The sequence below is a fragment of the Caballeronia sp. GAWG1-5s-s genome, from assembly GCF_023631445.1.
In the GTDB taxonomy this organism is placed as follows: domain Bacteria; phylum Pseudomonadota; class Gammaproteobacteria; order Burkholderiales; family Burkholderiaceae; genus Caballeronia.
Window position 1 is genome coordinate 114,417 of sequence record NZ_JALQDC010000030.1, and the last position, 57,671, is coordinate 172,087.

The following is a 57,671-nucleotide window of genomic DNA, read 5'->3' on the forward strand; positions in this document are numbered from 1 at the left end:
TACGTTGCTCACGCGGAGGGTCGACCCTGATTGTTTCCTACCAAGGCCCTCTGCTAGCTTCCCGATCTTTTGAACGGCTCGTCCCATTGCCAGTGATCCGATCCGCGAGCAATCGCGTAATCATGCGCGTTCAATGCGATGCCGGGCAGGGCGATTACAGTACGTGCCCGCGGACCTCGCATTCCACGGCGCGATTCTCACGGCGTGCCATAACCCGTACGATCAGCAGACGCAGCATGCGTTCTTCGGCTATTGTCCGGCAGCAGGAGGCGCGACCAGCGCGCTTGCTGCCGATGCACGAAGGCTTATGCATTGGCATAGAGGACGGCGCTCGCGCTCATCGCGCGCATCACACAAGGAAACAGCATGAACAAGTTGTTCGATCTGAGCGGCCGCACGGCGCTCGTCACGGGTTCGGCGCGCGGCATCGGCTATGCGCTCGCGGAGGGCTTTGCCTCGGCTGGCGCGCGCGTCATCGTCAACGGGACGAAGGCGGAGACCGTCGATGCCGCCGTGAGCCGGCTGCTCGCGCAAGGCTTCGACGCACGCGGCCAGGCCTTCGACGTCACCGACGAAGCATCCGTTGCGGCCGCATTCGCAGCGTGGGACGCGCAAGGCATAGCAGTCGACATCGTCGTGAACAACGCGGGCATCCAGTTCCGCAAGCCGATGATCGAGCTCGCGCTCGCCGACTGGCAACGCGTGATCGACACTAATCTGACGAGCGCGTTCATCGTCGCGAAAGAAGCGGCGCGGCGCATGATCGAGCGCAAGCGCGGCGGCAAGATCATCAATATCGGCTCGTTGACGAGCGAAGGCGCGCGCGCGACGGTGGCGCCCTATACGGCTGCCAAGGGCGGCATCAAGATGCTCACGCGCGCCATGAGCGCCGAGTGGGCGCCGTTCGATATCCAGGCCAACGCCATCGGCCCCGGCTATATCCTAACCGACATGAATCAGGCGCTTGTCGACAACGCCGAGTTCGACAAGTGGGTCAAGAGCAGCAACCCGTCAGGGCGCTGGGGCAGGCCCGAAGAACTCGTCGGCACGGCGGTCTATCTCGGGTCGTCCGCATCGAGCTATGTGAACGGACAGATCATCTATGTCGATGGCGGCTGGCTCGCGGTGCTCTGACGCTCGCGCAGCACCGACGCCTACCCGCGCCACGCCGAGTTGCGGATAACGGAGCAGAAGTTGCCCGGCCGAAAACGCGGTTCCTTGTCCGCGATGACGTCGGCCTTAACGTTACCGAACGTCGTGTGAGGTTTGTGTTTGATGCCGTCGTAGAACGCCTGAATGATTTCCTCCTTGAAGTGCTCGGTCCTCGGATACGCACTGACGACAGCGGTTCTTTCCGCCTCGCTGTACTCCGGGTAAGCGAGACCGAGCACGTCCATCTCGACTCCCGCGGTGACGAGCGCGATCACCGGATGCATATGTTGCGGCACGCCCGGCGTCGTATGAAGCGCGATGGCGGTCCACACGAGATCGATGTCGGCCGGGGCGATGCCATGCTGCCTCAGAAAGTCGCGTGCGGCGTTCGCGCCGTCCACTTCGAAACGCTCGGTATGGCTGCTGTGCGAAGGCATGAGGCCCATGTCGTGGAACATGGCGCCGGCGTAGAGCAGTTCCGCGTCGAACTTCACGCCGCGCCGCTGGCCGGCAAGCGCGCCGAAGCAATACACACGGCTCGAATGATTGAAAAGAAGCTCCGTCTCCGTATCGCGGACGAACTCCGTGATCGCCCGGGCGAGCCGGCTATCCGGAATGGCAACGGTATTCGCGCTAGTGCTCATGATGTTCTCCTGGGGTGGATGAGCACTATTGTCAGCCGTGGTATCGTTGGCTTTGTTACGCGTGAAACGCCGAATTCTGCCATTTCGCGCGACATTCGGACCTGGAGAATCATGCTGTCATGGCCAAGACAATCGCCATTCTTGCGGTGCCCGGCGTGCAGATGCTCGACGTGTGCGGGCCGCTCGACGTGTTCGCGCAGGCCAACGTCGAGACGGGGCGCGACGAGTACGAGTTGAAGATCGTCGGCACTCGGAGAGGGCAGTTGAGAAGTTCGTCGGGCGCGCGGCTGCTGCCGGACGACGTAGTCGGCGACGACTTCGTTGCGGTGCATACGCTGCTTGTCGCCGGCGCGCCTCACGCATCGACCATGACGATCTCGACCACGTTGCGCGAGTGGCTTAGGACGGTTGCGAAGCGATCGAAACGCTTCGGCTCCGTATGCACCGGCGCGTTCATTCTTGCCGAAGCAGGCTTGCTGGAGAGGAAGCGCGTCACGACTCACTGGTCTTGTATCGACGAGTTGTCGCGCCGCTATCCGACCGTGACCGCGGAGCCGGACGCGCTCTATGTGCGGGATGGCAAGCTGCGCACGGCCGCGGGCGTGACGGCCGGCCTCGATCTGTCGCTCGCGCTCGTCGAGGAAGATCTCGGCCGCGAGATCGCGATGCGCGTCGCCAGTCAGCTCGTCATGTTCTTCAAGCGCCCCGGCGGACAGTTGCAGTTCAGCCGCAAGGGCCGGGCGCAGCCAGCGGGCCGCTCGGTCTTGCAGGAAGTGCAGCGGCTCGTCGCGGCGCGGCCCGAGCTCGACCATAGCGTGGCCAGCATGGCCGCGCATGCCCGTTTGAGCCCGCGCCATTTCGCCCGGCTCTTTCAGGCAGAAGTGGGCGTGACGCCGGCGGTGTGGGTGGAATCGGCGCGTGTGGCAGCGGCGCGCAATCTCATCGAGACGCGCGGCGATGCGCCGAAACAGCTCGCTGCGAAATGCGGGTTCGCGAATGCGGACGTGTTGCGGCGCACCTTCGTCAAGCACGTGGGCGTGACGCCTTCGGAGTACCGAAAGCGGTTCATGACCCTTGCACGCGCTGACGAGGGCGCGGACGCGAGTTCGGCGCGCTCGAGGACGCGGCCGGGACCCTGAGCCGCTTTAGCTTGCCGGCATGGCGTCCTTGTATTCGACGAGCACTTCGCGATACGGCCGCGTGCCGTCATTGCGCGCCTTGTGCGTGGCCGGCACGCGGGCGCCCTTGCCCAGTTCCGAGAGCACTTCGAGATAGCCGCCCTCGCATTTGAGCGAATACACGGCGCCCGTCGGTACTTCGAAGATGCCTAAGTCCGCGCCGTCCTTGTCATAGATATGGAGCGGCGCGCCTTCTATTGCGTACCACATGTACGAGTGCTCATGCGTATGAACCGGCGTCTCTTCGCCGGGTTGGAGCACGAAGTTCCATACGATGACTTTGTCGTTCTCGAATACCTTTTCGCTTCCTACGCCAGCCATGGTTGTCTCCTGAGATGTCCACCTGTTTAGACAGCGTATGTCGGCCTGTATGACGCAGTTCGTTGCTGCGGCCGCTGCGGCGGATTGATCAGAGCACCGCCGTTTCCTTCAATTGCTCGTAGAGCGCGTCGACGGCGACGCACGCGCGATTCCGCCGCGTCGTCTCTTGCGCGTTTCGACAAGTCTTCCTCGACGGAGATGAATACCTGGGCATAAGTAACGCTATTCCTCCGCTCAATGGAAGGCAACGTCGCGCCGGCCCGGCTGATGGCGCTGGCGTAAGACTGTCGTGACCGTATTCAACATAACGCGCATTCGCTCTGAAGTAAATGCTGCAGGGCATATAGACGCGCGCGTTTTTCGGGGACTAGTATCGTTTCGAAGCCAGCTTTCGCATGACCCGAGGATTCAGGTTTTCTGCCGGTAGTCCACCAAGGAGACATGTCATGAGAAGGGCTGGCCATGTGCGAACCTTGATCGCGGCGCTGATTGCATCGACTTCGTTGCTATCCGCGTGCGGTCACGACCACGACTCCGGCATCACGCCGGCCAACGCGGCGGACGCGCCGCTCGCATCCGATCCCGCGTGTCAGAGTCTCGTTCCCGCTTCGCAGGGCGGGCCGCTTCTGCAAGGCGATACCGCAGTGCTGCGCTGGCTCGGCACCGCAAACTACGAGCTCGCGTATCACGGCGTGGTCGTCATCATGGACACGTACTACGAGCGGCCTGCGCGCACGGCGCCGCTCGGCTTCACCGTGTCGCAGGTGCAAAAGGCGAACGTGATATTGATCGGCCACGCTCATTCCGATCACATCAGCGATGTCGCCGCGGTCGCGGCGCAGACGAAGGCACAGGTCATCGGCTCCGCCATCACGACGAAGGAAGCGCAGGTGCTCGGCGTGCCCGTCGCGCAGACCACCACGGTGACGGGCAACAATACCGAGAAGTTCACGTATGGCGATATCAGCATCACGCCGACGCATATCATTCACAGCACGATCGAAGCCGGATTGACGACTCAGCTCGCCGCGCTCTACGCACTCGATGCGCCACCACTGACCGCCGCCGAACAGCAGCAACACGATGCGGTTTCGGCGCGCGGATCGAGCGATCCGAACATCGTCACGCAAGGCACGATGGGCTTCACGTTCACGTTCCCGAACGGCTTCAAGATCGTGTGGTTCGACAGCGTGAGCAATCCCAGCCCCGAAGAGTTGCAGCTTGCGACGAGCGTGGCGCCGGGCGTGGATGTCGGCATCTTTCCGTGGACGCCGCATCCGATTGCGGAAACGCAATTGAGCTTCACGTTCCAGCATCTTCAGTTGTTCAAGCCCAAGCTCTTTCTGCCCGATCATCACGATGCAATCTGGGGCTTGTGGCTCGACAACGGCCTCGCGCCCCTCTTCACGAAGATACGCGACGAACTGCCGGGGACGAAGTATGCCGAGCCGCTGTATCGGTCGCCGATCTGCATTCGAACGAGCGGCAATAACCGCGACGAGTTTTACATGGGCGGCACCTGAAGGTCGCGCCGGTCCGAGTCCCCGCTATGTCATTGCGACACGCTAATGAGCGTGCCGCCCGTGAGGTAATGAACTGCCTTCGACGAACGTTGTCTCACTGCGGCTCGATCGCTCACAAGAGGCGACATCCGACGCAGAAGACATGCTTCGTTCACGATGCGAGACGTCAGTAAGAACGTGACGTACGGAACCTGCCTATTCGGTCAAATCGACCAGCCGCACGTCTATCCCACGCCTGAGTTCCCACGCGCGATTGTTCGCCCGCCCCGGATTGTCAATTCGAGGCTCCGGCCTTTTTCGTGATCGCGTATACCCCTACAGTGTGGCATTCGTCGCGCCGGCCGTTCGATGTCGAACGCTACGCCGAAGCGTTGCTCCCTATTCGTCTCGATACCCATGCACCTCGACACCACTACGAACTCCGGAACATCGAACGGCCAGACAACCACGCTGCGTCAATGGCTCGCGGTGCTCGCCGTCGCAGTGAGCGCATTTGCGTTCGTGACGGCGGAATTCCTGCCGGTCGGCCTGCTGCCGCAAATCGCGCAGGACCTGGGCGTGAGTCCGGGCGTCGCGGGCCTGATGGTGACGACGCCCGGCGTGATGGCCGCCATCTTCGCCCCGACGCTGCTCGTCGGCGCGGGGCGCATGGACCGTCGATACGTCTTTCTGCTGCTCACGGCGGTGCTCTTCGTCTCCAACGTCGTCTGCGCGATGGCGCCGGGCCTTATCACGATGCTCGCGGGTCGCGCGCTGCTCGGCGCGGCGCTCGGCGGATTCTGGACGCTCGCGACGGCGGCGGCCCCGCGGCTCGTGCAAGGCAACGATGCGGCGAAAGCCACGGCGATCATCCTCACGGGCGTGACGTTCGCCACCGTGATCGGCGTGCCGCTCGGCATCTTCATCGCATCGTTCGCGTCGTGGCGCCTTTCGTTCGCAGCGACCGCGGGCCTCGTCGCAGTGGCGCTGATCGCTCAGGCGCTGCTCGTGCCGCGGCTGCCGTCCGCATCCGCGCTGCGTCTTCAGGACTTCCGGGCGCTGCTCGCGCGGCCGCACGCGCGCCTTAGCATGGTGATGGTCGCGTTCGCTTTCGGCGCGCATTTTTCGACCTACACGTATATCGCGCCGTTGCTGGAGCAGGACTTCTCGCTGAACGCCATCACCTTGCTGCTGCTGGGCTTCGGCATCATCGGCTTCTTCTCCAACGCGCTCATGTCGATGATCGTGGCGAAACATCTCGTCAAATCCGTCGGCGCCATGATCGTGCTGCTTCTCGCCGCGATCATGTCGATGCTGCTTCTCGGGCATTCGCACATCGGCGAGACTGCCGCCATGCTGATCTGGGGCATTGCCTTCGGCGCGCTGCCGCTGTGCTTCAGCGTCTGGATTCAAAGCGGGACGGCCGATTATCCGGAAGCCGGCTCCGCGATGTTCGTGAGCATCATTCAGGTGGCCATCGCGACGGGGTCCGCCGTCGGCGGCGCGATCGTCGACCATGCGGGCGTGGAAACCGACTTCATGCTCGGCGCCGTATTGGCGGTGCTCGGTCTCGTGACGTTGCATCGCGTGACGGCGCTTGCGCGCTCGGGCATGGCGATGGCGGCGAAGCCGTCGCTCGACTGATGTTCGAATCGTTTGGCTGCGCCAGCGAGAACCCCGTCTGCGGCACGCCGATTGCGTCAACATGAAGCCGACAGGAGAGGAGCATGGAGACGACGATTGCAAGGGTATTTCGGTCTCTTGAGGAAACCGAGCAGGCGCGCGAAGCGCTGCTAAAGGCGGGCGTCGACGCGGACGCGGTAGATATTGCGTTCCAAGCGGACGAAGCGGGCCCCGTGCGCGGCAATTTTCTGGCGGGCGACAGCGTGACGTCGCTCGGTATGGAAGAAGAGTACGACGCACGCTTCAGACATCAGGGCGAGGTGTCGCGCTACATATTGACTGCGCGCGTCGATGAAGCCCGCGCGCATGATGTCGAGGCCGCGCTTCACCGGGCCGGTGGCCGAACCATCGACGCAGCCACGCCCACGCCGCCAAGCCCCGGCACGCAGAGCTAGATCGACGATGAACTCGTGCTGTTTGCGAAAGTGTCGAGCCCGCAACCCCGACCCTCCGTCACCTATCAGAACCGATACGTCACGCCGACCTTGACGATCGGATAAAAGCGCAGCTTGTCCGCCTTGTCCTGCAACCTGCGTTCTTCGGCTTCGATGTTCGCCGCGCCGGCTTCGGCAACGATATCGGCCGGCACGTCGAGGTTGACGTGCGGACGGCCATAGGCGACGCCTGCATCGAAGAATGCGGAGAAGCCCTTTTGCGCCACCGGCGTATGACCGAAGCCGATGCCGAGATACGGCCGCACCGTCGGAAAGCGCGCTCTCGCGTGAATGCTTTCGCCGAGCGTCGAATACGGCGTGCCGTTGATCGTGTAGGTGCCGCTCGGGCTGGTGGCGGTGGCATCGACATTATCGTTGCCGATCAGCGCGCCCGCCGTGAACCGGAAGCTCACGGTGTCCGGCGCGGGAAAGAAGTCGAGGTAGAGGCCGCCGTGATAGATATGCGCGGTGCCGTCGTAATGCAGATCGCCCGAACTGAAGCTGCGCGAGAACTGCACGCCGTTGAACTCGGCGCGCACGTTGTCGCGGTTGCCGAGCGGCTGCGAAAATCCAATGCCTGCGCCTTCGGTGCCGATCTGGCCATAAATTTCGCGTGCGTGAACGAGCGGGGCGGAGAGCGCGACGGCGCCTGCCGCGATAGCGAGCAACAACTTCATGATTGCGAGAGCTTCCTGGCTGAGGAGAACGCGTCGCGCTGAATGGGCGACGCGCCGATGTCTTTTGATACTTGTGTTTACGGAGCCGCTCGAACAATCTTGAGTGGGCGTGATCGTGTGTTGGCCTCGGGTTGTATCCGGCGCTTCGTTTGCGACGAGGACGATAGGTCCCATGCATTGGCTGCACGCGCCATCGACGCATGGCATCGTCGCTTTTTTACGGCGGCGGCTCGTCTCGCTCAAAGCTGCCCGCAAGGGCGTGCAATCGCGCGGCGCAGCGCCAGCCTAAGCGGCGCCGCGTCTCATCCACGCAATCAAATGCTCTACCGGCGATGCGTCGCCGTCACCTGCCTGATCGCGTTGAAAAGCGTTTCCGGATCGACGGGCTTCGCCAGATGCAGGTCGAAGCCCGCCTGCAATGCGCGGGCCTTGTCCTCGGGCCTGCCGAACGCCGTCACGGCGATGGCGGGAAACGTCCAGCCCGCCTCGCGCAACGACCGCATCAGCACATAGCCGTCTTCGCGAGGCATGCCGATGTCCGACAGCACGACATCGAACGCCTGCGCCGCGATGCACCCTCGGGCTTCGGCAGCCGATTCCGCATCGCGCACGGCCGCGCCCGCCGATTCGAGGACGGCGCGCATCGCCTCGCGCGCGTCGGCTTCGTCCTCGACGAGCAGGATCGAGAGGCCCGCGAGCGCCTCGTCGGAAGACGACGCGACGTCCGCCGCGCCGGATGCGCTATGCAGCGACCACTGCGCCGACGCCAGCGGAAGCTGAACCGTGAACGTGCTGCCGCGTCCTTCGCCGTCGCTGTGCGCCGTGATCGAGCCGCCGTGCAGCGTCACGATGCTGCGCGCAATCGCAAGCCCGATGCCGAGTCCGCCGAAGGTGCGCGTCGTCGCCTGCGACGCCTGCGCGAACGGCTCGAACACGCGGTCGATGAACGAAGCCGGAATGCCCGCGCCGTTGTCCGCGACCTGCACTTCCACGCGATTGCTTGTGCTCGTCGCAAGCACGCAAATGCGCCCGTTCTGTCCGTTGTACTTGAGCGCGTTGCTGAGCAGGTTCGAGAAAACCTGACGCAGCCGCATCTGATCGCCTTCGATGATGAGCGTGTCGGGCAGATCGGCCGTCACCGTGACGCGTTTCGCGCCGGCTGCGAGTTCGATGTCGCTGATCTCCGACTTGAGCAGCGGCACGAGATCGAACGGCTCCGCGCTGATGAGCATCTTGCCCGCCGCGATGCGGCTCAGGTCCAGCAGATCGTCGACGAGCCGCGACTGCAACTGCACATTGCGCGCGATCGCCTCGATGCCGCGCGCGGTCAGGCCGGGGTTCGCGTTCTCCTGCTTGAGCAGAAAGAGCCACGATTGCATCGCGTTGAGCGGCGTGCGCAGTTCATGCGACACGGTCGCGAGGAACGTGTCCTTCAGCTGGTTCGTGTGTTGCGCTTCGAGGCGCAGCAGGCGCTCGTTCGCGAGCAGCCGGTCGCGCTCGAACTCCAACGTCTTGTGGCGCGAGATGTCGATGGTGATGCCGTCGAAGCGCTGCGGCTGGCCTTGCTCGTCGACGTGCGTGCCGCCTTTGGCGCGAATCCACCGAATCTCGCCGGATGCCGAAACGGTCCGGAATTCGACGTCGTACGGAACGCCGTGCGTAACAGACTGCTCGACGGCCACGCGCGTCTTGTCGCGGTCGTCCGGGTGAATCCGCGAGTAGAACAGGTCCATGCTTACGCCCGCGTTCGCCGGCAGCCAGAAGTGTTCCTTGCACTTGGCATTCCACACGATGCGGTCGAGCGGCACCGGGCAATGGAACGTGCCGATGTCGGCGGCTTCGATCGCCAGATGAAGACGGTGCCGCTCGTCGCGCAGGCTTTGCGCGGTGCGCAGCGTTTCCTCGACGTCGGTGATCATGCCGACCCACTCGAATATCTCGCCCTGCTCGTCGTGAGTGCCGGCCGCGCGGACCTGGCAGCGCCGGAACGTCGACGACGCGGCGTGCCACACGCGCACGTCCGCGCGATACGGCGTGTCGGTGTGGAGCGACTGGTCGAGCGCCGCCTGAGACGTCGCGCGGTCGTCCGGATGAATCATCTCGGCCCAGCCATAACCGCGGTGCTCTTCCCACGGCTGTCCCGTATAACGCTCCCACGACGGCTGAGGGGCGACGAACCGGCCCATTGCATCGCAGACATACGCCACCGCGCTCGCCACGGTCACGAGCGCGCGATAGCGCGACTCCAGGCGCATGCGGTCCAGCTCGACGTTGCCGGGATTGCCGACGTCGATGGTCGCGCCGACCCAGCGGACGATCGCGCCGTCGCTGTGACGCATGGGGCTCGCGATCGAGCGCATCCAGCGATAAGTGCCGTCCGTCTGCCGGAAGCGATGGTCGATCAGATAATCCGTGCCGCTGGCGACCGATGCCGCCCAGCGCGCGAGCGTGTTCTCGCGGTCGTTCGGGTGCAGCAGCGCTTCCCATGCGCGGCCGAGCAAGTGCTGATCCGGGTCCGTGTGCTGGAACACGACGCTCGACAGGTAATCGAGCGCGCCGTCGGGCCGCGCGGTCCAGACGATGATGGGCATGACCTCCGCAAGCAGCTTGTAGTCGCCCGCTGTTGCTTGCGGGTCCGCTGAAGCGGCGGGCTCGCGGGAGTCGGGCACTTCGTGCTCGGGCTCTGAGAGCGCGGGTCGCGGGTCCGGTTGCGCGATGAGGAGCAGGGCCGGCGCGGAAGGGGCGGCATCGCCGGTCGCCAACGGGCGAAATTCGAAGCGCCACGTCCGGATGCCGCCGGTACCCGACTCGTCCGCTAACGCTTCGGTCGTGCTGACCACGCGACGCTCGTCGAGTGCTTGCGTCGCCGCGGACGTGAGCCGCGCACAAGAGGCATCGCGAGAAAGCAAGGGCAACCTGGCGCGTATGACGGACAGAAACGGCTCGGCGTCCGCACCGGCCGGCCACCATCCGAACTGCTGCTTGAACCGCGTGTTGGCCTCGACGACGCAGAAGTCCGGCCCGAGCACCGCGCACAAGGCGGGGTTCGCGTCCAGCAATGCAAGTGTCAATGCGTCTTCGTTAGCGTGCATGCGTTTACTAGAACTCAAGGATGCGACGATGATCTGGGCATGACTGCTTCAACGATCGACAGCGGGTTCTCGCATCGCACTCACGATGCTGCTGGGGAACGGCTTATTTTAGACGAAAGGAGCACATCGCGATGACGCATCGATGTCAGCGAGTCGGCGCTGGGAGCGAATGTTTGCGTGCGTCGGCTTAGATCAAACGTCGACCGTTGGAGGCATGAGCAGCGGCGCGATGGAACAGGGGAAGCGAAGGTAAGTATTGCTGGCTCCCGCAAAGGCGTGACGCCGCGTGCAGGTCGGCCATCTCGGCGAAACGAATGGGCTAAAGAATCGGCATGACCGCGCCGATAACGGGGACTGCATTCCCTACCGAAGCACAACGGGCCTTGCGACGGGATGCGACAGCAAGTGCGTAAGTGCGTATGCGCGCTCCGATGGACGTACTACGGTTCTCAGGCGTGGTGGGTGCCGCGCCGACGACCGACTTATCTATGAGCATTCGAAACTTTTCGGTATCAAAGAAGCTGGCGCTCGCTTTCGGCGCCGTGCTGGCGATCCTCGTGCTTCTCTCGAGCGTGAGCTACAGCAACCTGTCGCGCTTATCCGAAGCGGTTGCATGGAATGACCATTCCTATAAGGTCCTCCAGGCGGCAGACGAGGCGACACTCTCGCTCGTCAATATGGAAACCGGGCTGCGCGCATTCGCCGTGAGCGGCGACGACGAAGTGCTCGCGCCGCTCAACTCGGGCAAGCAGCGCTTCGCGGAGCGCTTCGAGCAACTGCGCTCGCTCACGGCCGACAACGCCCAGCAGCAGGCGCGCCTGAAGGCGCTCGGCGAGCAGCAACGCGCCTGGTACGCGACGGTTGTCGAGCCGATGATGGCAACGCGCCGCGCGGTCGCGGCGGGCAACGGTTCGCTCGAAGAGTTCGCGCGTAACTTCAAGTCGCAATCCGGCAAGCAGCAGATGGACGAGATGCGGGCGACGCTGCGGGACTTCCGCGAAGCAGAGGCCTCGCTGCTGACGCAGCGCAGCGATGAAGTCCAGCACCTTCGCTCCGTGACGGTAGCCGTTCTCGCGGTCGGCACGTTGATCGCCGTGGCGCTCGCTTCGATGCTCGGCCTCTGGCTGACCCGCGCCATTTGCGTGCCGCTGCGCCGTGCGGTGGATGCCGCCGACGGCATCGCGAAGGGCAACCTCACCGCGCGCATCGAAGCCGACAGCCAGGACGAGCCCGGCCTGCTTCTGGCCGCGCTTGCCGCGATGCAGGCGAATCTCGTGAACCTGATGACCCAGATTCGCACGAGCTCCGATTCGATCGGCACGGCATCGAGCGAAGTGTCGGCCGGCAATACCGACTTGTCGCAACGCACGGAAGAGCAGGCTGCATCGCTGGAACAGACGGCTTCGAGCCTCGCGGAACTGACGAGCACGGTCCAGCAGAGCGCGCAGAACGCGAGCCAGGGCGCCCAACTTGCGGAGAACGCGGCAGCGACCGCGCAAACGGGCGGCGAAGTCGTGGGGCAGGTCGTCTCGACGATGTCCGAGATCTCCGAGAGCTCGGCGCGCGTGGCCGAGATCATCGCGGTCATCGAAGGCATCTCGTTCCAGACGAACATTCTCGCGCTCAACGCAGCGGTCGAAGCCGCGCGCGCAGGCGAGCAAGGCAGGGGCTTCGCGGTCGTCGCGACGGAAGTGCGCACGCTGGCTCAGCGCAGCGCATCGGCTGCGAAGGAGATCAAGGCGCTCATCGAAACCTCCGTCGACAAGGTGACGGCGGGCACGCAGCTCGTCGATCGGGCCGGCGACACGATGAAGGAAATCGTCACGTCGATTCAGCGTGTCAACGACATCATGAGCGAGATCTCCGCCGCGACGCACGAGCAAAGCCGGGGCATCGAGGAAATCAACCGGGCGGTCGCGCAGATGGACGACGTGACGCAGCAGAACGCCGCGCTCGTCGAGCAAGCGGCGGCGGCGGCCACGTCGCTTGACGATCAGGCGCGTCGGCTGGGGTTGGCGGTGTCTGCGTTCAAGACGCACTGAGCGCAGAGCAGGGACGGGCTTAGGGCGACTGGGACGGGCGCGGAACATGCGCCTTTCTCAGTCGCCTTTTTTCGTCGAGAGTCGAACGAGCCGTGGCGCACGACGCCTGCATCGAAAGCTATTTACCCACTTGCCACTGCAGTACCGGGTGAGATACGCCCGCGATGAACGTCCATACTCCGCCCGGCGCGAAGTTCCACGTCGGGCCGAAGCTCGACGCCATGCTCATTTGCGCGGTCGTCAGGCCGTTCGCTGCCGGAATCGGCGTTCCGCGAGCCGCACCGACGCTCTGGCCCGACACTTGGCGGTCCCAGTAGACGTCCTTGGCGACGGTGCCTGCGTTGGTCGACGTGATGCCACCGGTGCCGCCCGGCGGCAGAACCGGGAGAATGTTCATCGCGGCGAAGGATTCCTCGATCCTGCCGCCGTTGTACTCGGTCAAACCGCCGTCTGTCAGGGCGCCGCCGGTGCCGGTCGCATACGACTGCCTGATGATCCCGTCCGGCGCGTTCTCGCCCGCGATGCCACCCAAGTGAGAATGCGAGCCGCCGGAGTAGTCGCCGTTAGAGGACGACTGCACGATCAGGCCCGAGTTCGACATCGCGATGCCGCCCATCAAGCCTTGCGCATACATCGTCACGCTGCTCGTCGCGCGCGAGACGGTGCCCGTGTTGTCACCGACCACGCCGCCGATGGCTCCCGCGCCTTCCTCGGCGGTGTCCATCTGGCCTTTGACGTCGACGTTCGCGATCAAGCCGGCCGATGCCCCCGCGAGCAGACCGGCGTGCGTTCCCCCCGTCGAAGCGTTCGCGTTCGTCAGATTCACGTTGCGTACCACGCCCGATGCCCCGATCGTCGAAAAAGTGCCGAGAGGTGGGGAATCCGAGGCCTCGACCGTGAAGAACGAGATGCCGTCGACGGTATGCCCGAAGCCGTCGAACTGGCCGGTGAAGCCGGTCGTGCTGCCCAGACCGATCGGCGTGAAGACGCCCTTCGAGGACAAGTCCTTCCCCAGCGCGTAATTGCCGGCGAGGTTCTGCGATATGTTCTCCAGTTCATCGATCGAGTTGACGAGCCGATAAGCCGTCACTTGCGTCTCGAGTCCGCTGAACGGCGCGGCGGCCCACGTGGCGTTCGTGCGTACGGTGCCCGGCGTGTACTGACCATTCGAATCGTAGAGCGCCGCGACGAAGCCGGTGCTTCGCGACCAGTCGATGGTGCCCGCGTTCGTGATGCTGCCGTGATTGTCGACGCCTTTCGAATCGGCGCGCAGCGTCAGGTTGCCCGCGCCTGTGTTCGATAGCGTGGTGGCGGGTCCGATCAGAATGGAACGTCCGGCGTTCAGCGTGAACGAAGCCGCGCCGTTCCAGCGGAGGGTCGAAACGATATTGATGTCCCTGTCCGCGTTGATCGTCACCGACGTGCCGCCCGAAAGGCTGCGCGACAGCGCCGCCGCGTTGTGCGGTCCCGCGTTCAGTTCGCCGACGCCGATGTTCCACTTCGACGCCGTCACCGTGCTGTGCTCGAACTCCATCGTCTTGCCGATGGTATCGACCGTGCCGCCGGTGCCGTCGCTATTCCGCGCGCTGATCCTCTCGTGCTGCTGCACATCGCCCTGACGCGCGACGAGCCAGACGTGACCATCGCGCGTGGCGGTGCCTGTCGCGCGCAAAGCGGCGTGACGGCCGGCGAGGGCGTAGACGTTGCCATCGGCCGCTTCCAGATGAATCTGCGCGGCGCGAATGGTGCCTCCGTTGACGACATCGCCCAGGCTACCCGGCTGCACGAAGACTTGCGTGCCGGATGCGGAGTCCTTCAGCAAGACTTGCTTGCCGGTGACGAGTTCTGCCGTTCCGTTCGGTGCAGCGATACGTCCTTCGTTTTCTGTGCGAGAAATGGAAATGAGGAATACGTCGCCACCGCTCGAACTGATCCGGCCCAGATTGAGCACGGAGGCGTGGCTCGCGCCGGACAAGGTCAGCGGACCGCCCGCCATGAAGCCGTCGTTGGACGCATCGAGCGTAGAGGCGACGAAGCGGCCGCCCGTCGTGACGACGCCTTGCCGTCCGATCAGCACGCCCTGCGGATTGATGAGGTAAAAGCTGCCGGTCGCGCTCAGGCTACCGTCGATGGTCGACATGTTCGAGCCGGTCACGCGCGACAACGTGGCGCCCGAGCCATTGTTGACCTTCACGCTGTTGCCCGCGCCGATGGAAAAGCTGTTCCAGTCGATCACGCCCCGTGCCGAGCTCTGCGTGATGGTGACCTGATCAGGACCCGACGCGATGCCGCCTGATCCCGCGACGAAGCGGCCGTTCTGCGGCAACGGGCCGGCCGCGAAGGCGACCGGTAGCGAGGCGCATGTCAGGAGCATCACAACCGCAGGCTGGGACAGGCGATGACGACAAACGAACGGAGCGCACATAAGGCCTCCCGTTGCATAGCACAACGAAGCTAAGGGTGCATCGTTAAGCATAGGCCGCGATAAGGAGAATGCAATGCGCGCGTAAGCCGGCTCGCTGCACGGGTGTGCGCTTCCGATGGCTCTCCGCTCGATGTGTGTGCCTTCAACGTAACGTCCGACGTTTCATCACGTACGAGCCATCGGTTTGCGCTGCGTGCGCTGCCCACTACGGTCTGATGCGAGTCCTTTGCTCGCGACCATCATTCCATGCTCAAGCGTTCGCACGTATGCTTCGGCGTCCAGTCGTCGGCTGGCAAGCCGCGCGGCATGGTCGCGTCCATGAGGATAAGCACCAGCCAGTGGCCTTGTTCCTTGCCGATGCCGGTGAGGAGCATCGGCTCTCCCGGCGGAACGATCACCGGCGGCGCGCCCGGCCGGCCGAGCTGTTCTCCATGCGGCGTTTCGAGACACTGCGCACCGGTGAGAACGAACCACGCTTCGGTGCCCGGATGCCGATGGATCGTCGACTGCATGCCGGGCTTGAAGTTTCCCTCCATGTAGGTGGCCATCAACGAACTGGCTTGTGGAAGTGTCAGCGGGCCGACATCGGCGATATGTTCTCCCGCCGATGGACGCCAGGACTCGCCCGCGATAGTGAAAAGCCAAACCGTCCCGAGGATTTCGACGACCGTACCGTTCGCGCTCTTCGCCGCTTGCGCCGATGAACGGTCCGCGAAGCGATCGATATGCCAGTAGACCGGGCCGTCCGGAAGTTTTTGCAGATGCTGTTCCCGCGTGGACGAAGCAGCCGTACTCGGTGGTCCGTTCGTTGACGGGGATGCAGGCGCCCCCCGTTTGCGCGAATGCGCGCGCCGGCGCCGCGAGTCCGATCACGGCCACGCCGATGACGCCCGATGCGACGGCCGCTGCTCTGACGATACGCTTCTGAAGTGACGGCAATTCTCGCATCGATGCCTGACTCCGAAAAATAATACGCAGTACTGTACGTATCTTAGATTCGGAATGCGTTTTCGCAAGCAGCGTACGGCTAGTGTCCGATTCAAAAGTGCGGCGTGCGTGCGACACCGCACAGAGCATGTCAATGCAAGCCCGGATTAGCCGACCGCGCTTTTCAACGCCAGACCGCACCGAAAAAAATAGACGCGAAAAGGGCTAAAGATGTCCGCCGCCCGAGCCGATAATGCGACGAGGCAAACCCGGAGTGATCCGGCGACGCAAAGCTAAAGGGACTCACGCGTGACCACGAGTGAGTTTGCCAGTTGCCCGCCACGAACGGCGGGCCAATCGACGGCGGCAGCAATGCCCGTGTCAGGAGGCGAAATGCAAATCAATCGGGCGTTCTTGAAGTGGGGGGCTGCACTCGCTGCGGTCATGTTGAGCAGCGCGGCGTTCGCGGCGGGCAGTGCGGGCGGGACGAGCACGTCTCTCAGCCTCGTCGTGCCGTCGTATTTCTACCCGACCAAAAGCGCGGCGGACTGGAACGGTCTCACTGCGCCTGCTAGCAAGGCGTCGACCACCGCTATCTTGAATCCGAATAGCGGTCCCGGCACGAGCGCCGATGCCAATTACGTCGCCGCCATCGCCAAGCTGCACGCGGCGGGCGGCAAGGTCATAGGCTACGTATCGACGTCTTATGCGAAACGCTCCTTGTCCGCAGTCGTGGCCGACATCAATACGTACGTGAGTCTCTATAACGTCGATGGCTTCTTCATCGACGAAATGACATCGGACAGTCAGACTGCGAATGTTCAGTTCTATCAGTCTGTCTATAACTACATCAAGGGACTGAAGTCGACGTATTCGGTCACGGCCAATCCAGGCACCACGATCCCCGAGGTCTACGCGAGCTTGCCGACGGCGGACCAGTTCGTCGTCTTCGAGGACAATGCAAAGAACTACGCGAAGTTCCAGCCGATGAGCTGGCAAGCGGCTTATCCGAAGAGCCGTTTCGTGCACATCGTCTATAACGTAAGCGCGGCGCAAATGCCGGGCGTGTTGGCGTATGCGAGAACGCATGGCGCAGGCGGCGTGTATGTGACGTCGCTAACGCTGCCGAATCCTTATAAGGGCCTTCCCGCCTATTGGAACGATGAAGCGACCAACGCCGCGGCGCAGTGAAAGAGGCGCGGCGTTTTTTCTGCAATAGGGATGCGGCTGGTGCAGCAGTACGAACATGGTCGCTCGCCGATGCTTAGGGCGCGACGAGTCCGCTTGAGCGCCTCTTTATCCTCTGGTACGAGTCGTTGCTGTCGATTGCTCCCCGGCACGCGACGAGAACGCAGATCGGCATAGATCGAGCTATCGCCGTCGCTTCGCACTTCGATGTCCTTCGTTCGCACCGACGTCACCGCGTGCGAACCAGCCTGTCTCTCTTCCACGATTCAACACGCCTGCTTCGCCTTCCCGCACGCCGGTAGTCACGACTCGATTCCTGCGCGCTGTCTGAACACATCCCATCGGCATCGGACCGGTCGCATGATAGTAAGACTACGTTTTCCCGCCATCGACGCCTAAGCTCTTCTCCCCCGTAATTCCCCCGCGAAAGCCCGCGAAACAAGCCGCTGCGCCGCATCAACGAGTAAACCCTAGCTTGCCCGCGCTGCGCCGTTCTCAGTATATTTTGATTGTATTACTACGCAGCAAGGGAACATCACTAGCATCCAGTCGAGCTATCCGTGGCACGCGCCGCTGCCCATATCGGTGTTGAGGAGACAACAACTATGGAAGAAGCACAGGAAGTCGCATCGCGTAGAAAGTTCCTGGCGGGTCTTGCCGCCACGGCCGGCGGCGTTGCGCTGTCGTCGGTATCGAAGCTCGGCTTCGCGCAGCAGAAAGTGTTCGTGCCGTTCAGCAACAAGAGTCTCGACTACTACTTCTTCGTCACGCAGCAGGAAGCGGTGAAGCGCGCGGTCGAAGCGAAGGGCTGGCAGTTTCAGGCCGTGAACGCGAACTTCAGCAACACGTCGCAACTGGAGCAGTGGAACAGCCTGATGCTGAAGAACCCGTCGGCGATCATCGCGGACCCGATCGACAGTCAGGCCATCGTCAGCGTCATCAAAAAGTACAACTTCAAGAAGATCCCGATCGGCATCATCGACACGCCCGCGCTCGGCGGCGATGTCGCGATCACCGTCGACTTCGACAACAAGGCGGGCGGCGTCATGGCCGCCGAGACCATCGTCGCGGCGCTCAAGAAGAAGAACGGGTCCGCGAAGGGCACGGTGCTGAACTGCTACGGCGCGTTGCAGTCGGTCGCGTGGCGTCTGCGCAAGGAAGGCTTCGAAGAAGCGATGAAGAAGTATCCGGACGTGAAGGTCATCAGCCGTCCGACGGAAGGCTTGCTCAAGAACATGTTGTCGGTCACGCTTTCCACGCTGTCCGAGTATCCCGATCTCGACGCCGTGCACGCGCCCAGCGATTCGCCGGCGCGCGGCATCGTCACGGCCTTGCAGCAGAAGGGCAAGTGGAAGAAGGTCGGCGAACAGGGGCACGTGATCTTCGTGAATATCGACGGCGAACCGGCCGCGCTGCAATGGATCGGCGATGGCTACATGGATGCCGTCGTCTCGCAGGACCCGATCGCCTACGCGCAGATCACGGTCGAAATGCTCGACAAGTATTCGCTCAAGGGCCAGCCGGTGCCGCACGGCGACTACCAGAACAGTCAGTACTTCTGGGAGAAGGCAGTCGTCACGAAGTCAGAGACGGGACCGAGTCTCGTGATTCAGCCGTTCGTCGTGGATGCAAGCTCGGTCAAGGACAAGCGGCAGTGGGGCAACATCGCCTATAACGAGTGGGGCATCCGCTATTCCTGATCCGCGCCAGTCCAAACGCGTTGCACGGCGCGCATTCGGCGCGCCGAATTCGGACCGGAGACTTTCTGAATGTCGGATACACCCAGCAACGATTACATCCTGCGGACGCACGACGTCGTCAAGCGCTACAAGGCCGTGCTCGCGCTCGACCGCGTTTCGATCAACATCCGGCGCGGCACGATCCACGGTCTGCTCGGCGAAAACGGCGCGGGCAAGTCCACGCTCGTGCGGCTGATCAGCGGGCAAACCACGCCGAGCGAAGGGCGCATCGTCCTGGACGGTGAAGACGTACAGGGCTCGGACGTTCAGGAGATGGAAGCGCGCGGCGTGTTCCTGGTGACGCAGGAACCGATGATCGTCGATTCCATGTCGGTTGCCGACAACCTGATGCTCGGGCGCTGGCCGCTGAAGCGCGGCATCACCGGTCGCGTGGATCAGCGCGCGTTGATGCAAAGCGTCGAAGCCGCGCTCGAAGGCACGGACTTCGATCCGCGCATGCCGGCGCGTCTGCTGTCCGCCGTCGCCAAGCGCAAGCTCAACATCCTGCGCGCGTTGCACAGCGGCGGCAAGCTGCTCATTCTCGACGAACCGACCACCGCGCTCACGCTCGCCGACCGCGAGCACCTGTTCGACTTCATGCGCAGTCTGAAGGCGCGCGGCGTGAGCTTCGTCTTCATCTCGCACTACAACGAAGAGATTCTCGATATCTGCGACGGCGTGTCCGTCCTGCGCAATGGCAAGCTCGCGGGCGAGCACGACGATCTTTCGAAGATCGACTCGGACGGTCTCTCGGAACTCGTCATCGGGCGCGACGTGCCGCTGTTCTATCGCGAACGGCGGGATACGGCGGCGGCCGGCCGCGAAGGCTGGCGCGTCGAGGGTCTCGCGGCGCCGGGCGTGCAGGTGGACGCGTTTTCCATCGCGCCGGGCGAGATCGTCGGCTTCGCCGGACTGCCGGGGTCGGGCGCAAAGGAATTCGCGCTCGCGCTCTTCGGCTCGAATCGCGCGACGCGCGGCCGGATCACGCACGACGGCAACACGAGCGCGCCGGCCGGTCATCCGGGCGAGGCGTTTCAGCGAGGCATCGCGTATCTGTCCGACGACCGTCATCGCGACGGGCTCGTCGGTCTGCAAAGCATCGCGCACAACATCACGCTGTCGAGCCTCAAGCACGTATCGAAGGCCGGCGTCATCGATGCGAACGCGGAACGCGGTGTCGTCGCGCGTTACTTCGAGCACTTTCGCGTGAAGGCGCCGACCGCCGAGGTGCTGCTCGGCACGCTTTCCGGGGGCAATCAGCAGAAGGTCTGCCTCGGCCGCGTGCTCGCCACGTCGCCGAAGCTCCTGATCCTCGACGAACCCACGCGCGGCATCGACGTGGGCGTAAAGGAGGAAGTGCATCGCATCATCGATACGCTGACGCGCGAGGGATTGAGCGTGATCGTCATTACGAGCGACCTCGACGAGATGGTGCGCCTCGTCGATCGCGTGTCGGTGTTCGTCGGCGGGCGCATCGAGCGCGAATACACCGGCGCGGAAATCGCGAAGGACGCCATCTTGCAGGCTGCCTTCAATGTGGAGCCGGCGTCGAACGACAGCGTGCCCGCCGAGCCGCTGGTGAATCAATCATGAGGAGACAGTCCATGCAAACACGAAGCGACCTTTCTTCGTCGCCTACGCCGGCGGCGCTCGCCGGTCAGGGCGGCGCCGCGCCGGCCACGGGAAGCGGCAAGCGCGGCAAGGGCGGCGTGCAGTGGGTGTTCCAGAACGTCGTCTGGCTCTGGCTCGCGGCGCTCGTCGTCGTGTTCGGCGTGCTCAATCCCTTCTTTTTCACGCTGTCGAATCTGCAGAACGTGCTGGTGCAGGCGACGGTGCTCGGCCTGCTCGCGCTCGCGGTGTCGATGCCGCTGATGGTGGCGGAGATCGACCTCTCGATCGCGAGCAACATGGGATTTTCCGCCGCCATCGGCGCGATTCTTTCGACGCGGCTCGGGCTCACGCCCGCCGTCGGCGTGCCGTTGGGCATCGCGGTGGCGACCGCGATCGGCTTCTTCAACGGCCTGTGCGTGACGCGCCTGAAGATGGTGTCGCTCATTCAGACGCTCGCCGTCATGATCGTGCTGCAAGGCTCGCTGCTCGCGGTAACGCAGGGCAACACCATCTCGGACATGTCCACCGGTTATATCTGGATCGGCCAGTACACGGTCAACAACTGGCCCGTCATGCCGATCGTGTTTCTCGTCGTACTCATCGGCATGGGCTTCATGTTGCGCAAGACGGTGCTCGGCCGCTATCTCTACGCGACCGGCGGCAACGCGCTCGCCGCCAATTCGGCCGGCATTCGCGTGAATCGCGTGAAGGTCATCGCGTTCACGCTGTCGGGCTTTCTCGCGGGCGTCGCCGGCTATCTGCTCGCCGCATGGCAGATGGCGATCACGTCGGATCAGGGCGAAGGCTTCCTGCTCTATGCCATCGCCGCGCCGATCATCGGCGGCGTGAGCGTGTTCGGCGGACGCGGCGGCGCGCTCGGCATTCTCGGCGGCGTGCTGCTGCTGACGGTGATCCACGTCGGCCTCGCGATTACCGAAGTGCCTTCGTTCTACGTGCAGATGATCGGCGGCATTCTCATCTTCATCGCGGTCGCGGTGGATGCCATCCGCGTCAACTTCGTTTCGCAATAACCTTGATCCGGACCATGACAGAACCTCGTCAGTGCGAGATGTATATCGATGGGCGCTTCGGCAGCGAAGGCGTTCGCGAATGGATCGATGTCGTGAATCCGGCGACGGAGCAGACCGTCGCCCGCGCGCCCGACGCCGATCAGGCGACGATCGATGCCGCCGTCGATGCCGCATCGCGCGCTTTCAGAAGCTGGCGCCGCGTGAATCCGTTCGAACGCTCGCGCCTGTTGCATGCGACAGCCGATTGCATCGCGGAAGACGAACGCGCCATCGCGCTGGCGATCACGACGGAAATGGGCAAGCCGCTCGCCGAAGCGCAGGGCGAGGCGCGCAAGCTCGCCAAGGCGTTCCACTACTACGCGGAAGAGGCCGTGCGCATCTACGGCGAGACGATCCCGAACGAAGACGACGGTTTCGTCAGTATCGTGGAGAAGGAGCCGGTCGGCGTGGTGGCGGCCATCGCGCCGTGGAACTATCCGGTGGAACTGATCGGCTGGAAGCTCGCGGCATCGCTCGCGGCGGGCTGCACGATTGTCGTGAAGCCGTCGGAATTCACGCCGTCGAGCGCGGAAGCCGTGTTTCGCTGCGTGCATCGCGCGGGATTGCCGGCGGGCGTCGCCAATCTCGTGATGGGCGCGAAAGAGGCCGGCAAGCGGCTCGTCGGACATCCGCGCGTCGACAAGGTGGCGTTCACGGGTTCCGGCAGCGCGGGCGAGGACATCTACAAGACGGTGCGCGGCATCACGGGTTTGTCGCTCGAACTGGGCGGAAGCTGTCCGCTGATCGTGACCGCCCATGCTGACCTCGACCTCGCGGTCGCGGGCGCGCTGCGGCGCGGCTTCCGCAACGCAGGGCAGATCTGCATTTCGATCAATCGCGCTTACGTGCAGGAAGCGGTCTATGACGCCTTCCTCGAACGCCTCGTCGATGGCGCGCAGAAGCTCGTCGTCGCGGACGGCATCGCGAACGAGAAAGCCGACGTCGGACCGATGGCCACGCGCGCGGGCGTCGAGAAAGTTCGCCGTCATCTCGACGATGCGCGTGAGCGCGGCGGCCGCATTCTGTGCGGCGGCGGCCGGCCGGATTCGATGGCATCGAATGAACGGGGCCTCTTCTATGCGCCGACGGTCGTTGCCGACGGCACGCCCGACATGCTCGTGATGCACGAGGAAACGTTCGGCCCGGTGATCGGCGTGACGCGCTACAAGATGCTCGACGACGCCATCGAGGCCGCCAACAGCACGCCCGCGGGCCTCGCGGCTTACGCGTACACGGAGCATGTGCGGGAGACGTTCGCGCTCTCGCGCGAACTGGACTTCGGCAACGTCGCCATCAACAACGTCGACGCAGGGATCATGAACGCGCCGTACGGCGGCCGCAAGCAGAGCGGCACGGGCTACGAGCACGGGCGCGAAGGCATGGAAGGCTATCTGCACCTGAAGCACGTGCGGCTGCGACACCGCGCATAAGAGACGCACGACGACCACGCATACGCAAACGGAGCGGCCATGGAACGGTATCTTCTCGGCATCGACGTCGGCACGTCCGCATGCAAGGTCATTGCAGTGGACGGCGCGGGCAATGTCGCGGCGAAGGCGCTCGCGGCGTATCCGCTCGTTTCGCCGCGGCCCGGCTGGGCCGAGCAGGACCCGGAGCACTGGTGGAGCGCGACGCAGACCGCGCTCGCGCAAGTGCTCGATGCGCTGCCGGATCGTCGCGCGGTGGCGGGCATCGGGCTGTCCGGACAGATGCACGGCCTGACCGCGCTCGACGAAGCCGACAACGTGCTGCGTCCCGCGATCCTCTGGTGCGACCAGCGGGCCGCGCCGTATTGCGACGAGATCACTGCGCGCGCAGGCGGGCTCGATGGTCTGCTCGCGCGGGTGCAGAACCGCATGTTGCCGGGCTTCACGGCGGGCAAGCTCTTGTGGATGCGCGAGCATGAGCCGGCGCTGTTCGCGCGCATGCGGCGAATGCTGAACCCGAAGGATTACCTTCGCCTGCGTCTGACCGGCGAGCACATCACCGATGTGTCCGACGCATCGGGCACCGGTCTCTTCGACGTGCGCCAGCGCCAGTGGTCGGGCGCGCTGATGTCTGCGCTGGACTTGCCCGCATCGCTTTTGCCGCAGGTCGTCGAATCGACCGAACGCGCGGGAACGTTGCGGGGCGACCTGGCGCAGGCGTGGGGCTTGCCGCGCGACGTGCCCGTGTTCGGCGGCGGCGGCGATTCCGTCATCCAGACGACGTCGATGGGCGCGATCGATGCCGGTCCACTCGGCGTGACCATCGGCACGGCGGGCATCGTCGCGGGCGGCTTGCGTACGTGTCCCGAGGCCACCGGGCAATTGCAGATTTCCTGCGGCAATGCGCCGGGCCGCTGGCACGTGATGGGCGTGACGCTCTCGGCGGGCGGCGCGTTCGAATGGCTGCGCGGCGCGCTGCGGCGCATGACGCCCGATCTGTCCTTCGAACGCATGACGCAACTGGCGAAAGCCGCCGCGCCCGGCTGCGACGGACTGCTCTTTTTGCCGTATCTGCTCGGGGAGCGCTGCCCGCATGTCGCGGCAGACGGACGTGCCGCGTGGATCGGCCTCACGTCGACGCACGATGCCGCTCACATGATCCGCAGCGTCATGGAAGGCGTGCTGCTGAACATCCGGTCGATCGCATCGCTGGGCGCGAGCGCCGGCCTCACGTGCGACGAGGTGCGTGTCTCGGGCGGCGCGACGGGGGAACCGCTGTGGCTGCAAATGCTCGCGGACGTGCTGCAACGCGAGGTGACCACGGTCACGGGCGCATCGGAGGGCGGCGCGTACGGCGCGGTGCTCGCGGCGGGCGTGGGCGCGGGCTGGTGGACATCGCTCGACGAAGCGGTCGGCACGCTGCGCGTGACGGGTCGCGTGAGCCCGGACACATCGCTCAAGGCGCTCTACGACGCACGTTTCGACACCTTCCGCACGCTGTACGACGCGCTGCGTCCGGTCTATCAACACATCGCCATGGAGAACCCGAGCCGATGACCGTCAACGAAATCATCCTTGAGGCCGAACGAACGGTCGACGCAGTCGTATTCGATCTCGATGGCACGCTCGTCGATACCGCGCCGGACATCGCAAGCGCCGTGAATCGCCTGCTCGCGACGCACGGCATCGCGCCGCAGACGGTCGGCTTCGTGGAAAAGTTCATCGGCGAAGGCTCGCACGGGCTGATCGACAAGTTGTACAAGGGCCTCGGTCTCGAACTGGATCAGGCGCGCGTCAGCGCGGACGTCGAGACCTATCTGTCCATCTACAAGCAGCATCCGGTCGAAAAGGCGACGCTCTACGCCGACGCGCTCGATGCGATTCCCGCGCTGCATGCGGCCGGCGTGAAGCTCGGCGTGTGCACGAACAAGGCGCAACAACTGGCGCAGGCGGTTCTCGCGCACTTCGGCATCGACCGGTATTTCAGCGCGGTCGTCGGAGGCGATATGCTTGCGCAAAGAAAGCCGCATCCCCGGCATTTGCTGATGACGCTCGAACAGATGGACGCCGCGCCCGAGCACACGCTCTATATCGGCGACACGCGCATCGACGCGCAGTGCGCAAAGGACGCGCAGGTTCGCTGTCTGATCGTCAACTGGGGCACCGGGCCGGACGTTCCCGTGCCCGATGACAGGCGGCTCGATTCCTTCGCCGAGTTAGTGACGAGGTGCGCCGCGCTCAATGCGTCGCGCCTGCCGGGAGCCTGATGAGAAACGACCTGCTGCGCCGTATCGCGCTTGAACACCCATCGTTGACGGGCGCGACCTTGCGCATCGCCGATGTATTGCTGGGCGCGCCCGAAGCCGCGCTCAAGATGAGCATGGCCGAGTTGTCGGAAGCGGCGCAGACCAGCGACCCGACCGTGGTGCGCTTTTTCCGCCGCTTCGACTGCGCCGACTATCAGGACTTCAAGGTCCGGCTCGGCCAGGGCCTGATACCGCAGGCGCCGTTCGATTACGAAGCCATCACGAACGCCGATACGCCCGCGAGCGTGTGCAGCAAGATCGTGAACAATTCGCTGCACGCCATTCAACGCTTCGCGCGTGACGTGGATTCCGCCGCCATCGAGCGCGCGACGCAATATCTGATCGATGCGAAGGGCATTTTCCTGTTCGGCCTCGGCATCTCGGAGACCATCGCCTTCGATGCCGAGCACAAGTTCTTTCGCCTCGGGCTGCATTGCCGCGTCGTGCTGGAAAGCCAGCGTCAACTGCTGCTCGCGCCGACCTTGCGCAACGACGAAGTGGCGGTCTTCTTCTCGCATTCGGGCTCGACCAAGTCGCTCGTGATGGCGGCCGCAATGGCGAAGGGCAAGGGCGCGGTGACCATCGCCGTGTGCGCGCCGGGCTCGCGGCTCGCGCAGACCTGCGACCTGACCGTCGCCGTGCCCGCATACGAGAACACCGAGTTGTACACGCCGCTCACGGCGCGCATCAATCACCTGCTCGTGGTGAACATGCTGGTCGCCATGCTGGGCCTGCGGCAAGGGCGCGAGCTGCCCGACAACCTCGCCGCGCTCGACCCCTGGTTCACCGACAAGTTCATGGATTAGCCCTTGTTTCAGGGGTGTTTCGATAACAACGGAGACGCAATTGGGTACGCATATCGAACCGGGCTATGCCCGACTGGAGCCGCAATCGAAGCAGGACGAGGCGAAGCTCGTCTCGGGTATCAAGGCGGTCGACCACTACCTCGCGCCGGGCATGAAAGTGGGGCTCGGCTCGGGCACGACATCGCACTGGTTCGTGCGCGCGCTCGCGCCGCGCGTGAAGGACGGGCTCGATATCGTCGGCGTGCCGACATCGAATGCGACGCGCGAACTGGCGATCGAACTCGGCGTGCCATTGACCGACCTCGGGCAGATCGACCGCCTCGACGTGACCATCGACGGCGCAGACGAGATCGATCATCAGGGCAGCATGATCAAGGGCGGCGGCGCGTGCCTGCTGTGGGAGAAGATCGTCGCGGCGGCGTCGCGCAAGATGGTCGCGGTCGTCGACGACAAGAAGGTCTTCGATACGCTCGGGCGTTTTCCGCTGCCGATCGAGGTCATCCAGTTCGGCTGGCAAAGCACGGAGCGTCTGCTGCGCGATTTGTTCGTATCCGCGGGATTCGATGCGGGCATCAGGATCGAGCGGCGCACGAAAAACGGCGCGCTCGTGGTGACGGACAGCGGCAACTGGATTCTCGACTGCCATCTCGAAGCCATTCCTGATCCGCTCGCGCTCGCGCCGCGCTTCAACGCCATTCCCGGCGTGGTCGAGCACGGCCTCTTCACCGGCATCGCGAGCGAGATGATCGTGGGTCATGCGGACGGCACGGCGGATATCGTCGTTTTCGACGGAGCGCGCCAATGAGCGAGATCGCAAAGGAAGACACGGGCGCGACCCTCGACGTCTTTCGTCTGGATGGCGAAGTCTGCGTCGTCACCGGCGCGGCGCAGGGCATCGGTCTCGCGATAGCCAAGGCGCTGCGCAATGCGGGCGCGACGGTCGTCATCGCGGACCGCGAAGCCACGCTCGGGCAGCGCGCCGCTGACGCGATCGGAGGCAGCTTCGTCACGCTGGACGTGACGGATTCATCGTCGGTCGATGCGGGCTTCGATGCGGTCGTCGCCGAGCACGGCAGACTCGACGTGCTGGTCAACAACGCGGGCGTCGTCAGGAACGCGGCCGCGCTCGAAACCGACGACGCCGCGTGGCGCGCCGTGCTCGCCGTGAACCTCGACGGCGTGTTCTATTGCTGCCGCAGTGCCGCGCGTCACATGTCGCGGCAGAAGAGCGGACGGATCGTCAACATCGCGAGCATGAGCGGGAGCATCGCGAACAAGCCTCAGCCGCAGGCATCGTATAACGCATCGAAAGCGGGCGTGATTCATCTCACGCGTTCGCTTGCCGCCGAATGGGCGGCGGACGGCATCCGCGTGAATTCCATCTCGCCAGGTTATGTCGGCACCGAACTGACCAAGCGCGGCTTCGCAAACGAAGCATGGCGCAAGGTGTGGCTGGACTACACGCCGCTCGAACGCATGGCCACGCCGGACGAAATCGCGCCGGGCGTCGTCTTTCTCGCGTCGCGGGCGAGCGCGTTCGTGACGGGATCGGACATCGTGATGGACGGCGGCTACACGGTCTGGTGATGCAGCCACTAACAAGATGAACGGAGACGATGAACCTATGAGCGCACTCGATGCAATCCACGCATTGCGCGACGCCCTCGGCGCGGATGTGGTGGCGTTGCCGGAAGAGTTCGGCGACAAGCGCGTGGTGGACTGGAGCGGCTTGCCCGGCGCCGTGCCGCTCGCGCTCGTGCGTCCGCGCGATACGAACGAAGTCGCGCAGGCGCTCGCCATCTGCGCGCGCTACCGTCAGCCGGTGGTGACGCAAGGCGGCCTGACAGGACTCGTCGGCGGCGCGAACCTGCGTGGCGGCGAGATAGCGCTGAGTCTGGAGCGCATGAACCGCATCGTCGAGATCGATGCGGTCTCCGCGACGATGACCGTCGAAGCGGGGGTCGCGCTGCAAACCGTGCAGGAAGCGGCGAGCGCGGCCGGATTCTACTTCCCGCTCGATCTCGGCGCGCGCGGCAGTTGCGCCATTGGCGGCAATCTCGCGACGAATGCGGGCGGCAATCGCGTCATCAAGTACGGCATGATGCGCGATCAGGTACTGGGCCTCGAAGCGGTGCTCGCGAGCGGCGAGATCATCGGCGGGCTCAACAAGATGATCAAGAACAACAGCGGCTACGATCTTCGCCATGTGTTGATCGGCAGCGAAGGCACGCTCGCGGTCATCACGCGTGCCGTGCTGCGTCTTCGGCCGAAGCCGACGGCCACGGCGACCGCATGGTGCGGCTTGCCCGACTTCGCCTCCGTCACGACGCTCCTCACGCGCGCACAGGCGCAACTGGCAGCGGGCGTATCGGCGTTCGAAGTGATGTGGGCGGGCTATCACGACGCGGTGATCGCCAACCTCTCCGCGCTGCGCGCGCCGCTTGCCGAGGCGCATCCGTTCTACGTGCTGCTGGAAAGCGTCGGCACCGACCCCGAGCGGCACGACGAAGCCTTCGAGGAATTTCTCGGCGGCATGCTCGAAGCGGGCGTGGTGACGGATGCGGCCATTGCATCGTCGGAAGCGCACGCGCGCGACTTCTGGGCGATCCGCGATGCGCCCGGCGAATACCAGCGCTTCATTCCGAATCACGCCGCTTACGACGTGAGCTTTTCGATCGCGCAGGTAGGCGTCGCCGCCGCGCGTTGCGAAGCGCGTCTGCGCGAGCAATGGCCCGACGCGCTCGTGATGACCTACGGGCATCTGGGCGACGGAAACATCCATATCGTCGTGGATGTGCCGGGCATGGGCAAGCACGATCACGACGAGATCGACCGCGTGATCTACGACGTCACGCGCGAGTTCGACGGCTCGATCTCGGCCGAGCACGGCATCGGCACGAAGAAGCGCGATTATCTTCCGCGAAGCCGCCGCGAAAGCGATATCGCGGCCATGCGCGCGATCAAGTCGGCGCTCGATCCGCTCGGCATTCTGAACCCCGGCAAAGTGGTGTGACCGATGAACCCAACTCTTTCGAACTGGCCCGAGCCTCGCGCGTTCAGAGTCGATCTGTCGAGCGGCCTGATGGAGGGCACGGGCACGCGCTATCAAAAGCGGTTGAAGGATCTTAACGGCCTCTATGGCGATGCCGATGCCTTTGCCACGCTGGTGGCTGCGCGCGGCGACGAGGTCGTGTATGACGTGACCGATCATCGTCCGAGCGATGCGCCCGGCGATCTGATCACCGGCGTCACGCGCATGAGTCCCGGCAAGGTGGGCGACGAGTTCTTCATGACGCGCGGGCACATTCACGCGAATATCGACAGGCCCGAGCTCTACTTCGGGCTCAAGGGGCATGGACTCATGTTGATGGAGTCGCCCGACGGCGAGACGCGTATCGTCGACATCGAGGCTCATACCGTGTGCTACGTGCCGCCGCGATGGATTCATCGCTCAGTGAATCTGGGCGACGACGATTTCGTGATGCTGTTCTGCTATCCCGCGGATGCCGGGCAGGACTACGCGATCATCGAGCGCGCCAACGGCATGAAGCTGCGCATTCTCGATGACGGCAAGGGCGGCTATCGCAGCGAGGCGAACCCGGCGTATGTCGCGCGCGATGAGGCGCAGATCGCCGGTCTGCTGGCACGAACGGAGCGCGAATGATGACATACGAAGCGGCAATCAAGCCCACGTTCTGGTTCATCGGCGTGACCACCGCGCAGAGTTCGATCATGCGCGTGTTTCCCGAATGGGCCAGGCATCTCGGTCTGGGCGATGTGCAGATGAAGGGCATTGACTTCGCGCCGCATGCGGAGCCCGAGGCGTATCGCGAGGCGGTGCGCTTTCTGCGCGACGATCCGCTTTCGCTCGGCGCGCTCGTCACGACGCACAAGATCGACCTGTATGCCGCGTGCCACGATCTCTTCGACGAGATCGACGAATACGCGCAGGCCATGAACGAGACCAGTTGCCTGTCGAAACGCGACGGCAAGTTCGTCTGCCACGCCAAGGACCCGATTACCGCCGGCTTTGCGCTCGACGGCTTTCTGCCCGCGCAGCACTTTGCGACCTCGGATGCCGAGGTATTCGTGATGGGCGCGGGCGGATCGGCCATCGCGATCACGTGGCATCTGATGCAGACGAAGCGGGGCGCGGACCGGCCTGCGAAGGTGATCGTGTCGGACCCGTCGCACGAACGTTTGCAGGAGATCGAACGCATTCACGGCGAGCTCAATCTCGGCGTGCCCTGCGAATACGTGCCCGTCTCACAGCCCGACGACAACGACCGCGTGACGGCGCGGCTGTCGCCCGGGGCGCTCGTCATCAATGCTACCGGCCTCGGCAAGGACAGGCCCGGTTCGCCGCTCACGGACGCCGCCGTGTTTCCCGAACACGCGATTCTTTGGGAGCTCAACTATCGCGGCGATCTCGTGTTTCTGGATCAGGCGCGGGCGCAACGCGAGCGCAGGCACTTGCAGGTCGAGGACGGCTGGACCTACTTCATCTACGGCTGGACGCGCGTGATGGCCGAAGTCTTCCATGTCGACATCGCGACGCGCGGACCGGCTTTCGAGGCGCTCTGCCGCATCGCCGCCGATGCGGGCAAGCCCGCGCCGCGCGCAGGCGCTGCCTGACGCCGGTGCCGATGGACGCCCTCTATCTCGCGATCGATGTGGGCACGGGCAGCGTGCGCGCCGCGCTCGTGGATGCGCGCGGCGTCGTGTGGACTATCGCCGCGCACGAGCACGAGCAGATCGTGCCGCGCTACGGCTGGTCCGAGCAGCGTCCGGCCGACTGGTGGTCGGGCGCGGCGCGGTCCATTCGCGAAGTGCTGGCGAGCGTCCCGGAGGCGGCGTCGCGTGTGGTTGCGGTGTGCGCGTGCGGCCAGATGCACGGCACCGTTCTCATCGACGACGACGGCAAGCTTACACGCGACACCGCGCCGCTATGGAACGACAAGCGCACCAGTGCCGAAGTCGCCGCGTTTCGCGCGCGGGCCGACTACGCGTTGCATGCAAAGCAGGCCGCCAATCCCGCGACGCCCGCGTGGCCCGCGTTCAAGCTGCAATGGCTGAAGGCGCACGATCCCGCCGCGTTCGAGCGCGCGACGACCGTGTTCATGCCGAAGGACTACGTGAACTTCCGGCTGACGGGCGAGCGCGCATGCGACTGGAGCGATGCATCGACCAGCTATCTGATGGATGCGTCGACTCGCACATGGTCCCGCGCGCTTCTCGATGCCTTCGGCCTCGATGCCGCGAAGCTCGCGCCGATCCGCGCGCCGCTCGACATTCTCGGCGGCGTCACGCAGGATGCCGCCGCGCAGACCGGCTTGCGTGAAGGGACGCCCGTGCTCGTCGGCGGGGCGGATTATCCGGTGTCGGTGCTCGGTTCGGGCGTTCATGCGCCGGGGCTCGCGTCGGACATCACCGGAACGTCGTCGATCATCACCGTGATCGCCGATACGCCGATGCTGCACCCGGACGTCTCCAACCTGGTGACATGCGACGGTTCGTGGGGCCGCTTCATGCTGCTGGATTCCGGCGGCGACGCGATGCGCTGGGCGCGGCGTGCGTTCCACGAAAATGCCTTGCCCTACGACGTCATCACGCAGAAGGCCGCGAGCGCGCCGGTCGGTGCGGACGGCCTGTTCTTCCTGCCCTACCTCACAGGCGAGCGACTGGGCGAACACGCCAACTCGCGCGGGCAGTTCTTCGGCATCACGGCCAAGCACGGATTGGGGCACTTGCACCGCGCGGTCCTCGAAGGCGTGGCATTCGCGGTGCGCCGTCAGATCGCGCTGCTTCGGCCGGAAGACGGCGGCATCGACCGGATCGTGGCGGCGAGCGGCGGCGCGCGGGCCGCGTTGTGGCTCGCGATCAAGGCGAGCATGTATCGCACGCCGATCCTCGTTCCTGCCGAAGTGGAGTGTGGCGTGATAGGCTGCGCTGTTCTCGCGGCCACCGCGCACGGACAGTTCGCGCGTCTCGCGGATGCGGTCAGCGCCTTCGTCCGGTTCGAGAGCGAGGTGCAGCCCGATCCGCGCGCGAGCGACAGGTACGATCGCATGATGCCCATTTTCGAGGGGCTCTACGCGCAGGCGCAGCAGTTCTACGACGATCTCGACGCGCTCGACGCACACGCGTTCTGAGCGCATGCACGACAAGGATAATCGGGCTTTGATCAAGGCAATTCTGTGGGACATGGACGGCACGCTCATCGAGAGCGAGTCGCTGCATCTGGCCACGCTCGTCGAGGCGCTCGCGCATCACGGCGTGCAGGCGGGTCATGAAATGCATCCGCTCGTTTTCGGCAAGACCGGGCGCGAAGTGCATGCGCTCGTTCGTGAGCGATTCGGGCTGACGGTCGACTTCGGCGAATGGTCGGCGTTTCGGGCGCGCTCGTACCTGAACGGCGCGCCGAAGCTCACGCCGCGTCCCGGCGCGCTCGAGGTGTATCGCGCGGCGAAGGTGGCCGGCATCACGCAGGCGATCGTATCGAACGCGTCGCGCATGTTGCTCGAAGCGAACCTGCGCGCGCTCGGAATCGAAGATCCTTCGCTCATCACGGTCAGCGTCAACGACGTGCGTCACGGCAAGCCCAGTCCCGAGCCGTACGAACGCGCAGCGTGGCTTCTGCGGCTCGCGCCGGAAGAGGTCGTCGCGGTCGAGGACAGTCCGACCGGCGCGCTCGGTGCGATCGCCGCGCACATGCGCGTGATCGGCTGGCCCGTCGATGATGACGCCGCCGCGCTCTTTCACGCCGACGCGGACATCGTGCACTCGCCGGACGAACTCGCGGCGAAGCTCGGGCTTCCTGCTGAGGCGTTGCGATAGAGCGGTGACTTCGGGCCGCAGTCAGCGGAGTGCTGGTCTTCGGTCCGCTTACGCCGATGCGACCTGTGACGCATGAAAAGGTGCGTACTCAAACTCATGGATGAGACACGGCCAAGCTTTCGATATCCATACGAACCAGCTGTGCATAGGGTAAAACTACCCGCTCCACGTCGAAAGTTCGTCTAAAAAAGTAGATGCGACGCTTAAGCCTGGTGCATGCATGCCGAAAAATGGTGCATGACCCACCGCAAGGCGCACTACTGACATGGCAAACCTCACTGTAAAGACTCAACTCACGCTCATCGCCGGATCGATGGGCGCATCGATGATTGCAATCGCGCTCGCCGGCGTCGTTGGAATGAACCAGACTGGCGAAGCATTGCGCAGCGTCTACGAAGATCGGACGGTGTGCATCCAGCAACTTGCTCAGATCAACAACCGGCTGCAGGACGAAGTCATCTCGCTCTCGAAGGCAACGCTCGACCCGCAGGCAAGCGCAGCGGTACCGGCTATCGAACGCGCCAACAAGGACCGAACGGAAATCGACGCGCTCTGGAAGGAGTACATGTCGAGCTACCTGACGCCGACCGAGAAGCAACTCGCCGACACGTTCAAGGACAGCTATGGCGCGATCGAAACGAAAGGCTTCGCGCCTCTGCGTTCGGCATTAGCCAATAATCAACACGAGCAGGCGTACACGGTACTTCACGGCGGAGTCGATGCGGAATTGCCGAAGGTATTGGCAGCGATGCGTGATTTGCGACAGCTCCAGGTCGACGTTGCGAAGAGCGAGTATGAGGCATCGCGTGAACGTTTCGCGGTCTTGCGCGCGATCCTGATTGCGCTTGCCATCGCGGGCATGACGATCGGGGCGGGCGTGAGCGTGTTCATGGGAAGACGGCTCTACAGGGCGCTCGGTGGCGAGCCGGCGTACGCGGCCGAGATGGTAAGAACCATTGCGTCCGGAAATCTGACTTCCCCGATCGCGCACGATCCGGCGAATGAACACAGTCTCGTCACATCGCTCGAATCGATGCGCAGGCAATTGAGCGGAGTCGTGGCCGGCATCAAGACATCGGCCGAATCCATTTCGGTCGCGGCCGGCGAGATCGCGCAGGGCAACGTCGACCTGTCGCAACGAACAGAGGAACAGGCCGCGTCGCTCGAGGAAACGGCGGCCAGCATGGAGGAACTAACCTCCACCGTGCGACTGAACACCGAGAACGCGCTACAGGCGAGTTCCCTTGCAGCGTCCGCGTCGGATACGGCGGCGGAAGGCGGCGAAGTCGTGGACCGCGTGGTATCGACCATGCGCGATATCTCCGACAGCTCGTCGAAGGTGGCAGAGATCATCTCGGTCATCGAAGGCATCGCGTTCCAGACCAATATCCTTGCGCTAAACGCAGCCGTTGAGGCCGCCCGCGCAGGCGAGCAAGGGCGCGGCTTCGCGGTAGTGGCGGGAGAAGTGCGCACGCTCGCGCAACGCAGCGCCACCGCGGCGCGGGAGATCAAGGAACTGATCGGCAGTTCGGTGGAACATGTGAACGCGGGATCGTCGCTCGTGCTCGACGCAGGCAAGACGATGGATGAGCTTGTCCGCTCGGTCAAACGCGTGACGGACATCATGGGCGAGATCGCGTCGGCATCCAACGAGCAAAGCACGGGCATCGAACAGGTGAATGTCGCGGTCGGCCAGATGGATGAAGTCACTCAGCAGAATGCCGCACTGGTCGAGCAAGCGAGCGCGGCGGCACAAGCGATGGCCGAGCAAGCGAACAGCCTTCGCCGGGCGGTTGCGGTTTTCAAGGTCGACTGACCGCCTCCGAAAGAAACAGCGCGGGTTCGCAGTGCACTGGCGTGACTTCGCTGCGCCGATAGCACTTCGCGGTCCGCGTTTCGCATTCTGCGGCGCCGAACGCTGCTGAAGCCACTGCGACCGTCCGCGCGGCTCGGCCATCGATGAATGCCGCGCATGTGCGCGTCATCGAGCACAACGTCTCCTTCTTCGTCGATCCCACTCTATCAGACAGGGTTATCCCCCATCCGTCGAAAGTTGAAAACATGTAATCATATATATGAATTCGACGGAGAGACATCATGCAGTCCGATGACCGGTTGCCGCGTTACCAGCGCTTGCGCGACGAAATGGTTGCCCTGATCGCGGCGCGTCATTGGCGACCGGGCGAAGCGATTCCCACCGAGCAGGCGCTCTCTCAAAGCTACGGCGTTGCCGTCGGCACGGTGAGAAAGGCCGTCGATCTGCTCGTGGCCGAAGGTCTTCTCGAACGATTTCAAGGCAGAGGAACGTTCGTGCGCCGCGCGAACTTCGACGGCTCCCTGTTTCGCTTCTTTCGCTTTCAGACGCGACAAGGCGAACGCCGCATCCCGGAGAGCCGGATCTTGCGACGCGAGGTCGTCGATGCGCCGTCGGCAGTCGCCGCGACACTGCAAATAGCACGGACGGCCCGCGTGATTCAGATGTCCCGCGTGCGCCTGATCGACGGCGTGCCGATGCTCGCCGAAGAAATATGGCTGCCGTACGCGCGCTTTGCGGCGTTCGCGAAGATGGACTTGAACGAGATCGGCGATCTGCTTTACCCGGTGTACGAGACGCAGTGCAACCAGATCGTGGCGTCCGCCACTGAAACGCTGACCGTCGAAGCCATCGGCTCACGGCACGCGAGACTCCTGAACATCGAACCGGGCGCGCCGGCCGTCGTCATCGAACGTCTTGCATTCGGCTACGACCGGCAGCCGCTGGAATGGCGCCGCTCGCGTGGTCCCGCCAGCGAGTTCATCTATCAGGCGGAGATCCGCTAGTGATCGGGCGCTAACGGCAGCACGTTGTTCTGAATACAACCGGCGACGGAGACGGGAGAGGGGGCGGCATGTTCAACTGGTTCAAAGAAATTTCGGGCAATGAACGCAGGACGTTCTGGGCGTGTTTCGGCGGATGGGCGCTCGATTCGCTCGACGTGCAGATGTTCAGCCTCGTCATTCCGGCGATCATCACCGAGTGGTCGATCAGCCGCACGCAAGCGGGACTCGTGAGCGGCGTCACGCTCGTTGCGTCGGCGCTCGGCGGATGGATTGCCGGCATGCTGTCCGACCGGTTCGGACGCGTCAGAACACTGCAATGGACCGTCGCGTTCTTTTCCGTCTTCACCTTCCTGTGCGCGTTCGCGCAGAACTATCCGCAGTTTCTCGTGCTAAAGACGTTGCAGGGTTTCGGCTTCGGTGGCGAGTGGGCGGCAGGCGCCGTGCTCATGGCCGAGACCATCCGCAACGAGCATCGCGGCAAGGCGATGGGCAGCGTGCAGAGCGCATGGTCCGTCGGTTGGGGCGCAGCCGTGCTGCTGTATGCGCTGATGTTCTCGTTCGTGCCCGCGGCCACGGCATGGCGCGTGATGTTCGCCATCGGCATCGTTCCCGCGCTTCTGATCCTGTACGTCCGGCGCGGCGTGCACGAGCCGGGAACGTCGTCACAATCGTCCCAAGCGACGCGCGACGCGCGAGTGCGCCTCACCGAGACGCAACCCACACCGGTGGCCGGCATCTTTTCAGCGGGAATGCTTCGCATGACGTTGATCGGCGCGCTGCTGGGCGTCGGCGCGCACGGCGGCTATTACGCGCTGATGACGTGGCTGCCGACTTTCCTGAAGAGCGAGCGTCATCTGTCCGTGCTCGGTACGGGCGGCTATCTCGCCGTGGTCATCGTCGCGTTCTTTTGCGGATGTCTCGTCAGCGCGCAATTGCTGGATCGCATCGGTCGTCGCGGAACCATCCTCACATTCGCGATCTGCTGCGTGATAACGGTGGTCGCCTATTTGTTCCTTCCGCTCGGCAATACCGCGATGCTGTTCTTCGGCTTTCCGCTCGGCTTCTTCGCGGCGGGCATTCCCGCGAGCATGGGCGCGCTGTTCAACGAGCTCTATCCGCGCGGCGTGCGCGGCACGGGCGTGGGGTTCTGCTACAACTTCGGCCGCGTCGTGTCGGCGGGATTCCCCGTGCTCGTCGGGCATATGTCGGCGAATATGTCGCTCGGCACGGCGATCGGCATCGATGCGGGCCTCGCCTACGCCATCGTCGTGCTGTCCGTGCTGATGCTGCCGGAGACGCGCGGCCGCGTGCTGGGCGAAGTCGCGCCCACCGCGGAGGACTCGCGTCCGCTCGCTCACGCTCCGAGGCATTGACGCGCCCGCCCTTCACGCGGCGTCGAAACCATTGATGAGGAAAGACCCATGCTCCCTGAGTCGGAGACAGACGTGAGCCGTCGAAAGGATGCGCATCGTCGATCCGGGATCGCGCCAGTCGATACGCATGCTCATGTCTTCAGGCGCGGTCTTCCGCTCGCCGAGCATCGCCGCTATGCGCCCGATTACGACGCGCCGTTGCATGCCTACCTCGCGGAACTCGATGCGCACGGAATAGCGCGCGGCGTGCTCGTGCAGCCCAGCTTTCTCGGCACCGATTGCGGCTATCTGCTGGACGCACTGCGAAGCGCGCGCGACAGGCTGCGTGGCGTGGCTGTGATCGCGCGGGATTGCGAACCGCATGCGCTGGCCGATATGGCCGAAGCGGGCATCGTCGGCATCCGGTTGAATCTGATCGGCCACGCCGACAATCCGCTCGACCACTGGGTGAGCGCGCGCACGCTGGCTCATGTGCAGGAACTCGCATGGCATGTCGAAGTGCACGCGGAAGCAGCGAGGCTCGAAGGCATCGTCGCGCCGCTTCTCGAAGCGGGCGTCAACGTCGTCGTCGATCATTTCGGCAGGCCCGATCCCGCTCTCGGCGCGAGCGATGCAGGCTTTCGCCGTCTGCTCGAATTTGGTCGATCGGAGCGCGTATGGGTCAAGGTATCCGGGGCATACCGCAACTGGCCGGACCACGATGTCGTCGAGCGCGAGGCCCGCGAGGCATTCGATCTTTTGAGGGATGCGTTCGGGCTGCATCGCCTGATGTGGGGTAGCGACTGGCCGCATACGCAGTTCGAGAAGTCCGAGCAAATGTCGAGTGCGCTGGACCTATTGCACGCGCTGATCCCGGACCCGGAAGAACGCAACGTCGTGCTGACGCACACGCCCGCGAGCCTCTACATGTTCGATCACGAGGCCGCGAATCAGTAATCGCGCCTGACGTCCCCGATAAAGCCCCGCCGCGCATCTGGCAACACACTTCGAACCGAAGACAGATCAAATGACTCCTCTAGACATCGATTTATTGCTCACCGCGCTCTTCAGCGTGCTGGTGTTGGTCGCGCTCATCGTGTCGCGCATCAAGATGCATCCGCTTCTCGCGTTGCTCGTCGTATCCATTGGCGTGGGCTTCGCCACCGGCATGGAGCCGGGAAGCATCGTCAAGCATCTGACGAACGGCGCGGGAAAGACACTGGGCGCGGTGGGCGTGGTCATCGCGCTGGGCGCGATGCTCGGCAAGATCCTCGCCGATGCGGGTATCACTGAGCAGATCGCCGAAGCCATGCTAAGGCGCGCCTCTGACCGGATGATCCCGTGGGCCATGACGCTCGTGGCGTTCGTCGTGGGCATTCCGATGTTCTTCGAAGTGGGGCTGGTCGTTATGTTGCCCCTCATCTTCAGCGTCGCGCGCAAGCTGGAAAGCCACGCCCGCTTCAAGGGCTCGGCCTATGTGTACGTCGGTGTGCCGGTGATTTCGGCGCTGGCCGCCATGCACGGCATGGTCCCGCCTCATCCGGGGCCATTGACTGCGATCGCCACGCTGAAGACTTCGGTGGGCCCCACCATGTTGTATGGCTTTCTTGCGGCGATTCCCGCGATGGTTCTGGGAGGCCCGCTCTATGGCGCGTTCATTTCACCACGCATGAGCACGCGACCCGATCAGGGCTTGCTGGACCAGTTCACCGTCGTGGAGCAGGCACCCACGGACCGGCGGCCTGCCGTCGGTCTGGGCGTGTTGGCCGCGTTGTTGCCCGCCATCCTGATGCTCGTTCATGCGGTCGCGGAGATGGTGTTGCCGAAAAGCTCGCCGATGCTGCATGTCGCGAGCTTCCTCGGCAATCCGCTGATCGCGATGTTGCTGGGCGTACTGTTCGCCATCACGACCCTGGTCCTCGCGCGAGGAGGCGATGCCGAGAAGCTGCGCCACGCGCTCGGCACGAGTCTCAAGCCGATTGCATCGATCATCATGATCATCGCGGGAGGCGGCGCATTCCAGGAGATGCTGACGAGCGCAAAGGTGGGCGAGGCCATCGTCCATCTCACGCAGCACTTCGCTTTTCCCCCGCTGATTCTGGGTTGGCTGATTGCCATGGCGCTTTCCGTCTCGACCGGCTCGGCCACGGTCGGTATCGTCGGCGCAGCAGGTTTGCTGGCCCCGCTTGCCGGAGCCGATCCGAGCCTCAACTTGCCGTTGCTGGCTTTGTCGATCGGCTGCGGCTCGCTGTTCTTCAACTACGCGAACCACGCCGGCTTCTGGATGGTGAAGGAATCATTCGGCATGACGATGGGCGAAGCGACCAAGACGATCTCGGTGGTTCAATCCATCGTGGCGGTGGTCGGCCTGATCATGGCGCTTGTGTTCAATGCGGTTATCGGTGTTCACTGAGTTCGGCTCAGGTACACGTTTCGGGCGGCGGGCAGCGGACCTATGATAATGGCGGCAGGCTCTTCACCGCCACCGCTGCAATCGACTGGAAAAAGCGCGTTCTTCAGCTCGCCGCGACCACGGCGATCTCCACCAGCAACGCGGGCGACGCCAGTTGCGCCTGCACCGTCGCGCGCGCCGGCGCGCAGCCTTCGGGCACCCACGCGTCCCAGACTTCGTTCATGCCCGCGAAATCGCGCTCGATGTTCGCGACCCACACTTGCGCCGACACCAGACGCGTTCTGTCGATGCCCGCCTTGTCCAGATAGCCATCGATCTTTTCGAGGACGCTGGCGGTCTGCCGCTTGATGTCGGGCGTCTGATCGGCGGACGTCTGCCCGCCGATGAACACGAGCCCGCCCGCCTTGACGACGCGGCTCATGCGCTGATTGGTGTCGATACGAACGATATCGCTCATTGAATGGCTCCTTTGCATGCGAGGTCCGCGCATGCCGTGGGCACGCGCGGCGGTTTGAAAAGATGGAATCAGTGCGCGACGAGCGTCGCGGCGTTCTCGCTCGATGACGACGCAGCGCGCTTGTCGAACCGGTCGATGGCGAACGCATCGAGCGAAAGGGAAGGCGCGCCGTCGAGCATGAGTTCGGAGACGAGCTTGCCGCAGCCCGGCCCGAGTTGGAAGCCGCTGCCGCAATAGCCGAACGAGTAGTACAAATTCGACGCAGCGCGGCTCGCGGAGATGACCGGCAGTTCGTCTTCGGTGAAGGCTTCGACGCCCGCCCACGCCCGATTGACGCCGAGATGACGCAGATGCGGAAAGAGATCGGTGACGGTCTTCGCGCTCTTCACGAGGCGCATGAAGTCCACTTCGCCGTGGCGATTCGCCAGCTCGGCAATGCCGATCAGCTTGCCGCCGATCACCACCGTGCCGTTATCGAACTGCTTGAACGACAGCGGCCGGCCCGTCGCGCCGAGCGTTGCGCGGCAGAAGGGCGCGACGCGATGCGTGACCATGAGCATGAGCCCTTCGGGATGCACGGGCACGATCTCGCCGGCCTGCTTCGCGAGTTCGCCGGACCACGCGCCCGACGCGATCAGCATCTTCCCGGCGCTGAACGTGCCGCGCGGCGTCTGCGCGATCCATCGCGCGCCGCGTGGTTCGATGCGCGTGACCGGCGTGCCTTCCAGAAACCGCACGCCGAGCCGTTGCGCGGCGAGCCGGAATGCAGTCGTGGTGCGATACGGCAGCGCATAACCGTCGCGCTCGACCCAGATGCCGCCCGTCACGTGTTTCGCTAGCGCCGGTTCCAGTTCGAGCACGGTCTGCCGATCGATCACTTTCTCGTGCGTGAATCCATGCGATTCGAGCAGCGCCACGCGCTCGCGGCACGCGTCAAGTTCCGCTTCGGTTTCGGCGATCTTCAGTTGTCCTGATGGAACGAATCCGCCGTCTTCCCCGAGCAGTTCTTTCATGCCATGCCACATGTCACGCGACATCAGCGCGAGCGGAATCTCGGGTAGCGGACGTCCGAGCGTGCGCACGCCGCCCGCGTTGACGCCCGACGAGTGCCGCGCCACATAGTCGGCTTCGAGCACGACGACACGCGCGCCGCGCTTCGCGAGATGGAATGCGCTGCTGGTGCCGTGCAAGCCGCCGCCCACGACGATCACATCGGCTTCGCTGATCTCATTCACCGGCGAGTTCTCCGAGCGTGAGCGGCTTGATCGGCGGGCGAATGCGGTAGTAGCCGACCTCGGCCGGCGACACGCGCCGCGCATCGGCAATGACCTCCGTCACCGTCAGCCCGCACATGCGGCCCTGACACGGCCCCATGCCGCAGCGTCCGAACGACTTCGCCTGATTCGGCCCGACGCAGCCCAGCTCGACGAACTGGCGCAGCTCGCCCGCGGTGACTTCCTCGCATCGGCAGACGATCGTTTCGTTCTTCGGAATGCGGTTCGCATCGCGCGGACGATACAGCGAATCGAGGAACGGCCGAATGCGCATGGCGCCGGCCAGATCACGTCGGAGCGACGTCGCTTCGAGATCGCGCCTGGCCGAATCGATCGCCCCGAGTTGCGCCGCCACGGCGACGCCCGCGAGCGCGCCTTGCAGCGCCGCCGCCTGCGCCCCGCCGATGCCCGCGCCATCGCCCGCGACGAAGATGCCGGGCACGTCCAGCTCGCCCCATGCGTCGGTTTTCGGCGTGAAGCAGAGTTGCGCATGGTCCCAACGATGCGCCGCGCGCAAGGCCTGCGTGAACTGCGTGTTGGGCACGACGCCCTGATGCAGCAAGATCACGTCCGCTTCGATGCGATGCGCCGCGCCCTGCGTCGTGAAGCTGAGCGCGCTCGCATGCTCCGCGCCGTCCGTGCCGATGCGCGATTCCACGCGCAGGTCGTCGGCGGCCTCGAACATGGGCACGCCCGCTTCGCGCAGCGTGCGCATCAGGTGCAAGCCTTTGCTCAGATACGGCCACGCGCGCAACGCCGACAGCATGTGACGCTTCGCGCGCCAGCGGTCTTCGTGGCGCGTCGTATCGACGAGCGCGCGAATCGGCACGCCCGCGCGAACGTATTGCCAGCCGAGCAGATACAAAAGCGGTCCGCAGCCCGCGAGAACCGGCGGCGCGGCGGGCACTTCGCCGGCGCTCTTGAGGAGGATCTGCGCCGCGCCCGCCGTCAGCACGCCGGGCAGCGTCCAGCCGGGAATCGGGAAGGGCCGCTCCATCGCGCCGCTCGCGAGAATCACACGCTGTGCCTCGAAGCTGCCGATCTTGCCGTCCTTCAGATAGTTGATGCCGCGCTCGCGCGTGACCTGCCACACGGTCGCGCCAGTCAGATGCCGCGCGCCCGATGACGCGAACGCCTGCGCGATCGCGCCGCCAGCCGCGTAGTCGGGACCGAGAATCTCCTTGCGGCGCGCATCCGCACGGCCGACGCCGCGATAAATCTGCCCGCCGGCCGCATCCTGTTCGTCGATCAAAACGGTCTTGAGGCCCGCGCGCGCCGTTCGCGTCGCGGCGCTCATGCCCGCAGGACCCGCGCCGATCACGACGACATCCACGGCTTCGGCGTTCGATGAGACGAGGTTAGCGTCCATGCGCGTTCTCCAGCGATGCATCGGCAGTATCGGTATCGACGGATGGCGGCAGATCGCGCGCGCCTTCCTGCGAACGGATGCGCATGCCGGCCCGCACTTCGACCATGCAGCTCTGGCGGCTCGGCACGCCGTCGATCTCGACCAGACATTCGAAGCACGCGCCCATCATGCAGTACGGCGCGCGCGGGGCGCCGGAGACCGGCGTCGCGCGAAACCGCGACACGCCCGCCGCGAGCAGGGCCGCCGCGACCGAGCGCCCGCCCGGCACGCTCAAAGCCTGACCGTTGAAGAAGATGTCGATGTTCGCGCTATCCGCGCCCGGCAACGGCTTGAAAAGCGAAGGTGTCGATGAAGTCATGTCGTGCTGGCTCAATGTGCGGAGATCAGTTCTTTGGCGTGCTCGAAGCGGCGCGCGGAGAAGGCGGGAAGCTCGTCGGGAATCGGCGCGCCGAGAATCCACGGGGCGATGCGCAGGGCGTGCGCGGCGGCGAGCGTCACGCCGCTGTGGCAGGTCACGACGAACGCGCCGGGATGCGCCTCCGACTGGTCATAGACCGGGAAGCCGTCCGGGCTGTAGACGCGCAATGCGGCCCACATGCGAACGAGCCGCACGTGTTCGAGCAGCGGGAACGCGCGCACGGCGCGGCGGGCGATATCGGCGAGGACGTGTGTCGTCGTGAAGTCGTTGAAGCCGACTTCTTCCATCGAATCGCCGAATTGCAGGCTGCCTTCGTCGGTCTGGCGCACGTTGAGCGTCGGATAATGCAGGAACGGCGCGACGCGCTCGCTCACGAGCACTTGTCCGCGATTCGGCGCGACCGGCGCATTCAGCCCGACGAACGGCGCGAGCGTGCGATTGCCGAGGCCGGCCGCGAGCACCACGCGCCCGGCGCGATACGTGCCGCGCTTGCCGTGCACGACGAAGCCGTTTCTCTCCGGCACGATGCGCTCGGCGCGCTCGGCGGACACGAGGCGCACGCCGCGCGCCTGCATCGACGCGTGAAGGCCGCGCAGCAGCTTGAGCGGATTCACATGGCCGTCCATCGGCGTGTAGCTCGCGCCGATCACCTTCGGTCCGATCTGCGGAATGCGCTCGCGCACTTCGGCGGCCGTCAGCATCTGATACGGGTAGTCGCCCAGTTCGGCTTGCAACGTCGACAGACGCTTCTCGCGGTCCGCGAGCTCGGCGTCGTTGAAGCAGAAGTGGAAGCCGCCGGGCTGACGCAGCGCCACATCGACGCCCGATTCGCCATGCAGCGATTCCGCGAGCGCGGGCCAACGCGCCGCCGAACTGCGCGACCATCGCGCGTAGGGCGACAGGCCGTAGCCTTTGCCCTGAATCCACACGAGGCCGAAGTTGCCGCGCGAGGCGCGAAAGCCGCCGTCGTCTTCATCGAGCACGGTCACGCGCGCGCCTTCGCGAGCGAGGCCGTACGCGACGGCGGAACCCACCAGGCCGCCGCCGAGAACGATTACGTCGGGACTAACAGAAGTCATCGGGCTTCTCCGATCAGGATACGGTCCAGTCCGACCATGCGGTCGAGCAGGATCATCAGGAGCACCGTGCCGACGATCAGCACCGCGGACACGCTCGCGACCAGCGGATCGATCGTCTGCGCGATCTGGTTGTACATCGCGACGGGCAGCGTCGTGGTGCCGGGCGTGGCGACGAAGATGGTCATCGTCAGCTCGTCGAAGCTCTGGATGAACGAGAGCACCCAGCCGCCCGCGACGCCCGTGCGGATCATCGGCAGCACGACGCGGCGAAACGCGGTGAAGCGGCTCGCGCCACACGAAAGCGCCGCGCGTTCGGCATCGCGGTCGAGCCCCACCGCCGACGACAGCGCGAGCCGCAGCGCATACGGCAGCACGATCACCACATGCGCGCACACCAGCGACCAGAACGATCCCGACAGATTGAGCATCGACAGGAAGCGCAGGAACGCGATGCCGAGCACGACGGCGGGAATCATCATCGGCGAGAGAAAGAAGCTGGTGAGCGCGGCGCGGCCGGGAAAACGGTAACGCGCAATGGCCAGCGCCGCGGGCACCGCGAGCAGCACGCCGATGGTCGCCGCCGCGAACGCGAGCTTGATCGACAGCCAGAACGCGGACACGATGTCGCCGTTTTCGATGATCGCGTGGAACCAGCGGAACGTCGTAGGCGGCGGTCGCGACCACCTTGAGCCGCCGTCCGCCAATGAGCGCGGGCGTGGCGAACGCGGACGCCGACAGCGCGAAGACGATGATCGAACCCGACAGCACGCCCGGCATGATCTGCGGCAACACCACGCGCCGGAACACCTTGAGCGGGGATCCGCCGAGCGAGCGGCCCGCCCATTCCACCTGCGGGTCGAGCTTCTGCATGTTGGCCCAGACGGACATCACCATGAACGGCACCAGCACGTGCGTGAGCGCGATGATCATGCCGGTCATCGTGAAGACGAGGCGGATGGGTTCACTAGTAACGTGCAGCGCTTGCAGCACGTTGTTGAGCACGCCGTTGTTGCCGAGCAGGATCTGCCAGCCGAGCGTGCGCACGACCACCGAAATGAGCAGCGGCCCGAGCACGATCAAAAGACACAGCGATTGCCACGGCTTTCTCATGCGCGCGAGGATGATCGTCTCCGGCACGCCGAGCACGATGGAGAGCAGCGTGACGCCGAATGCGAGGCCCGCCGTGCGCAGAAAGATCGTGCCGTAATACGGGTCGCTCACGACTTCCCAGTAGTTCGCAAGCGTGTACGCGGACGTGACGCCCGCCGTATCGCTGAAGACGCGGAACGAGAGCATGAGCGTGAGGACCAGCGGCACCAGCAGCAAGCCGGTGAAGAGCAGCAGCGCGGGCCCGGAGAGCAGCCACGGCGCCGCGCCGGGGCGGGCGTCGTCAAGCGTGGCCATGCTGCGTCTCCCTGCTTTCCTGCGTGAGCACGCGCAGATCGTCGTCGGTCCAGGCGAGGCCCACTTCATCGCCTTCCTCGGGCGGCGGCGCGCCATGATTCGGCTGCGCGACGCGCAGCTTGCCGAGCGCGGTGTCGACTTCGAGCAGCCACTGATTGCCGACGAACACGCGCGTCGCGATGTGGCCTTTGATGCGCGCATCGCCGTTCGCGAGATGCACTTTCTCCGGGCGGATATAGACGTTCACCGCGCCATCCACCTGACGGCCTTCGTGCGGCACATGCAGTTGCGTGCCGGCGACGTCGACCACCGCGCAGCGCGGATTGCGCAGCAGCACTTCGCCCGCGAACGCGTTCGTGCGGCCGAGGAACGTCGACGCGAACGCCGTGGCGGGACGTTCGTAAGCGTCGTACGGCGTCGAGAGTTGCGCGATGGTGCCGCGATGCATCACCGCGATGCGGTCGCTCATGGTCATCGCTTCGACCTGATCGTGCGTGACGAGAATCGTCGTGATGCCGAGGCGCTTCTGAATGGCGCGCAATTCGATGTGCATTTCCTCGCGCAGCTTGGCGTCGAGATTGGACATCGGTTCGTCGAGCAGCAGCAGTTCGGGCTGCATCGCGATGGCGCGCGCAATCGCCACGCGCTGCCGCTGGCCGCCCGACAACTCCTTCGGATACCGATGCCCGAGGCCCTTGAGCCGCACGAGCGCGAGCGCCTCTTCGATGCGTTCCTCGCGCTCCCGGCGCCTGACCTTGCGCATCTCCAGCCCGAAGCCGACGTTGCCCGCCACCGTCATGTGCGGAAACAGCGCGTAGCTCTGAAACACCACGCCGATGCCGCGCTTCTCCGGGCGTTCATTCGTGATGTCGCGGCCGTCGAGCTCGATGCGGCCGGTCGTCGGCGTGACGAAGCCCGCGACCATCTGCAAGGTCGTGGTCTTGCCGCATCCGGACGGACCGAGCAGGGACAGAAACTCGCCGCGTTCAACCGAGAGATCGAGCCGTTCGATTGCCGTGAAATCGCCGTAGCGTTTGGAGATGCCCTGAAGCGTCAGAAATGCCATGCGCGTGACTCCTTCGGCAGATGCTCGTTTAGCGCTCGACCGTGCGATTCCAGCGTTCCGTCCATTCGGTGCGATGCTGGTTGATGGTCGCCCAGTCCACTGCGGTCAGCTTCGCCACCTGATCGGGCCCATAAGGCACGCGCGCCGCGACCTCGGGCGCGAGCTTCACCGTCTTGTTGACCGGACCGAGGCCGATGTTCTGCGCTTGCAGCATTTGCACTTCCGGCGTCAGCAGGTACTGCACGAACTCCTGCGAGAGCTTCGGCTGCGCGTTCTCCGCGACGACGCACGCCGCCACCTGCAACGCCACCGCGCCTTCCTTCGGGTAGATGAACTTGAGCGGGAAGCCCGTGTTCTGCAATGCGACGGCGCGGCCGCTGCCGTAGGGCGCGAGAATCACGTCGCCAGATTGCATCTGGCCGTCCATCTCGCCGGGCGTCGGCGCCCAGGAGAGCACGTTGGGCGCGACTTGCTTGGTCATCGCGGTGAAGCCGGGGTCGATGTTCTTCTCGCCGCCGCCCGACAGCCGCGCGAGCATGACGAGCGTGTGCAGGCCGTAGGTATTGGTGATCGGCGGCACGCCGAGCTTGCCCTTGATGCGCGAATCTTCGAGCACCTTCCACGAGTCGGGCGGCGGCAGGCCGGCCTTCTTGAACGCTTCCTCGTTATAGCCGATGCCCGTCGCCACCATGCCGACGCCGATCGCGCTCGGGCCGATCTTCGCGAGCGGATAGACGTCGTTCATGACGGGGGCGTCGTCGAGCTTCGCGCACAGGTTCATCTGCATCGCCTGATACATCGGGCCGTCGTCCATCACCGCGACATTGATCTGCTGATGCCCTCGTTGCGCCTGCAACTTCGCGAGCGTGTCGCTCGAATTGCCCGCCACGTAGACCACCTTTACGTTATGCGACTTCTCGAAGGCCGGGATGATCTTCTGCCGATAGAGCTGCTCGTTCGAGCCGCCTACGTTCGCGACATACAGCGTGGTTTCGGCCTGCGCGAGCATCGGCGTGGCGCAGGCTGCGGCGATCACCAGAGCGGTGATCGCGGGGCGAGCGGAAAGGGCGAACAGACGGCGATGCAACGCTCTTTTCATGACGTGATCTCCATGGCGGGGGGCGTGGGACGCGGGGTGTGGTCCCGTCGATGAATCGAGTGTCGCGCCGACAATTCATATCGTCCAATACAGATAAAATACTGACCCATGCACAGTTGATATACATTGGCTCGTCATCGTGGTCAGCACTTAGGGGAAAGCACGCATGAACCTGAAGCACATCGAGGCGTTTCGCGCGGTCATGGTGTCGGGATCGATGACGGCCGCAGCCAAGGCGCTCTTTACGTCGCAGCCGAACGTGAGTCGCCTGATCTCGCAACTCGAACGCGACACGGGCCTGCAGCTTTTCCAGCGCAGCGGCGTGCGGCTTATTCCGACGAGCGAGGGCACGGCGTTCTTTCGCGAGGTCGAGCGCGCGTTCGTCGGCTTGCAGGGACTCGCCAACGCGGCGGCCCAGATTCGCAATCTGGGCAGCGGACGTTTGCGCATCGCGGCGATGCCATCGGCTGGCATGACGCTCGTGCCGCACGCGATCAAGCGCTTCGTCGCGCTCTTTCCGGACGTGACGGTCTCGCTGCATGTGAACACGTCGGGCACGGTCAATCACTGGACGGCATCGCAGTTCTGCGATCTCGGCGTCGCGGTCTATGTGAGCGAGGCGTCGGATTGCGAGGTCGAGCAGCTATCGAACGTGCCTGCGGTTTGCGTAATGCCGGCGAATCACCGGCTCGCGGCCAAGCGCAGCATCCGCCCGAAGGATCTCGAAGGTGAATCGTTCATCTCGCTGTGTCACGGCGACGGTACGCGCGCCGCCATGGACGACGTGTTTCAGCGCGCGGGCGTCCAGCGCGTGCTCGCCATCGAGGCGCAATACACGGCGATGTGCTGCGAGATGGTCCGTCACGGCATGGGCGTGACGCTTGCGCATCCGATCGTCGCTCGCGACTTCGCGGGGCCGGAGATCGTCATTCGGCCGTTCCTGCCGCACACGCGCTTTCCGACGTATCTGCTGTTTCCGCCGCATCGTCCGCGCGAGCGGCTCGCGTCGGCTTTCGTCGAGGTGCTGCGCGGACTGCATGATGAATTGCTCGATGAGGTCGTCGAGACGGAGAGGAGGCGAGGGCGGGTGCGGGGTTAGCCGGAGTATCGAAACGGGAAGCGCGAGGGGTTTCTCTGCCCGAAGGCGCTGCGCGCTTCGTCTGGTCATTCAGTCCGGTCTTGTCCGCTGCTGTTCATAAGGAAGCCGAAGCAATTCGATAGGCCGAGATCCCGAGTCGAAGTTCGACTCTGCATGGAGGGCTAGTACGGCTGGTGGTCGCTCATTCACGTTCAAATCGAGACCGGCAGAAGGCGGGTACGCGAGAGACCCCATGACCACTCGGCCGCCTACGTGCCGCACAACGACCACCATGTGCTCGTCGCACGACGTGCAGAAGCACGCATAAACCGCCCGCAAACTACCAAAGGTCCGTTTCAGCATTAATTACCGCACGAGAGCGTTTGCGCGCGCTGTGATACCCTGCACTCCGTGCGACGGCGCGTTATCCGCATGAAACAGCGCGAACAAATTACCGGTCTCGGCTTTTGACATCAAGAAGGCCCGCGGCCCGCCGTAAAAACAGCTAGTGCCACGCGCACATTTCTTCTGCGGTCGAAGGTCAATCGTCACGCCGTGTCCGGCGGACATCCCGCCACCGAAGCCTCACCTTTAAAGACCGGGCGCTTACGCCCACACAAAGAACGGTCGCCATCGCGACGCGTTTCAGGATTTGCCAGATGAAACCGGTAAGGAATCTCTTTCGCACGCGCTTTGGCCGCTTGGTCGCGTACGGCGTCGCGGTCGCCGCGCTGATCGCCACTGCGGGCGCCATCGCGTGGCGTCATCATGCCGATGCCGCGCACCACGAGCCGCTCGCGCTCGCCGGCGTGGCGAGCGCGATGCGCGCCGACGCGAAGCCGTGGACGCATCGCGAGAAAGACGTCTCTCAACTCATGGCCGATATCCGCGCCCGCGACGTGGCCGCCATCGGCGTGAGCCGCGATGCGATTCTCGTATCGACGCAGCGCGGCGAGAAGTACTACGTCGCCGACCATAACGGCGCCTTTTCGAATGCGCTCTTGATCGGCGATATGAAATCCGGCGAAGCCGCGTCGTATCAACTGGTCTGGCTGCCCGACGCGAACGTGCAAACGGGCATGGCGCGATGGGACGACGACTTCAATCGCCTGCGCGATCTCCTGAGCATCCTGTTGCCCGTCGCGATGGTCGCCGGCTTGTTGTGGTTCATGCGCCGCGAGATGCGCGGCGGCGCGCAATTGCTGGCGAAATCGCCGGCCATGCGCTTCGACGACGTGATCGGCGCGGGCGAAGCGAAAGCCGCGCTCGCGGACGTGCGCGCGTGGCTGACCGAGCCCGCGCAATTCACCGGCATGGGCGTGCGCGCGCCGTGCGGCATCCTCATGACGGGCGGGCCGGGCGTCGGCAAGACGCGTCTCGCGCAGGCGCTCGCGGGCGAATGCGGCGCGAACTTCATTGCGATCACGGGCAGCTATTTCAGCGCGAAGTACTACGGCGTCGGCATTCAGAAGGTGAAGCACCTGTTCGAACTCGCGCGCAAGAACGCGCCGACGGTCATCTTCATCGACGAAGCGGACGGCCTCGGCAAGCGCACGGATACGGGCGGCGGTCCTGTGGAAGCGGAGAGCAACCGCATCATCAACCAGCTGCTTGCAGAGATGGATGGCTTCGCGTCGAACGAAGGCGTGATCATCGTTGCGGCGACGAATCACCCCGATAATCTCGACGAGGCGCTGCGCCGCCCGGGCCGTTTCGACCGGACCATCCAGGTGCGTTTGCCTGATATCGAGGACCGCGAGAAGATCCTGCGTTTCTACGCAGCCAACCTGAAGACGAAGGCGGGCGACATCGACTTCACGCAGCTTGCGCGACTGACCACGGGCTTGTCGCCGGCCACGCTCGCGATGATCGTGAATCAGGCGGGTCTCGTCGCGCGCAAAGCCGGCGATACGGAAGTCGCGTCCGATCATTTCGTCGAAGCGATCAAGATCGCGCGCATCGGCGACATCAACGGCGCGGAGCGCGCGCTGTCCGACGACGAACGCACGCGCATTGCCATTCACGAAGCCGGGCATGGGCTGGTTGCGGCGCTGCTGAACACGGGCGTGCTCGAAGAAGTCACCATTCTGCCGCGCGGCGGCGCGCTCGGCGTCGCGCTGATCACGAAGGCGCAGGACAAGCATCTGTATCGCGAGACCGAGATGCGTAACGAAATTCAGGTGCTGCTCGGCGGACGCAACGCGGAACTGTTGATGTTCAACGAGGCATCGAGCGGCGCGGCGCAGGACTTGCAGGAAGCATCGCGCATCGGGCTGGATATGGTCTCGAAGTTCGGCTTCAATAACGACGGCAATCTGTTCAGCCTCGCCGCCTTGCCGCAACAAGTGGCGGGCCTTCAGTTGAAGACGGCGATCGGGCACGCGAACGAGCTTCTCTCCGACCTGAACGATGCCTGCTTTGCGTTGCTCAAGGCGAATGAGCCGGTGCTTCGCGCGATTGCGGATCAACTGCTCGAATCGGAGACGGTGCCTGGCGAGACGGTGTATCGGCTGATTCGCGAACATGCGGCGGCGGTCGAAGCGGTTGACGAGGTGCTCGCGGCTTAACCCGTTGCTCGCGGTGCATCATCACGTTAAGCGGTGATGCACCTTGCTCTCTGCCCCAATGGCACGCCGCGCTCGCGGCTCGTCATGATTCGCGCGAGGCGCGCGCATCGGCGCGATAGGCTTGCGTGAGTCCGTCGTAGCCCCAGCTGTCTTTCGGCACTTCGTGAATCACGACATAGCTCACTTCCGACAGCGTGTTGCCGATCACCGATTTGAGCAGTGCGTTGGCTTCACGGATGAAGCGGGCCTTCTCTTCCGCAGTATTGGTTCCGGCACTGACGATGGCATCGACCTGCGCGGCGCATGCGACCGGCTCGCCACCGACGGTCCAACTCTTGGCTGCTACCTGTTCGACAAGGACGCCCACTAGAGGCCCGACCTTGCGAAGGACATCGACCATCAACGCAGTGATGCCTTCCTGAATCGCTTTCACCTGATGTTGCGCGAGCGGTTCACCGATCGCTTTGACGCTGATGAAGGGCATGGCCATTTCTCCTTGTTCGATGCACACGCGAGCGCGTTGCGTATGCAAACGATAGGGCTGCGCGCCGCTTCGAGCAATTTGAAAGTTTGGAACTCATCCATTCATCGAATCGAACCGTCGCTCAGCGCACCGCCACGGCGGCAAGCTCGTCGCGGATCGTTTCGGTCACGATATCGGTCAGCTTGGTGACAGCGGCCGTGGGTTCGGCTTCAGCGCGATGCAGCGCAAGCGGCGCGAGCGGCAGCGCGGGCAAGCCGGTTGTCACCGGGTCCAGCGCAATGAGCGATGGCGGCATCTTGAGGGCGGTGCGAACGGTGATGCCGAGGCCGCCCTCGACCGCAGCCCAAAGCCCCGAAAGACTGAGACTGGTGAACACGAGCCTCCACGACAGGCCGGCTGCATCCATTGCATCGACGGCGGCCGAGCGGAACGTGCAGGGCGGCTCGAACGCCACGAAGGGCAGCGGCTGCCCGCCAAGACTTTCCACGCCACCCCAATCAGGCCGCCCGACCCACTGGATGGGCACGGCCGCCACGCGTTCGCCATGCGGCGACGCGTTGCCGTCTCCCCAGACGAGCGCGACATCGAGCGCGCCGGAGAGCGTCTTCTCGATGAGCGACGCGCTTCTATCCACCTGGACCTCGACGCGAACCTTCGGATGCGCTCTCGCGAACCGGCTGAGGACGGCCGGCAGCCAGCTTTCCGCAAAGTCCTGCGGCAAGCCGAGACGCGCCCAGCCTTCGAGGTCCGATCCCCTCACGGTTTCCACTGCTTCGTCGTTGAGTTCGAGCAAGCGCTTCGCGTAGCTCAGCAGACCTTCACCCGCTGTCGTGAGCGCGAGCCCGCGCCCGGACTTCTGCACGAGAGGCCGGCCGATCTGGTCCTCCAGCCTCCGCAACTGCGTGCTGATTGCAGATTGAGAGCGGCCGAGGCGCTCTGCCGCGCGCGCGAAGCTGCCGAGTTCGAACCCGGTGACGAAGGTTCTCAGCACATCCATGTCGAGATTGGTTCGCGTAGGCATCGTTCGATTTCTCTGATGCGACAGTTCGCAAGTTTCAAATTTACGGAATGATGATCCGGCCGTATTGTTTGCACGTCAAGTAGCAGAGACGCCCACAGTCTCGTAACCGGAGTGAACAAGCCATGCCGCTCATCCGCATTTCTCTGATCAAAGGCAAGTCCACCGCGCATATCCGAGCCATTAGCGACGGCGTGCATCAGGCGCTAGTCGAGGCCTATGGCGCGCCGGCCGACGATCGATTCCACCTCGTTCATCAGCACGAGCGCGAGGAGTTCATCTACGACAGCGACTATCTCGGGATTCATCGCACCGACGACCTCGTCGTGATCAACATCACGGCCGGCAATTGGCGCGACACGGCGCAGAAGAAGGCGCTGTTCAAGGCCGTCGCGAACAATCTCGCGGCGAACCCGGGCTTGCGTCCGGAGGACGTGCTGATCGTGTTGCAGCCGAATGCGCGCGACGAATGGTCTTTCGGTAATGGTTCGACATCCTATGTAAAGGATGAAGCCGGCGGATGATGCGGGCGAGCGGTCTGCGGGCCGCTTACAGTGTTGCGCCGCAACAGCCGAATCGAACGTTCCGTCGGTTCGACGCGCTCTTTCGCAGTGCATATCTTCACGCATTGCACTTGATTCGCGCATTGACTATGCTACGGTGCATTCGGTAGGCACCACTGCCTGTCGACACTGTGGCAGTCTGGGAGGACCCGCATGTCAGTATCGGTCGTAATTCCCGCCTACAATGCGCAGGACTTCATACGAGTCGGAATCGCATCGCTGCAAAAGCAGACGCTCGCGCCACTCGAAATCATCGTCGTCAACGACGCCTCGACGGACGATACAGCCAAAGTCGTGGAAGCTGCATCGAAAGAAGACAGCCGCATTAAGCTGATCAATCTCGCCGAGAACGTGGGGCCCGGCGGCGCGCGCAATGCGGGCATCGAGAAAGCGCGTGGTCAGTGGATCGCGCTTCTCGACGCCGACGACCGCTTCGCTCCTGAACGGTTAGAGCGGCTCGTGCGCCTCGGAAACGATACCGGGGCCGATATCGTGACGGACAACCTGCTGATCTACGATGCAGTCGCACAGGAAGTCGTCCGGCCCGGATTCCGCCGAAGAGGAAGCGAGCCGCATTTCCAGGTCACGCTGGATAGCTTCCTGTACAACGCGGCAGGGGAATCGACCGAATGCGACTTCGGCCTTCTCATGCCGCTATTTCGCCGCGACGCGCTGGTGAACCGGGGGCTGCGCTATCCCGTGAGCTTGCGTCATGGCGAGGACTTCCACTTGATGCTCGACGCGCTGCTAGCCGGCTGTGTCTGGGTATGCACCAACGATGCCTACTATCTCTACACGGAGAGAATGGGCTCGATCAGCAAGACCGCATCCGGCATGAGCCGTACAAGGGTGAACTACAGCGCGATGAAGACGGCCACCGATCAGCTGTTGTCGCGGCCCGCAATCGGTGGCAATCCACGTTTGCGGGCGCTCGTCGCTCGCCGCTCGAAAAGTCTCAGGTGGCTCAATGCGAAGACGAAGCTCGTCTCGATGCGCAAGTCGGAAGGCACCGCGAGCGTACTCAAAACATGCGCGAGCGACCCGTGGATTGCATGGAATGTCGGCCGCTTTCTGCTTCGCCGCGTATCGCGAAAGCTGAACTCGCTCGGCCACGCCACCTTCAGTTCCACAGGCTCGCGGCCGCTGCGTTAGTTCGCGGAGTCATGATCAGACCGACGCCGTTCTGAACACGGCCATCGTCGACTTCAACTGCTCGGCCTGATCCTGCAGCGACCCGGCCGCCGCAGCCGCCTGTTCCACCAGCGCTGCGTTTTGCTGCGTGACTTCGTCCATCTGGCTAATGGCCTGATTCACCTGTTCGATGCCGCGACTCTGCTCGTTCGATGCAGACGCGATCTCGTCCATGATGTCGGTCACCTTCTGGATAGCCGCGCTTATCTTCGTCATTGTGTCGCCGGCTCGGCCGACGAGTTGAGTGCCCGCGTGAACGCGCGTGCTGGACGCCTCGATCAGTTCGCGAATCTCCTTTGAGGCCGTCGAAGACCGTTGCGCGAGACTGCGCACTTCGCCCGCCACCACCGCGAAGCCGCGGCCTTGCTCGCCCGCGCGCGCCGCTTCGACGGCCGCATTCAGCGCGAGGATGTTGGTCTGGAACGCGATGCCTTCGATCATGTCGATGATCTCGCCGATCTTGTGCGAGCTATGTTCGATTTCGGCCATCGTGCCGACCACTTCGCCGACGATCGTCGTGCCTTCCTTCGCGACGTCCCGCGCCGTGCCGGCGAGGCCGCTCGCCTGCCGCGCGTTCTCCGAGTTGTGCTTCACGGCCGCGGTCAGTTCTTCCATGCTCGCCGCCGTTTCCTCCAGCGACGCCGCCTGCTGCTCCGTGCGCGACGACAGATCCGTGTTGCCGACCGCGATCTCGCGGCTCGCGCTTGCAATCGCGTTGGCCGACGTCTTCACGCTCTCGATCGCAGTAAGCAATTGGGCACGCATGCGGGCCATCGAATACATGAGGCTGGAATGATCGTCCGCCTGAGTCGCGACATCCACGGTGAGATTGTTGTCCGCGATCTGGTTAGCGACTTCCGCCGCGTACGACGGCTCGCCGCCCATCGACCGCAGAATGCCGCGATTGAGCCGCGACACGACCACGCACAGCACCAGCGCGATCACCGCGAGCACGCCGAGGCTCCAGCCGAGCGACGCGTAGAAGGCGGCGTTGATGTCGTCGATATACACGCCCGTCACGATGAGCCAGTCCCACGGCTGATACATCGAGACATACGACATCTTCGGCAGGATCTGGTTGCTGCCGGGTTTGGCGAACGAATAGTAGGTGTAGCCTGCGCCCTCGCGCTTGCCCACGTCGATGATCTCGCGGTACAGATAGACGCCGTTCGGGTCCTTGAAGTCCATCATGACCTTGCCGACGAACTCGGGTTTCATCGGATGCACCAGCACCTTCGCCTGCGAGTCGAATACGCTGAAGTAGCCGTTGTCGCCGAAGCGAATGTCGCGGATCGCGCTCAACGCGCCCTGTTTGGCCTGATCCTGCGTGATCGCGCCGCTCGCCGCTTGCTGCGCGAACTCCTTGATGATGCTGTTCGCGACTTCCGTCGCGTGCTTGATGTCGAGCTTGGTTTGCTCCGTGCGTACGGCGCGCATGCGGAATGCGTCGGCCACGGAGATTCCTGCCAGGCACGCAAGGCTCAGGAGCAGGGGCAGCCAGAGTTTTCTAGAAAAAGTCATGCGAGTCGTCGTTTCGTTGATGTTCGCTCACGGCCCAGCGCGGGACGAGCGGCCTCTGGGCTGTAATAACGGAAACGATTGCGCCGACTTGATAGCGTGCGAAAAATAGACAGATCGTGCGGAAAAAGCGGCAGGCTCGCTTTCGCCTGCCGCCGTTTAGCCGCGCTCAGTTCGGCGTGTTCCGCACGCGCCGATGCTCCGGCTCTTCCGCCGCGACGGTGGCGCCGGTCTTGTCGTTGGGGACGTCGCCGTGCTGCCACGTGTGCGCGTCGGCGCCCACCTGACAGTCGCCCTGGCTCAGCGAGAGCAGCACCGGAATCGACTTGTACGCCGGCGTGCCGCTGCGCGCGTCGTTGTCCGAGAGCGACACGAGGCAGTTGGCTTCCGGATAGTACGCGGCGATGGACCCCTGCGCGATATCGAACGCGACCGCAGTGAGTCCGCACAAACGGCGCGAGCCGCCGACGCTGACCGTGCTTTCGATCGTCTCCAGATCCACGAGATCGCCGTGTTGAAGCCCGCGCGCTTCGAGATCGCGTTCGTTCACGAACACCACGTCGCGCCGACCCGTGATGCCGCGGTAACGGTCATTGAAGCCGTAGATCGTCGTGTTGTACTGATCGTGGCTGCGGATGGTCGCGAGAATCAGCGCGTCGCTGCGGTCCACGCGCGGGTCCATCATCACGCCCTTATGCGCGATGAAGCGCGCGCGTCCCTCCGGCGTATCCCAACGGCGCGCAGCGGCGGCGTTGAAAAGGCGGAAGCCGCCCGGGTCCTGAATGCGCTCGTTGTAGCGCTCGAACTGCGGAAACACTTGCTCGATGAGATCGCGGATGCGGTTGTAGTCCGCCACCCAGCCGTCCCAGTCGAGCGACGGATCGTCGAGCGTCGCTTTCGCGATGCCCGCGACGATGGCCGGTTCCGAGCGCAGATGTTCGGACGCGGGCGGCAGCGACCCGCGCGACGCATGCACCATCGACATCGAGTCTTCGACCGTAATGGACTGCGGTCCGCTCTCCTGCACATCCAGTTCCGTGCGGCCGAGACAGGGCAGCAGGATCGTTTCCTTCGCGACCAGCAAGTGCGAGCGATTCAGCTTCGTCGCGATATGCACGGCGAGGTCGAGTTTGCGCATGGCCTCATAGCAGACGGGCGTATCCGACATCGCTACCGGCAGATTGCCGCCGAGCGCGATGAGCGCCTTCGCGCGGCCATCGCGCATCGCTTCGATGGCGGAGATCGCGCCGTGGCCGTGCTCGCGCGGCGGCGTGAAGCCGAACACGCGCCCGAGCGAATCGAGCATTTCCTGATGCGGTATTTCGGTGATGCCGACGGTGCGATCGCCTTGCACGTTCGAATGGCCGCGCAAGGGGCAGATGCCCGCGCCGTCGCGGCCCATGTTGCCGCGCAGAAGCAGCAGGTTGACGATCTGCTGCA

47 protein-coding genes, 2 pseudogenes and 1 riboswitch (1 of these 50 only partly in view) are annotated in these 57,671 nt (G+C 64.4%); of the genes and pseudogenes, 30 read left to right on the forward strand and 19 right to left on the reverse strand.

The window, feature by feature from the left end; translation table 11 throughout:
- Positions 1-366: 366 nt before the first annotated feature.
- A complete protein-coding gene (locus NCR34_RS22915) occupies positions 367-1,134 on the forward strand; it encodes an SDR family oxidoreductase (protein WP_248323488.1) in 768 nt (255 codons plus the stop codon).
- A gap of 20 nt (positions 1,135-1,154) precedes the next feature.
- On the opposite strand, the gene NCR34_RS22920 is transcribed toward NCR34_RS22915, so the two are convergent.
- On the reverse strand, positions 1,155-1,796 hold the full coding sequence (locus NCR34_RS22920; protein ID WP_248323487.1) for an HD domain-containing protein: 642 nt from the start codon (positions 1,794-1,796) through the stop codon (positions 1,155-1,157).
- A 119-nt stretch (positions 1,797-1,915) separates the two neighbouring features.
- Between NCR34_RS22920 and NCR34_RS22925 the strand changes: the two genes are divergently transcribed.
- Positions 1,916-2,935, forward strand: coding sequence for a GlxA family transcriptional regulator (locus NCR34_RS22925; protein WP_250501106.1), 1,020 nt, complete (start codon positions 1,916-1,918; stop codon positions 2,933-2,935).
- A gap of 6 nt (positions 2,936-2,941) precedes the next feature.
- Here NCR34_RS22925 and NCR34_RS22930 read toward each other — a convergent pair whose 3' ends face one another.
- A complete protein-coding gene (locus NCR34_RS22930; protein ID WP_248323485.1) occupies positions 2,942-3,295 on the reverse strand; it encodes a cupin domain-containing protein in 354 nt (117 codons plus the stop codon).
- Positions 3,296-3,741: 446 nt separating this feature from the next.
- Here NCR34_RS22930 and NCR34_RS22935 point away from each other — a divergent pair, with 446 nt between their 5' ends.
- The 3 genes from NCR34_RS22935 (at position 3,742) to NCR34_RS22945 (ending at position 6,875) form a co-directional block, all read left to right on the forward strand.
- On the forward strand, positions 3,742-4,818 hold the full coding sequence (locus NCR34_RS22935) for an MBL fold metallo-hydrolase (protein WP_250501107.1): 1,077 nt from the start codon (positions 3,742-3,744) through the stop codon (positions 4,816-4,818).
- Between the two features lie 396 nt (positions 4,819-5,214).
- Positions 5,215-6,441, forward strand: coding sequence for an MFS transporter (locus NCR34_RS22940; protein ID WP_250501108.1), 1,227 nt, complete (start codon positions 5,215-5,217; stop codon positions 6,439-6,441).
- An 83-nt stretch (positions 6,442-6,524) separates the two neighbouring features.
- Positions 6,525-6,875 carry a hypothetical protein gene (locus tag NCR34_RS22945; RefSeq protein ID WP_250501109.1) on the forward strand — a complete coding sequence of 117 codons (351 nt, stop codon included), beginning with the start codon at positions 6,525-6,527 and terminating at the stop codon, positions 6,873-6,875.
- Between the two features lie 65 nt (positions 6,876-6,940).
- Here the strand turns inward: NCR34_RS22945 and NCR34_RS22950 are convergent, their stop codons facing one another.
- Both NCR34_RS22950 and NCR34_RS22955 read right to left on the reverse strand, forming a co-directional pair.
- Positions 6,941-7,591: a hypothetical protein gene (locus NCR34_RS22950; protein WP_248323481.1), complete on the reverse strand. Its 651-nt coding sequence runs from the start codon at positions 7,589-7,591 to the stop codon at positions 6,941-6,943.
- A gap of 323 nt (positions 7,592-7,914) precedes the next feature.
- Positions 7,915-10,662, reverse strand: coding sequence for a PAS domain-containing protein (locus NCR34_RS22955; RefSeq protein WP_248323480.1), 2,748 nt, complete (start codon positions 10,660-10,662; stop codon positions 7,915-7,917).
- Positions 10,663-11,171: 509 nt separating this feature from the next.
- Between NCR34_RS22955 and NCR34_RS28070 the strand changes: the two genes are divergently transcribed.
- On the forward strand, positions 11,172-12,725 hold the full coding sequence (locus tag NCR34_RS28070; RefSeq protein WP_284506665.1) for a methyl-accepting chemotaxis protein: 1,554 nt from the start codon (positions 11,172-11,174) through the stop codon (positions 12,723-12,725).
- Between the two features lie 118 nt (positions 12,726-12,843).
- Here the strand turns inward: NCR34_RS28070 and NCR34_RS22970 are convergent, their stop codons facing one another.
- The gene (locus NCR34_RS22970; RefSeq protein ID WP_250501110.1) at positions 12,844-15,099 is read right to left on the reverse strand and encodes a two-partner secretion domain-containing protein; all 2,256 of its coding nucleotides are present in this window, start codon (positions 15,097-15,099) and stop codon (positions 12,844-12,846) included.
- 290 nt (positions 15,100-15,389) lie between these two features.
- Complete coding sequence (locus tag NCR34_RS22975) at positions 15,390-15,698, reverse strand: cupin domain-containing protein (protein ID WP_250501111.1); 309 nt, start codon at positions 15,696-15,698, stop codon at positions 15,390-15,392.
- Positions 15,699-16,329: 631 nt separating this feature from the next.
- Positions 16,330-16,417, forward strand: a riboswitch (cyclic di-GMP riboswitch).
- Positions 16,418-16,470: 53 nt separating this feature from the next.
- Between NCR34_RS22975 and NCR34_RS22980 the strand changes: the two genes are divergently transcribed.
- The 20 genes from NCR34_RS22980 (at position 16,471) to NCR34_RS23080 (ending at position 39,646) form a co-directional block, all read left to right on the forward strand.
- Positions 16,471-17,268, forward strand: coding sequence for a spherulation-specific family 4 protein (locus NCR34_RS22980; protein ID WP_248323477.1), 798 nt, complete (start codon positions 16,471-16,473; stop codon positions 17,266-17,268).
- A gap of 602 nt (positions 17,269-17,870) precedes the next feature.
- Positions 17,871-18,965, forward strand: coding sequence for a sugar ABC transporter substrate-binding protein (locus tag NCR34_RS22985; RefSeq protein ID WP_248323476.1), 1,095 nt, complete (start codon positions 17,871-17,873; stop codon positions 18,963-18,965).
- A gap of 69 nt (positions 18,966-19,034) precedes the next feature.
- Positions 19,035-20,597 (forward strand): sugar ABC transporter ATP-binding protein, encoded by a 1,563-nt coding sequence (locus tag NCR34_RS22990; protein ID WP_248323475.1) that lies wholly within the window; start codon positions 19,035-19,037, stop codon positions 20,595-20,597.
- 11 nt (positions 20,598-20,608) lie between these two features.
- Positions 20,609-21,646, forward strand: a complete 1,038-nt coding sequence (locus NCR34_RS22995) for an ABC transporter permease (protein WP_248323474.1) — start codon at positions 20,609-20,611, stop codon at positions 21,644-21,646.
- Between the two features lie 14 nt (positions 21,647-21,660).
- A complete protein-coding gene (locus tag NCR34_RS23000) occupies positions 21,661-23,115 on the forward strand; it encodes an aldehyde dehydrogenase family protein (protein ID WP_250501112.1) in 1,455 nt (484 codons plus the stop codon).
- 39 nt (positions 23,116-23,154) lie between these two features.
- Complete coding sequence (xylB, locus tag NCR34_RS23005; protein ID WP_248323472.1) at positions 23,155-24,669, forward strand: xylulokinase; 1,515 nt, start codon at positions 23,155-23,157, stop codon at positions 24,667-24,669.
- Positions 24,666-25,379 (forward strand): HAD-IA family hydrolase, encoded by a 714-nt coding sequence (locus NCR34_RS23010; protein ID WP_248323471.1) that lies wholly within the window; start codon positions 24,666-24,668, stop codon positions 25,377-25,379. The genes xylB and NCR34_RS23010 overlap by 4 nt, the downstream gene beginning before the upstream one ends.
- Positions 25,379-26,224 carry a MurR/RpiR family transcriptional regulator gene (locus NCR34_RS23015; RefSeq protein WP_248323470.1) on the forward strand — a complete coding sequence of 282 codons (846 nt, stop codon included), beginning with the start codon at positions 25,379-25,381 and terminating at the stop codon, positions 26,222-26,224. The genes NCR34_RS23010 and NCR34_RS23015 overlap by 1 nt, the downstream gene beginning before the upstream one ends.
- A 40-nt stretch (positions 26,225-26,264) precedes the next feature.
- Entirely contained in the window at positions 26,265-27,029 is a 765-nt protein-coding gene (rpiA, locus tag NCR34_RS23020; protein WP_250501113.1) for a ribose-5-phosphate isomerase RpiA, read from the forward strand.
- The gene (locus tag NCR34_RS23025) at positions 27,026-27,811 is read left to right on the forward strand and encodes an SDR family NAD(P)-dependent oxidoreductase (protein WP_248323468.1); all 786 of its coding nucleotides are present in this window, start codon (positions 27,026-27,028) and stop codon (positions 27,809-27,811) included. Before rpiA ends, NCR34_RS23025 begins: the two co-directional genes overlap by 4 nt.
- Positions 27,812-27,848: 37 nt before the next feature.
- Entirely contained in the window at positions 27,849-29,237 is a 1,389-nt protein-coding gene (locus NCR34_RS23030) for an FAD-binding oxidoreductase (RefSeq protein ID WP_248323467.1), read from the forward strand.
- Positions 29,238-29,240: 3 nt separating this feature from the next.
- On the forward strand, positions 29,241-29,888 hold the full coding sequence (locus NCR34_RS23035; protein WP_248323466.1) for a glucose-6-phosphate isomerase: 648 nt from the start codon (positions 29,241-29,243) through the stop codon (positions 29,886-29,888).
- Positions 29,885-30,859, forward strand: coding sequence for a shikimate dehydrogenase family protein (locus NCR34_RS23040; protein ID WP_248323465.1), 975 nt, complete (start codon positions 29,885-29,887; stop codon positions 30,857-30,859). The genes NCR34_RS23035 and NCR34_RS23040 overlap by 4 nt, the downstream gene beginning before the upstream one ends.
- Positions 30,860-30,870: 11 nt before the next feature.
- Complete coding sequence (locus NCR34_RS23045) at positions 30,871-32,376, forward strand: xylulokinase (protein WP_250501114.1); 1,506 nt, start codon at positions 30,871-30,873, stop codon at positions 32,374-32,376.
- A gap of 28 nt (positions 32,377-32,404) precedes the next feature.
- Complete coding sequence (locus tag NCR34_RS23050) at positions 32,405-33,061, forward strand: HAD family hydrolase (protein WP_250501115.1); 657 nt, start codon at positions 32,405-32,407, stop codon at positions 33,059-33,061.
- Positions 33,062-33,326: 265 nt separating this feature from the next.
- Entirely contained in the window at positions 33,327-34,877 is a 1,551-nt protein-coding gene (locus NCR34_RS28075) for a methyl-accepting chemotaxis protein (RefSeq protein ID WP_284506666.1), read from the forward strand.
- A gap of 278 nt (positions 34,878-35,155) precedes the next feature.
- Positions 35,156-35,881 (forward strand): GntR family transcriptional regulator, encoded by a 726-nt coding sequence (locus NCR34_RS23065; RefSeq protein WP_248324211.1) that lies wholly within the window; start codon positions 35,156-35,158, stop codon positions 35,879-35,881.
- 68 nt (positions 35,882-35,949) lie between these two features.
- Entirely contained in the window at positions 35,950-37,254 is a 1,305-nt protein-coding gene (locus NCR34_RS23070) for an MFS transporter (protein WP_250501116.1), read from the forward strand.
- A 48-nt stretch (positions 37,255-37,302) separates the two neighbouring features.
- Positions 37,303-38,190 carry an amidohydrolase family protein gene (locus NCR34_RS23075; RefSeq protein ID WP_250501117.1) on the forward strand — a complete coding sequence of 296 codons (888 nt, stop codon included), beginning with the start codon at positions 37,303-37,305 and terminating at the stop codon, positions 38,188-38,190.
- Positions 38,191-38,260: 70 nt separating this feature from the next.
- Complete coding sequence (locus NCR34_RS23080; protein WP_250501118.1) at positions 38,261-39,646, forward strand: GntP family permease; 1,386 nt, start codon at positions 38,261-38,263, stop codon at positions 39,644-39,646.
- A gap of 103 nt (positions 39,647-39,749) precedes the next feature.
- Here NCR34_RS23080 and NCR34_RS23085 read toward each other — a convergent pair whose 3' ends face one another.
- The 9 genes and pseudogenes from NCR34_RS23085 to NCR34_RS23125 form a co-directional block, all read right to left on the reverse strand.
- Entirely contained in the window at positions 39,750-40,103 is a 354-nt protein-coding gene (locus NCR34_RS23085) for a RidA family protein (RefSeq protein ID WP_250501119.1), read from the reverse strand.
- A 68-nt stretch (positions 40,104-40,171) separates the two neighbouring features.
- Complete coding sequence (locus tag NCR34_RS23090) at positions 40,172-41,338, reverse strand: NAD(P)/FAD-dependent oxidoreductase (protein ID WP_250501120.1); 1,167 nt, start codon at positions 41,336-41,338, stop codon at positions 40,172-40,174.
- Entirely contained in the window at positions 41,331-42,746 is a 1,416-nt protein-coding gene (locus tag NCR34_RS23095; protein WP_250501121.1) for an NAD(P)/FAD-dependent oxidoreductase, read from the reverse strand. Before NCR34_RS23095 ends, NCR34_RS23090 begins: the two co-directional genes overlap by 8 nt.
- On the reverse strand, positions 42,736-43,104 hold the full coding sequence (locus NCR34_RS23100) for a (2Fe-2S)-binding protein (RefSeq protein ID WP_244851731.1): 369 nt from the start codon (positions 43,102-43,104) through the stop codon (positions 42,736-42,738). The genes NCR34_RS23095 and NCR34_RS23100 overlap by 11 nt, the downstream gene beginning before the upstream one ends.
- Before the next feature lie 11 nt (positions 43,105-43,115).
- Positions 43,116-44,243: an NAD(P)/FAD-dependent oxidoreductase gene (locus NCR34_RS23105; RefSeq protein ID WP_250501206.1), complete on the reverse strand. Its 1,128-nt coding sequence runs from the start codon at positions 44,241-44,243 to the stop codon at positions 43,116-43,118.
- Positions 44,240-44,905 (reverse strand): annotated as a pseudogene (locus NCR34_RS23110) (ABC transporter permease); the annotation flags it as partial. The gene NCR34_RS23105 and the pseudogene NCR34_RS23110, both read right to left, overlap by 4 nt.
- Positions 44,904-45,647: pseudogene (locus NCR34_RS23115) on the reverse strand (ABC transporter permease); the annotation flags it as partial. The pseudogenes NCR34_RS23115 and NCR34_RS23110, both read right to left, overlap by 2 nt.
- Entirely contained in the window at positions 45,634-46,713 is a 1,080-nt protein-coding gene (locus NCR34_RS23120) for an ABC transporter ATP-binding protein (protein ID WP_250501122.1), read from the reverse strand. The gene NCR34_RS23120 and the pseudogene NCR34_RS23115, both read right to left, overlap by 14 nt.
- A 28-nt stretch (positions 46,714-46,741) precedes the next feature.
- Positions 46,742-47,812, reverse strand: a complete 1,071-nt coding sequence (locus tag NCR34_RS23125) for an ABC transporter substrate-binding protein (protein WP_250501123.1) — start codon at positions 47,810-47,812, stop codon at positions 46,742-46,744.
- 166 nt (positions 47,813-47,978) lie between these two features.
- Here NCR34_RS23125 and NCR34_RS23130 point away from each other — a divergent pair, with 166 nt between their 5' ends.
- Positions 47,979-48,911, forward strand: a complete 933-nt coding sequence (locus tag NCR34_RS23130; protein WP_250501124.1) for a LysR substrate-binding domain-containing protein — start codon at positions 47,979-47,981, stop codon at positions 48,909-48,911.
- Positions 48,912-49,549: 638 nt separating this feature from the next.
- Entirely contained in the window at positions 49,550-51,457 is a 1,908-nt protein-coding gene (locus tag NCR34_RS23135) for an AAA family ATPase (protein WP_250501125.1), read from the forward strand.
- A gap of 82 nt (positions 51,458-51,539) precedes the next feature.
- Here the strand turns inward: NCR34_RS23135 and NCR34_RS23140 are convergent, their stop codons facing one another.
- Positions 51,540-51,941, reverse strand: coding sequence for a tautomerase family protein (locus NCR34_RS23140; protein WP_250501126.1), 402 nt, complete (start codon positions 51,939-51,941; stop codon positions 51,540-51,542).
- A 121-nt stretch (positions 51,942-52,062) separates the two neighbouring features.
- Positions 52,063-52,962, reverse strand: coding sequence for a LysR substrate-binding domain-containing protein (locus tag NCR34_RS23145; protein WP_250501127.1), 900 nt, complete (start codon positions 52,960-52,962; stop codon positions 52,063-52,065).
- 122 nt (positions 52,963-53,084) lie between these two features.
- Here NCR34_RS23145 and NCR34_RS23150 point away from each other — a divergent pair, with 122 nt between their 5' ends.
- A complete protein-coding gene (locus NCR34_RS23150; RefSeq protein WP_250501128.1) occupies positions 53,085-53,483 on the forward strand; it encodes a tautomerase family protein in 399 nt (132 codons plus the stop codon).
- 192 nt (positions 53,484-53,675) lie between these two features.
- The gene (locus tag NCR34_RS23155) at positions 53,676-54,674 is read left to right on the forward strand and encodes a glycosyltransferase family 2 protein (protein WP_250501129.1); all 999 of its coding nucleotides are present in this window, start codon (positions 53,676-53,678) and stop codon (positions 54,672-54,674) included.
- A gap of 15 nt (positions 54,675-54,689) precedes the next feature.
- Here NCR34_RS23155 and NCR34_RS28080 read toward each other — a convergent pair whose 3' ends face one another.
- On the reverse strand, positions 54,690-56,168 hold the full coding sequence (locus NCR34_RS28080; RefSeq protein WP_350029447.1) for a methyl-accepting chemotaxis protein: 1,479 nt from the start codon (positions 56,166-56,168) through the stop codon (positions 54,690-54,692).
- A 232-nt stretch (positions 56,169-56,400) separates the two neighbouring features.
- Positions 56,401-57,671 carry the 3' portion of an FdhF/YdeP family oxidoreductase gene (locus tag NCR34_RS23170; protein WP_250501130.1) on the reverse strand. It continues 1,147 nt past the right edge of the window, so 1,271 of the gene's 2,418 nt are visible here — the last part of the coding sequence; its start codon lies off the right edge, out of view; its stop codon occupies positions 56,401-56,403.

Bases quoted from the DNA above. Each gene is read 5' to 3' on its own strand.
- NCR34_RS23125 (WP_250501123.1), bottom strand. From the start codon at position 47,812: ATGAAAAGAGCGTTGCATCGCCGTCTGTTCGCCCTTTCCGCTCGCCCC.
- NCR34_RS23120 (WP_250501122.1), bottom strand. From the start codon at position 46,713: ATGGCATTTCTGACGCTTCAGGGCATCTCCAAACGCTACGGCGATTTC.
- NCR34_RS23000 (WP_250501112.1), top strand. From the start codon at position 21,661: ATGACAGAACCTCGTCAGTGCGAGATGTATATCGATGGGCGCTTCGGC.
- NCR34_RS23130 (WP_250501124.1), top strand. From the start codon at position 47,979: ATGAACCTGAAGCACATCGAGGCGTTTCGCGCGGTCATGGTGTCGGGA.
- NCR34_RS23010 (WP_248323471.1), top strand. From the start codon at position 24,666: ATGACCGTCAACGAAATCATCCTTGAGGCCGAACGAACGGTCGACGCA.
- NCR34_RS23070 (WP_250501116.1), top strand. From the start codon at position 35,950: ATGTTCAACTGGTTCAAAGAAATTTCGGGCAATGAACGCAGGACGTTC.
- NCR34_RS23075 (WP_250501117.1), top strand. From the start codon at position 37,303: ATGCTCCCTGAGTCGGAGACAGACGTGAGCCGTCGAAAGGATGCGCAT.
- NCR34_RS23145 (WP_250501127.1), bottom strand. From the start codon at position 52,962: ATGCCTACGCGAACCAATCTCGACATGGATGTGCTGAGAACCTTCGTC.
- xylB (WP_248323472.1), top strand. From the start codon at position 23,155: ATGGAACGGTATCTTCTCGGCATCGACGTCGGCACGTCCGCATGCAAG.
- NCR34_RS22925 (WP_250501106.1), top strand. From the start codon at position 1,916: ATGGCCAAGACAATCGCCATTCTTGCGGTGCCCGGCGTGCAGATGCTC.
- NCR34_RS23030 (WP_248323467.1), top strand. From the start codon at position 27,849: ATGAGCGCACTCGATGCAATCCACGCATTGCGCGACGCCCTCGGCGCG.
- NCR34_RS23035 (WP_248323466.1), top strand. From the start codon at position 29,241: ATGAACCCAACTCTTTCGAACTGGCCCGAGCCTCGCGCGTTCAGAGTC.
- NCR34_RS22915 (WP_248323488.1), top strand. From the start codon at position 367: ATGAACAAGTTGTTCGATCTGAGCGGCCGCACGGCGCTCGTCACGGGT.
- NCR34_RS22990 (WP_248323475.1), top strand. From the start codon at position 19,035: ATGTCGGATACACCCAGCAACGATTACATCCTGCGGACGCACGACGTC.
- NCR34_RS23095 (WP_250501121.1), bottom strand. From the start codon at position 42,746: ATGGACGCTAACCTCGTCTCATCGAACGCCGAAGCCGTGGATGTCGTC.
- NCR34_RS23150 (WP_250501128.1), top strand. From the start codon at position 53,085: ATGCCGCTCATCCGCATTTCTCTGATCAAAGGCAAGTCCACCGCGCAT.
- NCR34_RS23155 (WP_250501129.1), top strand. From the start codon at position 53,676: ATGTCAGTATCGGTCGTAATTCCCGCCTACAATGCGCAGGACTTCATA.
- NCR34_RS22930 (WP_248323485.1), bottom strand. From the start codon at position 3,295: ATGGCTGGCGTAGGAAGCGAAAAGGTATTCGAGAACGACAAAGTCATC.
- NCR34_RS22950 (WP_248323481.1), bottom strand. From the start codon at position 7,591: ATGAAGTTGTTGCTCGCTATCGCGGCAGGCGCCGTCGCGCTCTCCGCC.
- NCR34_RS22995 (WP_248323474.1), top strand. From the start codon at position 20,609: ATGCAAACACGAAGCGACCTTTCTTCGTCGCCTACGCCGGCGGCGCTC.
- NCR34_RS23080 (WP_250501118.1), top strand. From the start codon at position 38,261: ATGACTCCTCTAGACATCGATTTATTGCTCACCGCGCTCTTCAGCGTG.
- NCR34_RS22935 (WP_250501107.1), top strand. From the start codon at position 3,742: ATGAGAAGGGCTGGCCATGTGCGAACCTTGATCGCGGCGCTGATTGCA.
- NCR34_RS22970 (WP_250501110.1), bottom strand. From the start codon at position 15,099: ATGCTCCTGACATGCGCCTCGCTACCGGTCGCCTTCGCGGCCGGCCCG.
- NCR34_RS23040 (WP_248323465.1), top strand. From the start codon at position 29,885: ATGATGACATACGAAGCGGCAATCAAGCCCACGTTCTGGTTCATCGGC.
- NCR34_RS23085 (WP_250501119.1), bottom strand. From the start codon at position 40,103: ATGAGCGATATCGTTCGTATCGACACCAATCAGCGCATGAGCCGCGTC.
- NCR34_RS23100 (WP_244851731.1), bottom strand. From the start codon at position 43,104: ATGACTTCATCGACACCTTCGCTTTTCAAGCCGTTGCCGGGCGCGGAT.
- NCR34_RS23025 (WP_248323468.1), top strand. From the start codon at position 27,026: ATGAGCGAGATCGCAAAGGAAGACACGGGCGCGACCCTCGACGTCTTT.
- NCR34_RS22945 (WP_250501109.1), top strand. From the start codon at position 6,525: ATGGAGACGACGATTGCAAGGGTATTTCGGTCTCTTGAGGAAACCGAG.
- NCR34_RS22975 (WP_250501111.1), bottom strand. From the start codon at position 15,698: ATGGCCACCTACATGGAGGGAAACTTCAAGCCCGGCATGCAGTCGACG.
- NCR34_RS23045 (WP_250501114.1), top strand. From the start codon at position 30,871: ATGGACGCCCTCTATCTCGCGATCGATGTGGGCACGGGCAGCGTGCGC.
- NCR34_RS28070 (WP_284506665.1), top strand. From the start codon at position 11,172: ATGAGCATTCGAAACTTTTCGGTATCAAAGAAGCTGGCGCTCGCTTTC.
- NCR34_RS23015 (WP_248323470.1), top strand. From the start codon at position 25,379: ATGAGAAACGACCTGCTGCGCCGTATCGCGCTTGAACACCCATCGTTG.
- NCR34_RS22985 (WP_248323476.1), top strand. From the start codon at position 17,871: ATGGAAGAAGCACAGGAAGTCGCATCGCGTAGAAAGTTCCTGGCGGGT.
- NCR34_RS22940 (WP_250501108.1), top strand. From the start codon at position 5,215: ATGCACCTCGACACCACTACGAACTCCGGAACATCGAACGGCCAGACA.
- NCR34_RS23105 (WP_250501206.1), bottom strand. From the start codon at position 44,243: ATGACTTCTGTTAGTCCCGACGTAATCGTTCTCGGCGGCGGCCTGGTG.
- NCR34_RS28075 (WP_284506666.1), top strand. From the start codon at position 33,327: ATGGCAAACCTCACTGTAAAGACTCAACTCACGCTCATCGCCGGATCG.
- NCR34_RS23140 (WP_250501126.1), bottom strand. From the start codon at position 51,941: ATGCCCTTCATCAGCGTCAAAGCGATCGGTGAACCGCTCGCGCAACAT.
- NCR34_RS23135 (WP_250501125.1), top strand. From the start codon at position 49,550: ATGAAACCGGTAAGGAATCTCTTTCGCACGCGCTTTGGCCGCTTGGTC.
- NCR34_RS22980 (WP_248323477.1), top strand. From the start codon at position 16,471: ATGCAAATCAATCGGGCGTTCTTGAAGTGGGGGGCTGCACTCGCTGCG.
- NCR34_RS22920 (WP_248323487.1), bottom strand. From the start codon at position 1,796: ATGAGCACTAGCGCGAATACCGTTGCCATTCCGGATAGCCGGCTCGCC.